The sequence below is a fragment of the Massilia sp. Soil_C_3 genome (genome assembly GCF_057657035.1).
This window is the reverse complement of the sequence record NZ_JBDGJG010000015.1, coordinates 57,672-115,342: the sequence shown is the minus strand read 5'-3', so window position 1 is coordinate 115,342 and position 57,671 is coordinate 57,672. Positions and strand designations below refer to the sequence as shown.

The window sequence follows — 57,671 nt, the reverse complement described above, 5'->3', positions numbered from 1 at the left end:
CGCCGGATCCGCCAGGCCGTGCGGCCGGATCAGGTCGAGCCGGATCGCATACTGCACGCCGTTGCGGATGGCGGTGGCGGCGATCTGGCCGGCATTGTTGATGGCCTGTGCTCCCGTGATGTTCCAGCCGGCTTTGGGATCGACCAGCGCGTTCAGGCCCTGCATCCGTTTGCCGCGCCAGACGAAGCCCTGCAGGTGGTCGCTGTAGCCGACGATATGGCCATGGTTGTTGATGCCCAGTCCTTCGCTATACCTCGGCTCGATGGCGGTGCGGTTATCGATGCTCTCCAGGCGTCCATTGCTGTACAGGTAGGCCACGCGGTCGTGCACGCCGCCGGCGAGGACCGCGGCGAAACCCGTGGCCTGGCCACGGTCGTTGATCGCATTGGCGCTGTTGGGCGTCAGCCCGAAGTCGCCCAGGTCGCGCAGCGTGCCTTTGGTCCAGATGACGGCGCGGTACGGCTGCTCCGGGAACGCCAGCGGCCCCGACTTGCCGGCGACCTGGTTGCGGTTGTTCAGCGCGTAGACCTGGGTGATCGGGTGCTCGACCGGCAGGTGGCCGATGGCCGTCAAGCGGCCGTTCGGCGCGCGCAGGTAGCCGCTCGGGTCGCTGTCGGTGTAACTGGTGGCGATCGTATAACCCGCATTGTTGATGTCGCTGTAGACCGAGCCGCTTCCGATCACGCCGATATCGCGCTGCCTGCCGCACGAATAGATGAAGCCGCGCAGCTGGCCGCCGGCGCCGACCCAGTTGCCGAGGACCTCGCCCTTGTCGTTGACGGCTACCGCGCCGCTCGACGTGCCCAGCGCGCCCAGCCTGACCAGGCCGTTGCCGCGGTTGATGAAGCCGTGGGTGGCGCCGCCCACCGGATAACTGCCGACCACGGCGCCGGCCTGGTTGATGTCGGCGGCGCTGCTGCCGGGCGGTCCGACGATCGTCACCCGGTACTCGGGGTAGGCGCAGGCGGCGCCGGCCACGGCGAAGGACAGCAGGAACAGCGCGATGCGATGAGGCGTGTGCCGCATAACAATTCTCCTTGTTAAACAAGGGCTTGCGTCGATTTGGCGGGCCCGTCGATCAACTTACGCCGTCGCCGTACGCTGGCTTTGGCGCCGCACAAGCCGGGCAGACGGGCGCCGGCCGCGCATGCCGAATCGATCAGCATGCGCAGGGAATGGGTTGGCTGATGGAATGGAAATGCTGGCCGTTAGCGTGTGCCGACGTCGTTCCCGCCCTCGCCGGGCGCCTTGGCGGGAAGTCGTTACCTCCGGTGGAGGTAACGACGTGTTTTAGTCAGCCTCTATCCGGCCACGCCAGCGCGAAGCAAGTCCCGCCGCCCATCGGATAACAGCGCGCCTCCCCTCCATGCGCCAGCGCGATCGCCCTGACCACGGCCAATCCCAGCCCGCTGCCCGAGCCACCCTGCAGGCGCGCCGCATCGCCGCGCTGGAAAGCGTCGAACAGCTTCGACGCGAACGCCGGATCGATCCCCGGCCCGCTGTCCGTCACGCTGAGCCGGCATTCGCCGCCGCCCCATGCCAGAGCGATCTCGAGCGACCCAGGCGCCGCATGGCAGCGCGCGTTTTCCAGTAGCGCCAGCAAGGCCTGGCGCATGCGCGCCGGATCGCATTCGACCACGCCTTCCTGCAGCCGCAACGCGGGTGACAAGCCTTTTGCGCGCAGGTCCGGTTCGGTCAGGGCCAGCACGTCGCGGATCTCGGCCGCCAGGTCGCAGCGTCCCACCTGCAGGGTCAAGTGGCCGCTGTCGGCCAGGCCGACCACCCGCAAGTCCTCGATCAGCCGCCCCAGGTTCTCGACCTGGGCCAGCAGGTTGCGAAACAGTTTTTCGCTTGGCTCGAACACGCCTTCGGCCAGGCCCTGCATGCGGCCGCGCAGGATCGTGATCGGGGTGCGCAGCTCGTGGGCGATGGCGGCATTCCAGAACACCTGTTCCTGCGCCATCCGGTCCAGGCGTTCGGCCATCAGGTTGAAGTCTTCCACCAGCAGCGACGCCTCGCCCAATGATCGGTCGTCGCTGGTCGCGCGCGCCGATAAGTCGCCGTTCGACACCCGGCGCAGGCTGCCCGCGACCGACGTCAATGGCGCCAGGATGCGGCGCGACAGCTTGGCGGCGGCGAACACCGCCAGCACCACCGCGCTCAAGGTCGACAGCACGATCCAGCCCCATTCGGGGCCCGAGGGCATCCAGGCGCCGGCCGGGGCCAAATGGGCGGGGGCATAGGCGAACATCACGAAGTAAAAGACGTAGGAGCCGACCGTGATCGCCACCACCACGCTCAGCACCAGCAGCGTCATGGTCAGCACGATCTGGCGGCTCAGGCCATGGACGGGTTTCACGTCTTGCCGCCGAACTTGTAGCCGACGCCACGGATCCCGCGCGGCACGTCGGCCACGCCCGCCTCTTCGAGCTTGCGACGCAGCTTGCTGACGTGGCTGTCGACCGTGCGTTCCAGTGTGTCGCCCTCGGGCAGGCAGTGGGTGAGCAGGTCGATGCGGCTGAACACCTGGCGCGGCGAGCGCGCCAGATAGGCCAGCAGCTTGAATTCGGTCAGGGTCAGGTTCAGGGCCGCCCCCTGGCCGTTGGCCAGCGCAACCTCGTGCTTGTCCAGGTCGATGACGAGGTCGTCGACGCGGATCACGGACGCCCCATTGCCCGCGACATGGGCCAGCGTGCGGCGCAGCACCGCCTGCGCGCGCGCCACCACCTCAGCCGGGTTAAAGGGCTTGACCACGTAGTCGTCGGCGCCGATGCGCAGGCCGGTCAGCTTGTCGACGTCCTGGTCCATCGCCGTCACCACGATCACCGGCGTGCCGCCGCGGCGGCGGATCTCGGACAGCACCATCCAGCCGTCGAGGCCTGGCATCTGCACGTCGAGCAGCACCAGGTCGGGCCGCGCCGTCAGGTGCAGTTCGAGCGCCTGGCGGCCATCCTGCGCGCGCAGCGTGCGAAAGCCGCCGCGCGAGAAATAGGCGGTGAGGATGACCGCGATCTCGTCGTCGTCCTCGGCGATCAGCACCAGGGCCGGTCCAGCGCCCGATTGCGCGGTCATCTCCATCGAATCTCCATACAAGGGCAACCGAATGCCAACGTGCACACCGCACAATCGCCGTTTGCCCGATCCGCTACTCTACCGATGCCGCAATTTTTCATCAACCGTCCCGTGTTCGCCTGGGTGATCGCCCTGTTCATCGTGCTGCTGGGCGTGATCGCCATCCCGCAACTGCCGGTGGAACGCTATCCCAACGTGGCCCCGCCTACCGTCAGCATCACCGCCGTCTATCCGGGCGCGACGCCCCAGACGATGAACGACGCCGTGGTGGGCCTGATCGAGCGCGAACTCTCCAGCGTCAAGAACCTGCTGTATTTCGAGTCGTCGACCGACACCACCGGCACCGCCCAGATCACCGCCACCTTCCGGCCCGGCGTCGATCCCGACATGGCCCAGGTCGACGTGCAGAACCGCATCAAGGCGGTCGAGCCGCGCCTGCCGCAGACGGTGCGCCAGAACGGCCTGATCGTCGAGTCGACGATCTCAAACTTCTTGATGTTCATCGCGCTGACGTCGGACAGCGGCGCCTTCGACGAGACTGACCTGGGCGACTACATGGCGCGCAACGTGGTCGAAGAATTGCGCCGGGTCGAGGGCGTCGGCAAGGTGCAGCTGTTCGGCGCCGAGAAGGCGATGCGGGTCTGGGTCGATCCGGCCAAACTGGTCGCCTACAGCCTGTCGATGACCGACGTGACGGCCGCCATCGCGCGCCAGAACGCGCAGATCGTACCGGGCCGCGTGGGCGACGCGCCGGCGCCGCCAGGGCAGCAGATCACGGTGCCGCTGACCGCCGAGGGCCAGCTGTCCACGCCCGAACAGTTCCGCGCCATCGTGCTGCGCGCGAACCCCGACGGCTCCACCTTGTTGCTGCAGGACGTGGCGCGCATCGATCTCGGCGCGCAGAGCTATGGCTTCAGCACCCGCGAGAACGGCCACGTCGCCACCGCCGCCGGCGTCCAGATGGCACCTGGCGCGAATGCGGTGGCCACCGCCGCCGGCGTGCGCGCGCGCCTGGCCGAACTCTCCAAGGCGATGCCGGCCGGGATGAAGGTCAGCGTGCCCTTCGACACCGCGCCGTTCGTGGAGATCTCGATCAAGAAGGTGGTGATGACCCTGCTCGAGGCCATGGTGCTGGTGTTCCTGGTGATGTACCTGTTCCTGCAGAACGTACGCTATACGCTGATCCCGGCGCTGGTGGCGCCGATCGCGCTGCTGGGCACCTTCACGGTGATGCTGATGGCCGGCTTCTCGGTCAATGTGCTGACCATGTTCGGCATGGTGCTGGCGATCGGCATCATCGTCGACGATGCGATCGTGGTGGTCGAGAACGTCGAGCGCCTGATGGCGACCGAGGGCTTGTCGCCCAAGGAGGCCACGATAAAGGCGATGCGCGAGATCACCGGCGCGGTGGTCGGCATCACCCTGGTGCTGACCGCCGTGTTCATCCCGATGGCCTTCGCCAGCGGTTCGGTGGGCGTGATCTACCGTCAGTTCTCGCTGTCGATGGCGGTCGCCATCCTGTTCTCGGCCTTCCTGGCGCTGTCGTTCACGCCGGCGCTATGCGCCACCCTGCTCAAGCCGGTCGAGGGCGGCCATCACGAAAAGAAGGGCTTCTTCGGCTGGTTCAACCGCGGCTTCGAGCGTCTCACGGCGCGCTACTCGTCCACCACCACGGCGCTGGTCAAACGCGCCGGCCGCATGATGCTGGCCTGGCTGGCGATCGGCATCGCGCTGGCCTTCGCCTTCGGCCGGCTGCCGTCGGCCTTCCTGCCCGAGGAAGACCAGGGTTACTTCATGACCTCGTTCCAGCTGCCGGGCGACGCCACCGTCGAACGCACGCTCGAGGTGGTCAAGGCCTATGAAGCGCACGTGGCCTCGCGCCCCGGCCTGGGCGACAACGAAGCGATCCTCGGCTTCGGCTTTTCGGGTTCGGGTCCGAACGCGGCCATGGCTTTTACGATGCTCAAGGACTGGGACCAGCGCGACGGCGCCACCGCCCAGGGCGAGGTGGCGGCGGCGCAGGAAGCGATGAACGCCAGCCGCGAAGGCATGATCATGAGCCTGATGCCGCCGGCCATCGACGGCCTGGGCAACTCGTCCGGCTTCGCGCTGCGTTTGCAAGACCGTAGTAACCAGGGCCAGGCGGCGCTGATGGCGGCCCAGGACAAGCTGCTTGCGCTGGCCGCGAACAGTCCGCTGGTGGCCGGGGTCTATCCCGAAGGCTTGCCGCCCGGCGTGAGCGTGCGCCTCGACATCGACCGCGCCAAGGCGCAGGTGCTGGGCGTGGCCTTCGCCGACATCAGCGACACCCTGTCGGCCGCCATGGGCTCGGTGTACGTCAACGACTTCCCGAACGCCGGCCGCATGCAGCAGGTGATCGTGCAGGCCGAGGCCAGCGCCCGCATGCAGGTCGCCGACGTCCTGGCGCTGAATGTGCGTAACGTGAACGGCGGCATGGTGCCGCTCGCCGAGGTGGTCAAGCCCGTCTGGACCGAGGCGCCGCCGCAGCTGATCCGCTACCTGGGTTATCCGAGCGTGCGTATCGCGGGCGCCGCGGCGCCGGGCGCGTCCAGCGGCGAGGCGATGGACGAGATGGAGCGCCTGGCCGGCCAGCTGGGCCCCGGCTTCGCGGTCGAGTGGACCGGCCAGTCGCTGCAGGAACGCGAAACGGCGGCCCAGGCCCCGCTGCTGATGGCGCTGTCGATGCTGGTCGTGTTCCTGGTGCTGGCCGCGCTGTACGAGAGCTGGTCGATTCCGTTCTCGGTGATGCTGGTGGTGCCGCTGGGCCTGATCGGCGCGGTGGCGGCGGTGATGCTGCGCGGCCTGCCCAACGACGTGTTCTTCAAGGTCGGCATGATCACCGTGATCGGCCTGTCGGCCAAGAACGCGATCCTGATCGTGGAATTCGCCAAGCAGCTGCACGATGAAGGAAAAGGCTTGCTCGAGTCGGCGGTGGAGGCGGCGCGCCTGCGCCTGCGGCCTATCCTCATGACCTCGCTCGCCTTTGCGCTGGGCGTGGTGCCGCTGATGCTCGCCTCGGGCGCCAGCGCCGAGACCCAGCATGCGATCGGCACCGGCGTGTTTGGCGGCATGGTGGCCGCCACCGTGCTGGCGGTGCTGTTCGTGCCGGCCTTTTTCGTGTTCGTCGTCGGCCTGCAGGAGCGCATTGCGCGCTCGCGCAAGCCGAAACACGGCCAACAGGTGAGCGAGCAGGCCAAGCATCCTAATCACTCGGACTAATTTCATTGAATCAGCTTTGGTTCGCGAAATAACATGAGATTATCCAAAACATCGTGTTTACCAGGGAAGGGCCAGCATGCGTCTCAATTTTTGCCGTAGTTTGCCCCTCCTTGCTTTCCTGTTGGGCGTAGTCGCCGTCGCGGATAGCCACGCGCAGGCGCAGGCGCCGAGCCGCGCAGAACGTGTCGCTGCGCTGCTTCCCGAAATAGACAAGATGTACACCGACCTTTCCGCGCAAGAGCATCTTCCAGGCCTGGTGTACGGTGTGGTGCTGGACGGCAAACTGGTGCATATCAGCTCGCTCGGCCTGGCTGATGTCGCGCGCAAGATCCCCGCGACCAGTTCAACCGAATTCCGCATCGCTTCGATGAGCAAAAGCTTTGTAGCGATGGCAGCGCTGAAGTTGCGCGACGATGGCAAGCTGCGACTTGACGATCCGGTGTCCAGCTATCTGCCGGAAGTGCGCGGCGTCACGTTGCCGACCACGGACTCGCCTGCATTGACGATTCGCCACCTGATGACCATGAGCGCTGGGCTGCCCGAGGACAATCCCTGGGGCGATCGCCAGATGGCCATCTCCAATGCCCGGATCGAGCAACTGGTCAGTGCAGGGCTGTCGTTTTCCAACGCTCCCGGCCAAACCTTCGAGTACAGCAACCTTGGCTACATCATGCTGGGCAAGGTAGTCAGCAAGGCATCGGGCATGCGTTTCCAGGACTACGTCACGCGCGAAATCCTGCGGCCGTTGGGAATGCACAATACGCGCTGGGAATATACCCAGGCCAAGCCTGGAAAGCTCGCCCTGGGCTACCGCTGGGTCCGCGACCACTGGGAGGCCGAGCCGATCCTGCCGGATGGCGACGGCGCCGCGATGGGTGGGCTGATCACGACTGCGGATGACTTCGCGCACTACATCGCCTTTCACCTGGATGCCTGGCCGGCCCGCAGCGATGCGGATCGCGGACCGCTGCGCCGTGCGTCGGTCCGCGAGATGCATCTGCCGCAGGTATTTGAAGGCTTGAGCGCCAAGGCAACCACAAGCGATGGCAAGACATCGAATCCGCGTGTGGGTTTCTACAGCTACGGCCTGGGCGTGTTGCGTGACAGCCGCGATGTCGTGACCGTCGGCCACGGGGGCGGGCTGCCCGGCTTTGGCAGTCAATACTATTTCTCGCCAGACCACGGAGTGGGGGTCTTTGCCTTTACCAACTTGCGCTACGGCCCGGTTTACGGCCGCACGGGAAAAGCCTTGTCCATACTGGTCGAACGTGCCGACCTTGGTCCGAGGCCGATTGACGTGTCGCCCATCCTGGCTGCACGCTATCCGCAAGTGGCGCAACTGGTGCAGTCGTGGGACGCTCAGCTGGGAAGCAAAATCGCGGCCGAAAATTTCTTCCTCGACCGCTCACGTGAGGATTGGATGACGCACGCGCGCGAGAAGCTGGAGCCGATCGGGAAGATCACATCGGTCGGCCCCATCAGCGCTGAGAACAGATTGCGCGGCGCCTTTGCGCTGATCGGCGAGCGCGGCAAGGTGGATGTCAAATTTACGCTTACGCCCGAACACGAGCCAAAGGTGCAGGAAATCGAGCTGACGCCGGCGAAGCAATAGCGGCGTCAAGGCATGCCGGACGCAATGCGTCTATTCGACCGCGCGCCGCAGTTCGCCGGTTCGGTCCAGCACGTAGTGATCGAGGTCGCGCGCCAGCAGCAGGTTGCCGCTGTACCGGGTGCGCGCTTCGTCCTCGAGCAGCGCCAGCGGCAGCGGGCCGCCTTCCTGGTAGCGCGGACTGAAATGGGTCAGCACCAGGTTGCGCACGCCGGCCCCTTCGGCGAACTGCGCGACCCGCATGGCCGAGCTGTGCTGTGGGCCGGGGCCGATCTTGTGCAGCACCTCCTCGGTATAGGTCGCCTCGTGCACCAGCACGTCGGCGCCCTGTGCGCTGGCGGCCAGCAGTTCCGGGCTGTCGTTGTCGCCGGCCACCACGATGCGGCGCGCGCGCCGCGGCGGCAGCAGGTAGTCGAGAGCCTTGATGGCGCGGCCATCGGGCAGGACCACGTCGCGGCCCTGCTGGATCTCGCCCCACAGCGCTGACGATGGAACCAGGTCGGCGCGCAGTTTATCGGTATCGAGCCGGCGCTCGATCGCGGCTTCGGTGAAGCCATAGGCCCAGGACGGGATGCGGTGCGACAGCGCGGTGGCGTCGACGGCAAGTTCAGGCAGCAGCGGACCATGCGCCAGGTCGTCGGGCGTCAGCCAGGCGAGCGGGAAGGGCAGGTTCAATTCGCTGGCCTGCATGATGCATTCGATCATGGTGCGCAGCGGTGGCGGGCCGACGATGATCAAAGGGTCGCTGCGGCCCAGCAGGCCGGCGCTGGCCAGCAGGCCGGGCAGGCCGTAGCAGTGGTCGCCGTGCATATGGGTGATGAACACGGCGCGCAGGCTCATCACCGACAGCGGGGTGCGCAGGAGGCGGTGCTGGGTGCCTTCGGCGCAGTCGACCAGCACCCACGAGCGCGCGCCGCGCAGGCGCAGCGCCAGGCCGGACATATTGCGTTGCCGGGTCGGCGTGCCGGACGACGTGCCGAGGAAGATGAGTTCCATGGATGCTCTCGTGGGATGACGGGCTCCATTATCCGGCAACACGGCCCTGGCCGGCGCGCTGCCAGAACTCGTGGTGCAGGCCGGTGTCATACGGGGCAGGAACGCCGCCCATAGAGCGGCCATGTCCGCCTTCGACCGAGGAGAACGATATGCGTACGAGTTTCGTTGTGGCCGCGTCCGCGGCTGGTCTTGTTGCATTGGTGGGTGCGGCGCCGGCGAGCGCCGCACCGGTGCTGCAAGAGATGCAGGTACCGGTGGCCGGCATCAGCTGTTCGCGCATCGGGCCGCCACCGCAGCGGGTGACGCCCGACGCCGAAGTGCTCGAGTCGATCGACGGCGTCTACCGCCTGTCCAACGGCCAGAAGCTCGGGATTGCGGCCGGCGACCAGCAGGTGGTGGCCGACTTCGGCCGCTGGCACCAGATCCCGCTGGTGGCGACCGCGCCGGAACGCTTCGAGTCGCGCGACGGCCTGGTGTGGGTGCGCTACGAGGCCGACGAAGACACCGAACGGATCGTGGTCAGCTATCCGGCCGATGCGCGTGGCCGCTACGTCGACGCCTGCTAGTTCAGTGCTGCGGCGCCAGGCCGAACAGCAGCGAACGGTGCGCGCCGACGCCGGCCATCGCGCCATCGGCCACGGCGAGCGTCACCGAGCTGGCGGCGCGCATGGCGTCGCCGCCGGCGAACACGCCCGGCACCGTGGTCTGGCGGGTCTCGTCGGTGCGGATGTAGGGTCCGATGGGCCCTTCATCGAAGGCGCAGCCGAGGTCCCCGGCGATCGGGCTGGCCATGTGCACGCGGCCGAAGGTGAACAGGCCGGCCATCGCTTCCCGCCGGCCGTCGGCCAGCACCACGGTAGCGTGGTCGGCAAGCCGCGCGACCGGCGTCTCGTCCACCTGCACACCGCGTTCGGCGAGGTCGGCCCGTTGCGCTTCGTCGAGCGGGCACACGCCGTTGGTGAACAGGGTGACCTGGCCCCAGTGCGGCAGCATCTGCGCCTGGTGCACCGACAGCGGGCCGCTCGCCAGCACGCCGATGCGGCCTTCGTCCAGTTCGTAGCCGTGGCAGTAGGGGCAGTGGAACACGCTCTTGCCCCAGCGTTCGGCCAGGCCCTCGATCGGCGGCAGTTCGTCGCGCACGCCGGTGGCCAGCACCAGGCGCCGGCCGCGCACGCTGTCTGCGCCATCGAGGTCGACGATGAAGCCGCCGGCATCCGGGCGCGCGCCCTGCGCCAGCCCGTCATGCCAGGCCACGTTCGGATAGGCGGCGACGTTGGCGCGGCCTTCGCGCGCGATGGCTTCGGCCGGCTGGCCATCGCGGGTCAGGAAGCCATGCGAGTCGCTGGCGAAGCGGTTGCGGCGCTGGTCGGCATCGATTACCAGTACCTTGCGGCGCGCCCGCGCCAGTTGCAGGGCGGCAGACAGGCCGGCATAGCTGCCGCCAATGACGATGGCGTCGTATTCATCCAGGGGCATGTTCATGCTCGGGTCTCCTGTGCGGATGGTTGTCGTAGCGAAGATTGAAATCGCGCGACAGGTCGGCCAGCGTCACGTCGCCCAGGCGTTTCACCAGCAATGCCTCGGCCTCCTGGAAGGCGTCCGCGAGCGAGGCATTGACCACCTGCTCGACCAGGCATGCGCTGTGCTCGTTGCGGTTGCCCATCGCGAACACGGTGGGCGCGCCGACCGCGTCGTAGACGTCGCGCAGGGTCACCGTGGCCAGGTCGCAGGTGACGGTCCAGCCGCCGCCGTGGCCGCGCTCGGAACTGATGTAGCCGCGCTCGCGCAGCCCGGCCAGCACGCGCCGCACCAGTACCGGATTGGTGCCGAGCATGCCCGCCATCTGCTCCGAGGTCATCGGGCGCTCGCTGTGTGCCAGGTGGAGCAGCACATGGAGGACGGAAGAAAGTTTGCTGTCGCGTTTCATGTAACTAATAATAGTACAAAATCGGCGGATGCATGAAATTTTCTAACGTCCGGCCTGGGATTCCTCGTTCGGCTCCGCTTTCGGCGGCAGCTTGAGCGTCGGCAGATACCACCACATATAGGTGCTCACGCAGGCGCCGATCACGGCCATCGAGATCAGGATCGCGACGCTGTCGAAATGGCGCGTCGACCACGCCATCGAGCCCCACAGCATCACGGTGGCGACGATCTTGCCTTTTAGCGGAATGCCGTGCCCGGCCTCGAAGTTGGCGAGGTATTTGCCGAATACGGGATGCGCCAGCAGCCAGCGGTGCAGGCGCACGGAGCCGCGCGCGAAGCAGGCCGAGGCCAGCAGCAGGAAGGGCGTGGTCGGCAGCAGCGGCAGGAAGATGCCGAGAATGCCCAGCAGGACGGCCAGCACCCCGACGACGTTATAGAACAATTTCATGCCGCCACTCTAGCATCCGGCGCCGCGGGGTGTCATGTTTGCACTATTGCCGATCTGATTATGCAAAAAGGAAACAGTTGGGAATATCTATATGCAACTCTAAGTTCCGCTCTGCAACTTACGGCCGCTAACTCGGTATAATGGCCGGCTCGACGACGGGCGCGTCTGTTCGGCAGTGGCAGGAATCGTTCTACGCCCGGCCTCCTTTTCCGCCTGCTGTCCGATTGCCGTCCGGCTCGCGCCGGCCACCGTCTTCCATGCCTCATTCCACATCGTCCTACCCCATCGTGGCCATGTTCGGCGGCTTTTTCCGCCGGCGCGTGCTGCGCCAGCTCGCGCTCTACCTCGCGCTGATGCTGCCCGTCGTCTGGGGCGGCGTGGCGGTGGAGCAGGCGCGCTTCGCCGCCCTGGCCGAGAGCGGCGCCCAGGCCAATGTGCAGAACCTGTCGCGCGCCTTTTCCGAAGAAGTCAAGGCGACCGTCGCCCTGGTCGACCTGTCGCTGGTCCAGCTGCGCGGCACCTGGCGGCGCGACCCCGCCAGCTTCGCGCACAGCGTGGCCGAGCATGCGCGCCACCTGCGGGTGCCGATGCACATCACCGTCACCGATCCCGAGGGCCGCCTGCTGTACACCGACGCCGCGGTCGGCGGCGTCACGGCGCCGCAAGGCCTGGCGCTGGGCGACCTGCGCCAGTTCGCCGTCCACCGCGAGGGCGGCGGCGACCGGCTCTATGTCAGCCGCCCCGAGCGCAACCGTCTCTCGCAGCAGTGGGTGGTGCAGTTTACGCGGCCGATCCGCGCCGCGGACGGCCGCCTGGCCGGCGTGATCGCGGTGGCCATCCGGCCGGACTACTTCCTGCGCTTCTACGACAGCATCGATCTCGGCCCGGACGCGGCGGTCAGCCTGATGCGCCTGGACGCCACCGTGATCGCGCGCAGCTCGCGCGCGGACGGCAACCGCCATATGGGCACGGCGATCCCCGACGCGCCGCAGACGCGCGATGCCGGCGCCAGCGGCGCCTTCCGCAAGGCGAGCCGCCTGGACGGCATCGACCGCTTCTACGCCTGGCGCAAGCTGCCCGAATACGCTCTGGTGGTCACGGTGGGCCAGGCGGTGACGGACGCCGAGGCGCGTTTCGCCCAGCAGCGCGCGGTGATGCGCAGCGCCGGCGTGGTGGTGTCGCTGGTGCTGGCCGTGCTGGGCTGGGCGGCGATCGGCGCCGCCGACCGCCGCCGGCGCGCGCTTAAGGCCCTGGCCGCGGCCGAGGCGCGCTGGAAGCTGGCCCTGAACGCGGCCGGCGACGGGGTCTGGGATTGCGACGTTACGACGGGGATCGCGACACTGTCGCCGAGCGCCCAGCGCATTCTCGACAGCGAGCATCCCACGGTGTCCTGGTTCGGCGGCCAGGGACTGGCCGAACTGGTGCACCCGGACGAGCTGGAAACGGTGCGTGCGGCCCTGCGCGCCCACATCGACGGGCTCACCGCCGACTATGCGATGGAACACCGGCTGCGCACGCGCGACGGGCTCTGGCGCTGGATCGAGGCGCGCGGCACCGTCACCGAACGGGGCGAGCGCGGCGAGCCGCTGCGCATGGTGGGCACCTTCTCGAATATCGACGCGAGGAAGCAAGAAGAGCAGCGCATGCGGCGCATGGCGCACGAGGACGCGCTCACCGGCCTGCCCAACCGCGTGCTGTTGCACGACCGCATGCGCCAGGCCATCCTGGCCGCGGATCGCGAAGGCTACAAGGTCGGCCTGGTCTACTTTGACCTGGATAACTTCAAGCCGGTCAACGACACCCATGGCCACGCGGTGGGCGACCGCCTGCTGCACATGGTGGCGCAACGGGTGCGCGCGGCGCTGCGCGAATCGGACACGCTGGCGCGCGTCGGCGGCGACGAATTCGCGGTGCTGCTGCCGCGCTGCCAGCAACCCCAGGACGCCGAGCGGGTGGCTGCCACCATCCTGGCGCGGCTGGAACAGCCGTTCGACGACGGCGAGCGCACCCTGCGCATCTCGGGCAGCCTCGGTTACGCGCTGTATCCCGACTGCGGCGCCGGCGAGGGCGACGCCGCGGCGGCCGAAGCGCTGCTGCACTGCGCCGACCTGGCGATGTACGACGCCAAGGCGCATGGCCGGAACCGTATCTCGGGAAGTTACCGCACGCGGGTCGGGTAAGACGGTAAAGCGCGCTTCAAGGATGCGCCCCGATATCCGGCTCCGCCAGCGCCGGCAGTACCGGCGCCGTGTGGCGCGGCAGGTAGATGGTCACCGTGGTGCCTGCGCCGGGCGTGCTCTCGAGCCGGATCTGGCCGCCGCTCTGGCGCACGAAGCCGTGCGCCATCGACAGCCCGAGCCCCGTGCCCTTGCCCTCGGGCTTGGTGGTGAAGAAGGGTTCGAAGGCGTGTTCCATCACCTCGGGCGGCATGCCATGGCCGTTGTCGGCGACCGTGATCATGACGTAGTCGCCGGGCGCCGGTTCGCCTTCGAGCTCGCTGGCGCCGGCGGCGACCGTCAGGTTGGCCAGCCGCAGCGCGATGCGCCCGTTGCCGTCCATCGCGTCGCGCGCATTGATCACCAGGTTGAGCAGCACATGTTCGAGCTGGTTCGGATCGACCAGCGTCGGCCACAGATTTGGCACGGCGGTGCGTTCGAGCACGATGTCGTCGCCGGCGGCGCGCTGCAGCAGGCTGTCGCTGCGCTCGAGCAGCTGGGCCACGTCGACCACGCTCGGATGCAGCGGCTGGCGGCGGGCGAAGGCGAGCAGCTGGCCGGCCAGCTTCGATCCGCGGTCCACCGCGTCGAGCACATTGTGCAGGCGCTTGCGGCTGGGCGGGCCTTCGGCGCGCAGCATCAGCTGCACGTTGGCGCTGATGATGTGCAGGATGTTGTTGAAGTCGTGCGCCACGCCGCCGGTGAGCTTGCCGACCGCTTCCAGCTTCTGGGCCCGGGCCAGGGCCTGGCGCGCTTCATCCAGGCGCTGCTGGCGCTGCAGCTCGCGCGCCTCGGCCTCGCGGCGCGGCGTGATGTCGCGCACGAACACGGTGGCGCCGACGCCGTCGCCCTGCGGCAGCAGGGCCACCGCCAGCTCCACCGGCACCTTCTGGCCGCTGGCGTGCAGCACTTCGGTCTCGGTGGGTTCGCCCGCCATGGGGCCGGCGCCGCCACGCGCGAAGGCGTCGAACGTCGCGCGGAACGCGGCCCGCCTTTCTTCCGGCAGCAGCAGCTCGGCCGGGCTGCCGATCGCCTGCGCGGCGTCGAGGCCGAAGATGCGCGTGGCCTGCGCATTCCAGTCGGTGATGCGGCCCTGGCGGTCGATGGCGACGAAGCCGTCGTAGGCGGTCTCGAGGATCGTCTTGAAGCGGCGCTCGTCGGCCGCGATGCGGTCGTGCGATTCGCGCAGCTCGAGCGTCATCGCCTGCGCCAGTTGCAGCGCGCGGCGGCGCGAGCCGGCCAGCAGCCACACCACCAGGCTGACCAGGGCTCCCAGCACGACGCCGGTGGCGGCCACCATCTGCGGGCGGTCGTGATCCAGCGTGGCCTCGAGGCTGGCGCTGGAGGCCATCCGCACGGTCCAAGTGCGGCCGGCCATCTCCATGCGGGTAGCGGTGGAAAAGCGCGGCATGCCGGCGCGGTCGGCGCCGGGCGAGCGGTACAGCAGCGAACTTGGGGTCATGTGGTCGCCGTCATAGATCTCGACATCGAGCTGGGGCGCCGCGATGCCGCCCACGCCGCCCATCAGGTCCTTCATGCGAAACGGCGAATAGATCCAGCCCAGCAGCGCCGCGCGGCGCTGCTCGACCGTGTCGACGTCGCGCCCGCTGCGGTACACCGGCAGGTACATCAAGAAGCCCGCATCGAGGCTGGCGCCGCCTTCCTGCACCAGCACCACCTTGCCGCTCAGCGCGGCCTGGCCGCTGTCGCGCGCCGCCGCCATCGCCGCGCGCCGCACCGGTTCGCTGTACATGTCGTAGCCGAAGGCGCGCAGGTTGCGCGCGTTGAACGGTTCGATGTGCGTGATGGCCGTCTGCGGCTGGCCGCCCTCGGCCGGGTGGACGCGGTAGTTGGGGAAGCCCTCGGCGCGCACCTTGTCCTCGTGCGCGGCGAGCGCGCCCGGCGGGATCAGGGTGGCGACCGCCAGCGCCTCGAGGCCGGGGAAGGACTGGTCCAGGCGCAGCACCTCGTAATACTCGGAGAATTCGGCGCGGCTCAGGTCGACCGAGCCGCGCAGGTAGCCGCGCGCGCCGCGCAGCACCTGCTCGTAGACCAGCAGGCGGCGTCCGATCGCGTAGCCCATGTCGCGGGTGCGGTAGTCGAAGGCTTCATGCAGCTGGGCCTCGGCGTTGCGCTGGGCGCTGGACCAGGCGCTGAAGGTCACCAGCAGGGTGAGCACGAATACCAGCAGCGCCATCAGGAGTGGCGCGTGGCCGGCAACGGAGGCCGACATCGGGGCTGGGGGGCGGTTGGCGGTCTGCTGCATGTCCTTGTGCTTGGCAGCCGGGGCGGCGGGGTTGATCGGAGGGACCGGACTACGTAGCATACGCATCCTTGGATTGACGGGGCGCACGCGACTTTGCGCCTTTGTCAACGGAGTTGGTCAACCGGGCACAAGGATGCTCCTTACTAAATGAAACATTCTAATCTGAAATATCCGCCTTGCAAGAGTGCGAAAGCGGGATGAATTCCACCCTCTCGTCCTTCTTGACGCGCCATTGGCCGCTGACTGCCCTGGCCGGCCTGTGCGGCCTGGCGCTGCTGCTGGGCATGCTGGCCCCCTTGCGCGGCGGCAGCCATGAATTGCTGCTGGCCTTCCCGTCCACGGTGGGGGGAGAGCTGACGCTGCCGTCCGAGATCCGCCTGACGCGCGGCGTGCGCGATGTGCTGCTGCTGCGCAACGACGGCGGGGCGCCGGTGGTGTTCGGCCCGCTCAAGATCGGCCCGGGGCGTGAACTGCGCCTGCCGTTCGGCGAGGCGGGCCTGTATACCTACGCCTGCCCGCCGGTCGCCGGCAAGGTGGTGCGGGTGAGGGTGGTGGACGCGCCCGGCCCCGGCTGGGGCCGACTTCGCTGGCGCCTGGACGACCTGCGCCAGTGGGTGCGCTACCTGCCGTTGATGTCCCCGGACGACTAGCAATCGATGCCGGGAGGCTGCGAATCGGGCCCCGGCCAGCCGCAATCGTACACCCGCGATGGCCCCGATTCTGTCATCATGGGGGCCATGTCGACGATTTCCATGCCACTGTTCCCGCTCAGTACGGTGCTGTTTCCGGACGGGGTGTTGCCGCTGCAGGTGTTCGAGGTGCGCTATCTCGACATGATCAGCCGCTGCATCCTCGAAGGCACCCCGTTCGGCGTGGTGTTGCTGACGCATGGGCAAGAAGTGCGCCGGCCCGATGCCGAGCAGGAGCGCTTCGTGGCCGCCGGCACCATCGCCTCGGTCACCGAAACCACCACCGAGACACCCGGCCTGCTGCAGGTGCTGTGCCGGGGCGGCGCGCGCTTTTCCGTCGTCACCGCCGAGCAGCGCGTCAACGGCCTGTGGATGGCCGAGGCGCAATTGGTCGAGGACGACCTCAGCGTGAACATCCCATCCGAGCTGCAGGGCGCCTCCGACGCGCTCGACCGGATATTGAATTCGCTGCAAGACGTTCCCCAGCACCGCTGGCCGGTGCAGCCGCCCTTCCGGCTCGACGACTGCGGCTGGGTGGCCAACCGCTGGTGCGAGCTGCTGCCGCTGCCGAACCAGCAAAAGCATCATATGCTGATGCTCGACAACCCCGTGATCCGGCTCGAATTGCTGCATGACGTGCTGGATGAACATGGCTTGATTACTTCTTAAGGAAGCAGCGCAGGGGCCCGGCATGAAATTTTCTGACGATCTTCTCATCGGGTATATCAACGGCGAACTCGCCGAACCGGCGCGCGCGGCGGTCGAACGGGCCATGCGCGCCGATCCGGTGCTGGCGGCGCGCATCGCCCACCACCGGGCCGAGCTGCAACTCAAGGGCAATACGCGCAACGGACGCATCGGCGTCTCGGCCAACGGCATTGATGCCAATCATACGCAGCGCAGCGCGCCGCCCTGCGGCGCCAAGGTGGTGCAGCTCAACAGCCTGCGCCCCGGCCGCACGGTGCCGCCGCCGCAGATTGCCTACAGTAACTGGTGCAAGCGTCACTGGGTGGCGGTCGGCGCGGCGCTGCTGGCGGGCGCCGCCGTCGGCGCCTTCGGCTGGCACAGCCTGGCGCAGGCGCCCGGCCTGGCCACGCTCGACCACGTCGATGGCGCCCTGGTGGCGCGCGGGCCGCTGGTGGCGGCGCTGGACGGCCAGCTGGCCAGTCCCGGGCCGTCCGACAATGGGGTGCGCATCGGCGTCACCTTCGTGGCGAAAGACGGCGGCTATTGCCGCAGCTTCGTGGTCGACACCACCGCCGGCCTGGCCTGCCTCAAAAACGGGCGCTGGAGCATCCCGGTGCTGGCCCAGGATGGCGGCGGGGCCGCCTGGGTCGACGGCAGCCAGCCGCCGCCGGTCGTGCGCGAGGCAATCGACGCCCGCATCGCCGGCACCGTGCTCGATCCGGTGGCCGAACGCGCGGCCCAGCAACGTGGCTGGACGCGGTGAGACGGTCGCCGGGTAAACAGGCTTATGCTGCATTGCGGCAGGGATACGTTTTCTTTTGGTAAACTGTGTACAAAAAAGGCCGGCATATACATGGGTGGCGATTTCGGGTATCGTGTCACCCGCTAAAAGTGTCTCTACATCCGCTTTATTCGGCCCGCCGGCCGGCTTGCCGCCGGGTAGTTCCGTCCGCCGGCTTATTCCCGTTCCTCCCTTCGCTGCGCGTCTTCGACCCGCGATGGGGAGAACATGCCCGATCGTAGAGCTGAACGAATGAATGCAACCAAAAACTATGTCTGATTCTCCGAGCAATAACGCGAACAACAACGACGTCGCCGCCGTACCGGACGCCGCGCCAGCCGTGCCGGCCGCCGCCGAGGCTCCCACGGTACGCTTCGCCGACTTTGGCCTGGCGCCGGAAATCCTGCGTGCGCTCTCGGACCAGGGCTACGTCCATCCGACGCCGATCCAGGCCCAGGCGATTCCCGTGGTGCTCGAAGGCCGCGACGTGATGGGCGCGGCCCAGACCGGTACCGGCAAGACCGCCGGCTTCTCGCTGCCGATCCTGCAATTGCTGATGCCGCACGCGAACGCCAGCATGTCGCCGGCGCGCCATCCGGTGCGCGCCCTGGTGCTGGTGCCGACCCGCGAACTGGCGGTGCAGGTGGCCGACAACGTCAAGGCCTATGCCCGCCACACGCCGCTGCGCGCGACCGTGGTGTTCGGCGGCATGGACATGAAGCCGCAGACCGAGATCCTGCGCCGCGGCGTCGAGATCGTGATCGCCACCCCGGGCCGCCTGCTGGACCACATCGAGCAGAAGAACGTCAGCCTGGGCCAGGTGCAGATGCTGGTGATGGACGAAGCCGACCGCATGCTCGACATGGGCTTCCTGCCCGACCTGCAGCGCATCATCAACCTGCTGCCAAAGCAGCGCCAGAACCTGATGTTCTCGGCGACGTTCTCGCCCGAGATCAAGAAGCTGGCCAACACCTTCCTGAACAATCCGCTGACCATCGAAGTCGCGCGCAGCAACGCGACCGCCGAGAAAGTCACGCAGATCGTCTACAAGGTCGACGAGGAAGCCAAGCGCGACGTGGTCGAGCACCTGATCCGCTCGCGCGACATGAAGCAGGTGATCATCTTCTCGAACACCAAGATCGGCGCCTCGCGCCTGTCGACCCACCTCGAGAAGCGCGGCGTCAAGGCGTCGGCGATCCACGGCGACAAGACCCAGCAGGAGCGCATGGCGGCGCTGGACGCGTTCAAGAACGGCAGCGTCGAAGTGCTGGTGGCGACCGACGTCGCCGCGCGCGGTCTCGACATCTCCGACCTGCCGGCCGTGATCAACTACGACCTGCCGTACAACGCCGAAGACTACGTTCACCGCATCGGCCGTACCGGCCGCGCCGGCGCCTCGGGCGACGCGCTGTCGGTGTACTCGGACAAGGACGAGCGCCTGCTGGCCGACATCGAGAAGCTGATCAAGCAGACCATTACACGCGGTACGCTGGAAGGCTTCGTGGCGCCGACCGGCCGCGGCCGTGAGAGTGGTCGCGAGGGTGGTCGTGAGCATGGCGCGCGCGAAGGCGCTCGTGAGGGTGTCCGCGACTACGCTTCGCGCGACGCCGAACGCGGCGCCCGCCGCAGCGATGAACGCGGCGATCGTGGCGGCCCGGCGCGTGCGCCGCGCTCCGGACTCGGTCCGGGCGCGCGCCGCGAGAAGGTCGATCCGTGGTTCCTCAAGCCCTACGAGCCGACCAGCAGCCCACGCAAGGATCTCGACGCGGCGCCGAACACGCCGTCCAAGCCGGCCAAGCAGAAACTGGCCTTCTTGCTGGGTGGCGGACCGAAGGCGTAAGCCTGGCTGCCAGCTTGTAAACGTCGTCCCCGCGCAGGCGGGGACCCAAGTTCTTATGCACTCCACTGAAGCAAACTTTAGTAGCTGCGCTGATTAACTTGGGTCCCCCCCTTCGCGGGGAGTCGTTACTGCCAGTGGCAGTAACGACGTGTTTGGGCTGACAATGTAAAACGCAATCCTGGCTCGGCACGTTCTGCCGCGAGCCGCCAGCCATGAGTCCGCGCCACCTCCTGGCAGATCGACAGCCCCAATCCCGCCCCAAGGTCGCGCCGGTGCGGCCCACGCCAGAAGCGGTCGAACAGCAGCGCCAGCTGCGCCGCCTCGACACCCGGCCCGTGGTCGCGCACGCACAAGCGGTCCTCCGCGATCTCCACGCTCACACGCGAGCCGGCCGGCGCATGCTCGATCGCATTCTCCAGCAGGTTTTTCATCAGCGTGAACAGCGCGCCGCGGTCGGCCTGCCATTCCAGCCCATCGTCCATGGCGGACACCGCCAGCGTCACGTCGGCCGCCTCGGCCATGCGCTGCAGGTAGCCGATCGCCTCGTCGGCGACCTCTCTCACCCTGACTGTGCCGAATACGTAGTTGGTCGCCTCGCTGGCCTCGGCCAGCAGCAGCAGTTGCTGCACCTGGCGCGACATATAAGCGACGTCTTTCAACAGGGCGGCGCGGTCATCTTCGCCATCGACCCCCAGCTCCACCTGGGCCCGGATCATCGCCAGCGGCGTCTTCAGTTCGTGCGCCGCGTTGCCCAGGAATTCCTGCTGCGCGCGGTAGGCCTGCTCGAGGCGTTCGAGCGCCCGGTTGAAGCTGTCGACCAGCGGCGCGATCTCGCTTGGTACCGCGTCGGTGCGCAGGCGCGCGTGCATCGAGCGTAGCGAGATGCCGGCCGCCGACCCCGATACGTCCTGCAGCGGCTTCAAGGTGTAGCGCAAGGTGATCCAGGTGCACAGGCCGAAGGCGACCAGCAGCACCAGGGTGAACAGGGCGATGCCGTAGGCCACCAGCGGCAGGGCGACCCGGTGCAGCAGGTACATCATGCGGCTGCTGGCGGCCACCTGCAGGTACAGGCCATCGCGCCCTTCGAGCGCGAGCGGCTCGCTGGCGCCAAAGAAGGTCACGCCGTCGCGGGTGAACTCGAAGCGTGTGCGCCCCGCGCTTGCCGGCAGCACGCCGGCGGGCCAGAAGCGCGGGCCCGCCTCGGACAGCAGGGCCACATTGCCGGTGCGGTCGACGACGCGGTAGGCGACTTCGCGCCCCAGGCTGTCGAAGGCCCATTTGATGGCATGATGCGCGTCGGTCCCGAGGCGCAGCCTGCCGTCCCGCTCGACGTACACCTTGGCAGACAGGTCTTGCGCCATGTCCGCCAGGTCGGTCCGGGCCAGCACATTGGTCTGCAGGACGAAGGCCGCGACCAGCACCACCAGCATGACGCTGAGCAGCGTGCCGGCGACGAAGGCCATGACGATTTTCAGGCGGATGCTATTGAGCCGCATCGTCCGCGCGCAGCACGTAGCCGACGCCCCTCAAGTTGACGATGCGCTGGCGCGAGCCGATCGCCGCAAGCTTGCGGCGCAGGCGATGCAGGGCGACGTCGAGCGCATTCGGGGTGACGGCGTCGTTCAGCCCCCAGGCCGCCGCTTCCAGCGCGCCACGCCGCACCGTGGTCTCGTGCTTGCGCAGCAGGAGCAGCATGATCTGCATCTCGGCCGGCGCCAGGGTGATGCGCTCGGCGCCGCAGCACAGCAGGTCGGCATCCGGCTGCAGCGCCAGGTCGCCACGGGCGTGGTCGAGCGGCCGGAATTCCTGTGGACGGCGCAGCAGTGCGCGCACCCGCGCCACCATCTCGTCCATGGCGAAGGGCTTGGCGAGATAGTCGTCGGCGCCAGCCTCGAGGCCCTGGACGCGGTCGTGCAGCGCTTCGCGCGCCGTCAGCACCAGGCAGGGGATGCCCATGCCGGCCGCGCGCATCCGGCCCAGCAGGGCCAGGCCGTCGCCGTCGGGCAGTCCGCGGTCGAGGATCAGGGCCTGGTAGGATATCTGCTGGAGCGCCGCCCAGGCGCCGTCGATGCGGGTGGCCACGTCGACGGCGATGCCGGCCGCCGCCAGGCCCTTGGCGATCAGCTGGGCCAGGCGCTCGTGGTCTTCGATCAGGAGGATGCGGCTCATCGGCTCACCTGAAGCGGTACAGGTAGCCGACCAGCACCCGGTTCTCGGTCGAGCGGTCGACCAGCGGGCTGTCCTTGATCCCGTCGGCCAGGCGCGACACCTCGAGGTCGACCAGGATGGAATGGCGGCGGTCGAACATATACATCGCGCGCAGTCCCAGTTCGGCGTTCACGCCCGACTCGCCACGATAGGCGGCGCGGCCGGCGCGCGCCTCGTCGGCCCGCACGCCGTAGTAATAGTCGACGTATTTGTCGTCCTGCCAGCTCGCAGCCACGCGCGGCGTGATCGTCACGCGCTCGCCGATATGCCATGTCTTCTCCACGCCGAGATTGAACCGCTTGCCCTTGCTGTTGCCGGAAGCGTCGCCCAGCGCTTCGGCGCTGACGTCGACCCACCGGCTCTTCCATTCGATTCTAGCACCGGCCCAGACGCCGCTTTTCCGTTCGCGCATGCCGGCCAGGATCGGGGTGTCGTCGATGTCGTCGTCGTCGTAGCCGCTACCGTCGTAGCGCACCACCAGGTCGAGGTTCAGGGTGTGCGCAGGCGCCGGGTCGAGGCTGAGCAGCTTGAAGCCCACTTGTGGGCCGGCGATCGAGAGCCAGCGGTTCTCGTACTGGACGAAGGGCAGCGCCAGGTACTCGCGGTCGATGCCGGCATAGGCCTTGTCGAACGCGATGGCGCCGACGCCCAGCGCCCAGGAAGAGGCGGGGGCGGCGTCGCCCGCCTGGGCCAGGGCCGGCAGCGTGCAGAGCATGGCGGCGAGCAGCGGGACCTGCGCCAGGCGGCGCTGGAAGTAGGGGACGGAGAGTGGCATGGAAGCGCTTTCGGGTTGTCGAAAAGCGCCATGCTCGGCCCGGTCGCCTTACTCGACACTTACCAGACACTGAGGTGACGACATCGGCACGACATCGCTCCGGTAAGTATCCGGAAAGGCGGACTGGCGGATAGTCCGGGTCAAAGGAGAAACGACGATGAACACATCCCGCAAGATGGCGCTGGTCGCCGTGACCGCGCTCCTCGGCGCCGCGCTGGCCGGTGCCCTGGCGTCGGCCCCGATCGAGGTCAGCGATGCAGCCGGCGATTCAGGCAGCCCGCTTGAGCGCGGCCCCGACCCGGTCCAGCAAGTCCTGGTGCTGGTAGGGCTTGGACAGCACGTCGAGCGTGCCGCTGGGCTTGCCGCGGCCGGGCAGTTCGTCCATATAGCCGGTGGTGACCAGCACCGGCAGGCCGGGGCGCCTGGCGTGCACACGCTCGATCAGTTCCAGCCCGTTCATTCCGCCCGGCATGATCACGTCGGTGAACAGCAGGTCGGCCTGCTCGCCGCTTTCCAGCAGGCCGAGCGCGCGCTCGCCGCTGGGAGCCGACAGCACCTCGTAGCCGCCCATTTCGAGCATGCTTTCGGCCAGTTCGCGCACGTCGTCGTTGTCCTCGACCACCAGGATGCGGCAGCGCCGTTGCTGCGGTTCGGCAGGCGTGCCGCCGCGCCGTTCGGCCTGCGAAGCATCGTCGCTGGCGCCCTGTTCGGCGACCCGGAACACCATGCGCACCATGGTGCCCCGGCCCGGCTCGCTTTCGATGTCGAGCTTGCCGTGCGATTGCTGAACGAAGCCGTGCACCATCGCCAGGCCCAGGCCGGTTCCCGGCCCCTTGGTGGTGAAGAACGGTTCGGTGGCGCGGCGCCTGACCTCGGGCGTCATGCCTTCGCCCTCGTCGAGCACGCAGATGCAGATGTAGCTGCCGGGACTCAGCCCCAGCAGGCGGCGGCGCTCCTCGCCCAGCACGGCAGTGCCGACGGTGACGGCGCCGCCGTCCGGCATCGCGTCGCGCGCGTTGAGCACCACGTTCAGGAGCGCCATCTCGAGATAGGTCGGGTCGATCGTGCTGGCCGGCAGGCCGGGCTTGAGGTCGAGCCGCAGGTCGATCTTGTCGCCCAGGGTGCGCACCAGCATGTCGGAAAACTCGACCACCACGCTGTTCAGGCTCAGGCGCTTCGGCTCCAGGCGCTGCTTGCGCGCGAAGGTCAGTAGCTGCTGGGTCAGCTTGCCGGCCTGCATGGTGGCGCGCTGGGCGCGTCGGATCGGCTCGGACGCCTTGTGCTGCGCTCCGGTGCCCAGCAGGGCGACTTCGAGGTTGCCGTTGATAACTTGCAGCAGGTTGTTGAAATCGTGGGCCATGCCGGCCGAGAGCTGGCCGATGGCTTCCATTTTCTGCGCCTGCAGCCAGGATTCCTGGTTGTTGCGGCGTTCGGTGATGTCCATCTGCGAGGCGAAGAAGTACAGCAGCTTGCCGTCCTGGTCGAAGATGGGGCCGAAGAACAGGGCGTTCCAGAACGGCGTTCCGTCGGCCTTGTAGTTGAGCAGGTCGACCGCCACCGCGCGCTCTTCTTCCACCGCGCGGCGCAGTTCGGCCACGGTGGTGCGGTCGGTATCCGGTCCCTGCAGCAAGCGGCAGTTGCGGCCCAAGAGCTCGTCTTCGCGATAGCCGGTCAGGTCGGTGAAGGCGCCGTTGGCGAACACGATCGGATTGTCGTCCTGGCGCGGATCGGTGATCAGCATCGGCATGCGGGTCATCTCGACCGCAGCGAAGAAGATATTGCCGCGCTCGTCCAGTCCACCGTGCTCGATGTAGCCGGACTGCCAGTGATGCACGCCGGGAGTGTCCTCGGGCGGGCCCATCGGGTGGACCGAGTTGCCCTCCACCTCGGCGTTCGCCGGCACGCCGCGGCTCTGGCCGCCGCCCTGCACGTCGAGCGCTTTCTTGAGTGAATCGTCCTTTGGCGGTCCGAGTACCATGAGGGTGTCCTAGCGAGTTGCGCTGCCGTTCTGGCAGTGGGGCCGGATGTCAGCCCTTCTGATTCAACTCTAGCGCCCGCATCCGGCGTGTTCTGTGCGAGCGCCCACACAATGGCCCGGCTGGTGGCCCGGCGACGTCAGCGCGCGCCGGTCAGGACAAGTTCCTCGATGCCGATGCCGAGATAGCGCGTATCGCCCCCCTGTCCCGCAGGAACGGGAGAGACGGGGCGTGGCACGACGATGGTGAGCGTGCGGGTGTTGCCATCGGTATCAAAATGGAGAGCGACTGTCTGCACCCCGTTACCCACCCGGAACTCCTGGCTGGCGCCGCCCACTTCCATCCTGAACGGCAGCGTGGCGTTGACGTCGAAGGCGCGTGCTCGCAGCATGATGCCGACCCGGGGCGGCAGTGGCTGGGCAAACTGCAGGGTGACTGTCTTCCCGTCCGACCAGCGACCCCATGGCTCGATCCCGGACAGGCCCGTGATCTCACTGATGAGTGCTGGATCGGGCGGCGCCGATAGCACGAAGCGGGCCAGTACCGGCTCCGGATCGGGCAGGCGAACCAGCGCGAAATCGGGTTCCCGGTGCACGACATTCGCGTTCGCCGGCAGTGGGTGATTGCCGATCACCAGCAACCATTTCTGGTCGAGCGGCATTTGATATGGCTCGATCGGGAAATGCCCGTCCATCTGCATCGGGCGCGAATCCGGATGGTCGATGTGGAATTGCGCGCGCATCAGTTGCTGCGGGTCGACGCATACCACGGTGATCTGGCCACGCTCGGCCGCCGGCACGGTGTTGCGCGCGAGCAGGCCAGCCCGGTCGCCCACGGTGGTTGGCCGGTATTCGGCCTGGAACAGGGCAATGCTTTGCTGCGCCACCAGCAGGGACAGGGGCAGTACGGTCAGCAGGAATAGCCGTGGCGCATTCCAGCGTCCGACCGCCCAGAGCAGCAGCAAGATCAGCTGCAAGGCGTAGATCGCCTGTCCGCTTCGCAGCAAGGGGTTCACGGAAGCGATGTCCGGGCCATCGACGAGGTAGATGACATAGGTCGGCAATTTGTACCAGGCGATGCCCAGCACCGCCGCCACCAGCGCCGCAACGAGCCAGCGCAGCCATGGCAAACGATTCTCACGGTCGTGCATGACGGCGGCCGCCACGATCCACAGCAGCGGGAAGGTGAAGCTGTAATAGCGCAGATGCAGGCGCAGGCCTTCGTTGTTGCCGGCATAGGCCACGGTGCCTGCATACACGGCCGTCATGCCGGCGGCGGCGCCCAGCATCAGCAGCACGTAGACCAGCAAGGGATTCGCGGGCGCGCCGCGGGCGCGCAGGGCGGAACTGCACAAGCCGTGCAGCAGCACCGCAAGCGGCAGCGCAAGCAGTACGGCAAGCGCCATCAGGTGGCCGCGGCCGCTGATCCAGGCCGGTCCCACCAGCTGCGCCAGGCGGTCGACCAGGCTGCCGCCGCCGGCGGCATTGCCATAGAACGGCCCAAGAAGACTCAGGCCGGCATCGCCGGCCAGCACGAAGCCGAGCGCAAATTTGACGCAGAGCGCCACCACACCGGCGATGACTGCGGCGCCAAGGCCACGCCCCAGCCAGGCGCCGCCCGCATGCCAACTGGCATACACCAGGTACAAGCACAGGGAAGGCAACAGGAATAGTGCGTGCACCTTGACCAGGCTCATCGCGCCGAGCACCGCCCCACCGGCCAGTGCCAGCAAGGGTAGCGGGCGGTCGGCATGCGCCAGCATGACCCAGCTCAGGACGCAGAAGCCGAAGTAATAGACCGCCTCCGGCATGAAGAACATTGTGTACAAGTTCAGCGGCGCCAGCATGGACAGCACGGCGATGGCGGCGGCCCAGCCACGGCCCGTGAAGCGGCGTGCGGTCAGGTACAGGAAGGGCGCAGCGGCCGTATAGAAGAGCAGGTTGATGCCACGCGCGCACTCGAGGAAGCCGTCGCCGCAAGCAGTGGTGGCGCCGAACAGCCATAGATAGAGATAGGAGGGCACGATGGCCTCGGCCAGTGGCGTGAGGCGCGCCATCTTGCTGTAGTACCACTCGTCGGCGAAGATCACCGGATGCAGGCCGAAGTTGCGCCAGGCCAGCCAGGCGGCAGCAATGGCCAGCAGCAGACCGAAGGCGATGCGTACGCGCGGATGTCGAAGGTCGGGAGTATTCAAAGTCATTGGTTGGAATCGGTGGATGTCGTCATGTCGTCCGGGGCGGCGCCGATCGCGATCTCGGCGATGCCGATGCCGAGCAGGCGGTCGTCCGCCCATTGGCCGAGCGAACTCGGCGCGGTGGGGCGCGGCACCTCGATCGTCAGGCTGCGCTGTGCTCCGTCGGTCTCGAAACGCAGCGTCACCTCCTGCTCGCTGCCGCCCAGGCGGAAGCTCGATTGTGCGTCGCCTACCTGCATCGTGAACGGGAGGGTGGTGTTGTCGGCATAGGCCAGGCCGGTCAGCAGCACGACCAGCCGTTTGGGCAGCGGCCGGTCGAAGTGCAGGACCACCTGGCCGGCGTCCGACCAGCGGCCCCACGGTTCCGGCTTGGACAGCCCTTCGGCGCGCTCCAGCAACTGGCCCGGGCCGATGGGGCCGGACAGGCGGGCGCTGGCGACCGGCTGGAAACCGCCCGCCAGCCTCACGAGGCTGAATCCATCGCCTTGCAACACCGGCGCCAGGCCATCGGGCAGGGCATGTTCGCCCATTACCAGCAGCCAGCGCCGGCGCGCGGGCAGGTGGTAGGGTTCGATCGGCGCGCCCTCGGCCAGCACCAGCATCCCGCTATCCTTGTCGTCGATATGGAGCTGGGCGCGCATCACATCCATCACGCTGTCGGACGCCACCGTGATCAGCTTGCGCTCGTCGCGCGGCACGTGGTCGCGCGCGGCGATGCCGCCACGGTCCGCTGGCCAGCCGGCCCGCAGCCGGTCGAAGTAGTGCGAGGTGGCGTGGATGCCCAGCGCCAGCATCGCCGGCAGCGCCAGGAACAGGAATAGCGGCGCCGCCAGGCGGCTGCCGGCGGCCCAGGCGCCGAGCACCAGCAGGTCGAGTGCGACGATGGCCCAGCCGGTCCAGCGGGCGACGCCGATGGCCGCCAGTTCAGGCCCGTCGATGTCGGTGATGACGTACAGCGGCAGCAGCAATTTCGCGGCGACGACGGCGCTGCCCACCAGCAGCGCGGCCACCAGCCGCAGGCGCCGCTCGGTGCCCAGCACCGCGTGCGCATCGACGGCGGCCGCGGCCAGGATGAACAGCAGCGGGAAGGTGAAGCTGTAGTAGCGCAGGTGCAGCCGCAGCACTTCGAGCGGCGTGATGCCCGCCAGCGAGGCGGTGAACATCACGGTGACGCCGGCGGTCGCCCCCACCGTCAGGAGGGTGTACAGGGCGAGGCGGGCGAGCGCGGGCGGCAGCGCCTGGCGCGTACGGCGGCCGATCGCGAGCAGCAGCAGGATCGCCATCGGCAGCGGCAGCAGCAGCGCCAGCGCCATCAGGTGGCCGCGGCCGTTGATAAAGGCGGCCGAGGCCAGCGTGGCCAGCGGCTTGCCGGCGTTGGCGCTGGCGGTGTGTCCGTAGAAGCTGCCGAGGATGCCGAGCGCCGGCTCGCCGGCCAGCAGGTAGCCGAGCCCCAGCTTGACCGCGAATGCGGTGCCGACGGCCAGCAGCGTGCCGGCCAGGCCAGCGCGCAGCCAGCGCGTGCGCGGCGCCTGCAGCCAGCCGGCGCCGATCAGGAACAGGGACACGGCCGGCAGCAGGAACAGCGCATGCACTTTCACCAGGCTCATCATCCCCAGCACCAGGCCGGCGCTCGCCGCCAGCGCCGCCGAGCGCCAGTGCACGCGCGTCAGCAGCACCCAGCTCAGTACCGCGAAGCCGAAGTAATACGCGGTCTCGGGCATGAACATCGCGCTGAACAGGTTGAACGGCGCGAGCAGGCACATCAGTGTGACGACGGCCGCCAGCGCCGGGCGCATGACCCGGCAGGCGACCAGGTACAGGAAGGGGGCGGCGCCCACCAGCAGCAGCGCGTTGCCGATGCGGACGCAGTCGAGGAAACCGGTCCCGCAACTGCTGGTGAAGCCGAACAGCCACAGGTACAGGTAGGACGGCACGATCGCTTCGCCCAGCGGCATCAGGCGCGCCATCTTGCTGTAGTACCACTCGTCGGCGAAGATCCCCGGGTAGAGCCCGAGGCTGCGCTGCAGCAGCCAGGCAAACACGATGCACAGCGCCAGCGCCAGCAGCGGGCCGGCATGGCGGTCCAGTGCCGGCCTGGCGGGCGCGGCGCTCATGCGGAAGGGGATGCGGAGCGCCATGCGGCGAGGGCGGCCTGCATGCGCTGCCACGTGAAGAACTTGCGTTTCTCGTAGTAGAGCGGGCCGGCGTGCGGGCGCTGTTCGAGCCGCGCCAGCGACACCGGCTGCAGCTGCTCGGCGCCGCGCACCAGGTAGTGCAGGACGACGAAGGGGAACAGCCCGATCCAGGTGGTGCGCTGCGATGGATACGACAGGCAGAGGCGCAGGTGGCGCAGGCGCGCGCCCCAGGCGATCGGCAGGCGTGACACCGGGCCGTTCTCGGGCAGCGGCGCGAACACGCGGAACAGCGGCCCGGGCAGGCCGTTGGCCTGGTATAGCGTGAATTGCCAGGTGCGTTCCAGCAGGCCGCGCTGGGCCGCCAGCTGCACCGTCAGGGCATGCAGGGCGTCGTGGTCATGGTGGCCGCCTTCCCAGGCGGTCACGTGGATCGATTCGATCGGGAAGAAGCCGTCCAGCCAGGCGCCGATCCAGTCGGCCGCGGCCTCCAGGTGCAGCGGCAGGCGGGCGTCGCCGATCCCCAGTTCGGCGCCGGCGAAGCGCACCTCGTGGGCGTCGACGCCGAGCCGCGCCAGCACCGCCAGCGATTCGGCGTTGCGGGTGGCCGCGCTGGCGCTGGCGGTCTGGCCGTCGGTGAGGTAGGCGCAAGCCACGCGCCGGCCCTGGCGGCGCAGGCTGGCGATGCGTTCGTACACCCCGAACTCGTCGTCCTGGTGGGCGAACAGGAACAGGGCGACAGGTTCAATAGGCATCGAAGTCGAGGAAACTGAACTGGAGCCGGCTCGGATCGAGCGCGCTCACACGCGGGACGAAGGAACGGTAGATCAGGTTCAGCGGCGACGGACGCAGACGCCGCGGGATGCTCGGGTAGTTCCAGTAGCTGCTGTTCGCGTCCGGCGCCAGGCCCAGGTACAGGCGCAGCGGCGACAGCGGGGCCGACGCGTCAACACCGGTGTCGGCGCCGGCGACCGCCGGCAGTTCGGCATACGCCGGCAGCTTCAGGCCGAAGGCGGGGGCGTAGAACTGCTCGCGCTCGCCGCTGGTCTTGCGCGCCACCGGGTTGTGCGGATTGGCGCAGCGCCAGGCCAGCGCCTGCGGGCTCCAGCTGCGCTCGAACGACAGCTGCGCGGCCGGCGCCTTGGGGCCGTGGGCCAGCTTGCCCAGGCCGACGCGCGCTTCCAGCGGGCGCGCCAGCTGGAAGCCCAGCTTGCGCACGAAGCCGGGGGTGCTGTTGGCATTGGCCACGCCGTACACGCCGTCGAAGCCGGCGGCGGCGCCGGCCTCGAAGGTGGCCGCGGCCAGCCTGGTGAACAGGCCCTTGCCCTGGTAGTCGGGATGGGTCGCGGTGTTCAGCGACAGCAGCACCGGCACCTCGCGGCCCTCGACCCAGGCGCGCGCCGGGATGCACACGTAGTGGGCCGCCAGGCGTTCGCCGTCCCAGGCGTCCATGCCGACCGCCGGGCCGTCGGGATTGGCCGCGTACAGCCAGGTCAGGTAGGCGGGCGTGAACTTGCCGGCGCCGGGGAAGCAGGCGTCGAACAGGGCGCCGTACAGGGTGAGGGTGGCCGGGTCGTGCTGAACGGGAGCGATGCGCATCACTTGAAGATCCAGTAGCGGCTGAGCAGGTATCCGTTCACCGCCACCAGCGGCAGCGACAGGATCTTCCCGGCCAGCGGGTTATCGGCAAGGGACACCGCCAGCGCGACGCAGGCGATGGTGACGACGTAGTTCAAGCCTACCACGCACAGGTAGCGCGCGAAGCTGCTTTTCGAGGCGGCCTGTTCGAAGGTCACGCGGCTGTGGAAGGCGTAGTTGACCAGCAGGCCGGCCACGAAGCCGGCGCTGGCGGCGGCCGTGTGGTGGGCGCCGCTGTCGATCAGGAGCTGCATCAGGCCGATGTCGACCCCGGCGCACAACAGGCCGCCGACCAGGAAGACGCCGAACTGGCGCAGGCGTGCGGGCTCAATCATCGAAGCGGCGCCGGAACAGCGTCTTCTTGTGCAGCACGCGGCGCGGCACCGACGCGATGTCGTAGTTCAGGAAGGCCAGGATCAGCTGCACGCCCATGATCACCGGCAGCGCCGCCAGCATCACGGTGCCGGCCGGGGTCTCGACGTCGCTGCGCGCCGACGCGATCCAGTGGCTCAGGCCATACACGGCGCCGAAGGCGGTGAGCAGCACGCCGGCCGGCAGCTCGATCGAGGCCACCGACAGGTTGCGCAGGTAGTAGCTGTAGAACAGGCGCTTGAAGAAGTTGCGCACGTTCTTTGCGGCGAACTCGGTGATCACCTTCGATACCTTGAGGTTGCTGACCTCGTCGCCATAGACGGCGTCCATCGGCACGTCGACCGCCACCGCGCCCAGGGTGTTCAGGCGGAACAGCATGTCGCTCTCGAAGAAGTAGCGCTTGCTGATTTTGTCGAAGGGCAGGTAGCGGGCGGCGTCGGCGTGGATCGCGGTATAGCCGTTGGTCGGATCGAACAGGTCCCAGTAGCCCGACGACAGCTTGGTCATGAACGACAGCATGGCGTTGCCGAACAGGCGCACCGGCGGCATGGCGCCCAGGCGTTCCAGGTTGAAGAAGCGGTTGCCCTTGGTGTAGTCGGCTTCGCCGGCCAGGATCGGCGCCACGAACATCGGGATCAGCGACGCGTCCATCTGGCCGTCGCCGTCGATCTTGACGATCACCGCCGCGCCGTCGGCGATCGCGGCGCGGTAGCCGGTCATCACGGCGCCGCCCACGCCCTGGTTCTCGGCGTGTTCGAGCACGGTCACGCGCGGGTCGCGGCAATGCTCGCGCACGTAGGCGCCGCTGCTGTCCGGGCATTTGTCGTCGACCACGTAGATGCGGGTGACTTCCGGCCCGACGCCGGCGATCACGCCGAGGATGTGGCGCGTCACGCGATAGCTGGGGATGACGACGGCGATCATGGTTGTGTTTTCCCTGGTTGTTGTTCTTGTGCTGGTTTTGCCACTTGCGGCGCCACCGGTTGGCGCACGCTCGCCTGGCGCAGGAAGAAGGCGAGCAGGCGACCGTCGCTTGGCCCCGGGGAGCTTGGCGCGGCGTGTTCGAGTTCGATGACGAGGTCGCGTGCGCGGGCGGCCGACGGCAGCGCCAGCGGGCCTTCGCGGTCGAGCGCATGCCAGCCCAGGTCATGGCCGTTGACGGTCACCCGCGTCTCGCGGTTCGGCGTGTGGTAGTTGCCGGTCAGGAGCAGGCTCTCGGCCGGCGCGCCGTCGATGCGCAGCACGATGCGCGAGCGATCGCCGGTCGACCACACGCCGCTCCAGAACGGACCGTTCTGTTCCAGCCCGCTCCAGCCAGAATCGAGCCGCAGGGCATCGCCGGCGCGGAACGCGTCGATCGCGAAATCATGCTGGGCAAAGCCGCCGTGCACGCAGCGCAATTGCCCGTCGAGGTAGCGCCAGCCGCGCGAGCTGCGCGTGACCGGCAAATCGGGCGCGAACACCATGTCGCGCCCGCACAGTCCTTCTTCGGCACGCGGATTGGCGTCGTTGACCAGGGTCTTGACCACGGCGCCGTCGCGATAGGCGTAGACCAGGTCGGGACGGATGTAGTCGTCGTGGTGGCCGGCGCGCTCGGCGAAGATCTCGGGCTCGGGATGATAATACTGCGGCGCGACCTTCAGGACCACGCGCGCCAGTGGGCTGAAGGTGACGTAGTGATAGCTGGCGGCATGCGCCATCGCCAGCGCCTGGCACAGGACCACGCCCAGCACCAGCGTGCGCGGCCAGCGCGGCAGGTCGCGCAACAGCACCAGCAGCACGAACAGCAGCGGCATCGCGGCCCAGAAGGCGTAGCGCATCACGCCGGTGGCGTCCGAGTTCCAGTTATTGATGGCCAGCGCCGGCAGCGCCAGCGCCAGCGTGAACAACAGGGCCAGGCCCAGCGCCGCGCGCCAGCGCGATCCCGCGCGTGGGAGCCACAGCAGCAGGCCGGCCAGCAGCGCCGGCACGCCGACGATCATGCCCTGGTTCAGGTCGAAGAAGAAGGACAGCAGGCGCACCATGCCGATGTGTTCCGGGTCGGAATACAGGCGGGCGATGATGTTCGGGGTGCCGAACTGATATAGATTGAACAGCGGCGGCAGTCCGATCATGAGCACGCCGGCGGCCAGCGCCAGGATCGTGCGCAGCGTGAGCTGGCGGCGCAGGTTGCCCAGGGCGCCGAGCGCCGGCTGCCAGTCGAGCGTCATGCGCAGCAGCGGGGCGAAGGCGAAGAAGAACACGATGGTCGGGTTCTGCTGGCCCGCCAGGCCGGCCAGCACGGCGCCGGCCACAGGCGCGCCGCTGCAGAACAGCAGCAGCGCTGCCAGCAGGCCGGCCGCGCTCACGCATTCGGGGCTGGTCCAGTTCCAGTACAGGGCGCCGCCGCACACCATGAACAGCGCCAGGCCGGCCCAGGCCTTGCGGTCCGAACCGAAGAAGCGGCGCAGCGCCAGGCCGAGCACGAAGATCACGGCCAGGTTGACCGCCTGGTAGGCCTTGAACGGCGGCACGCCAATGGCCTCGAACAGCTTGAAGGCCGGCGCCGCCAGCAGCGAATAGCCGAAGAAATGGACCGGGTAGACATCGCCGCCGCGGCCGCGCACGAAGGCGGCGTACAGCTTCTCGTCGCCGGCGCGCAGCCCGCTCTCGATGCGGTTCAGGGGTTCGTCGAGCAGGCCCGGGACCAGCGCGCGCACGCGCGCGATGTCTTCCAGGCGCACGTCCGGCGTGCCGCGCTCGGCCAGGGCCACGGTGGCCAGCGTGTACTCGACCACGTCGCCGCCGAAGCGCGGCTTGAACACGGCCAGCATGGCCACCAGCACCACGGCCAGCAGCAGCGGGAAGCGCCAGGCGGCGTGCGGGGAGAGGGGAGCGTGGTTCGCAGCGCGCATGATGGTCAGGGATAGGCGGCCAGCACGGCCAGGGCCAGGCACAGCGCCACGACGATCAGGCTGACCTTGTCCTTGCTGACGTACAGCACCGGGTCTTCGTTGACTTCGCCGCGGTAGGCCAGCACCCACAGGCGGCCCAGCCAGAACACCAGCAGCGGCAGGATGCCGGCCAGCCAGCCGGGGCTGGCGTACAGGTCGAGCACGTTGTTCGAATTAAAGTAGAGCATGAAGATCAGCACCGACACGAAGGCGGCGTTGATGCCCATGATGCCGATCGGTCCCTTGTCGGCCGTGGTGTAGCCGCGCCCGCGCGTCTTTTCCTTGCCCTCGCGGTGCAGGTTGAACAGTTCGCTGTGGCGCTTGAGCAGGGCGAGGCTCAGGAAGATGAAGAACGAGAACGCCAGCAGCCAGAACGAGGGCGCGATCGCGGTGGCGGCGCTGCCGCCCAGGATGCGCAGGCTGTACAGGATGGCGAGCGTGACGATGTCGACCATCAGCAGGCGCTTGAGGTAGACCGAATAGGTCACCGTGCTGATGAAGTACAGCGTCACCACCACCAGCAGCAGCGCGCTGTAGCTGGCGGACAGCGCCAGCGCGGCCAGCGCCAGCAGGGGGCTCATGCCGAGCGCCAGCGGCAGCGGCAGCGCGCCGGAAGCGATCGGGCGGCGGTGCTTGGTCGGATGCACGCGGTCGTCCTGGGCGTCGAGCGCGTCGTTGAGCAGGTAGGCGCTGGAGGCGCACAGCGAGAACGCCAGGAAGGCCACCAGCGAGGCCTCGAAGGTCCACAGGTCGAGCTCATGCCCGGCCAGCATCGGCACGAACACCAGCAGGTTCTTGAGCCACTGGCGCGGGCGCATCGCCTTGAGCAGGGCCATGGCCGCGCCGCCGCGCACGCTGCCCGAATGCACGGTGCTGCGGCCGTCGGCCAGGCGGAACGGCTTGCAGTGCACCGAATATGGATCGGCGCAGTCGAGCCACACCGCCAGGTCGGCGCGCGAGTTGCCGATGTAATCGTAGCCCTTGCTGCCATACAGCTCGGCCAGGCGGCGCGCCTTGTTGTGCGAGGTCAGGTTGATGCCGTCATCGGTGGCCAGCACCAGGTCGAACAGGCCCAGGTGGGCAGCGATGCGCTCGGCGAAGATGCGCTGCGAGCCGGTGGCCAGCACCACGGTGCGTCCGCGCGCGCGCTCGGTGCGCACCAGCTCCAGCACCTTCTGGTCATAGGGCAGGGCGGCCGGGTCGAGGTCGACCTCGCGCGCCAGCTGTTCCTTGAAGCCGGCCTTGCCGCGCAGGAGCCACAGCGGCAGCAGCCAGGCGCGCAGGATGTTCTGCTTGAGGAACAGCACGATCGCTTCCCACAGCAGGTCGGAATGGATCAGGGTGCCGTCGAGGTCGACCACCAGCGGGCGGGAGGAGGTGTCGGTAGCGTTCATGGTTTGGCGAACAGGTTCGTCATCAGTTCGGCGGCGTTGTCGGCCCAGGTGCGGCCGGCGATGCCCTCGGGGCGCGGCGCCTGGCCGGCGGCGTAGAGGCGCAGCCAGTCCTGCACGGCGGCGGCCAGCGCCGCGCCGTCGGCGCCGCTGAAGTAATGGGCGTGTTCGCCGGCCACCTCGCGGAACACCGGCAGGTCGCGCGCCAGCAGCGGCACGCCATGGCCCGCGGCCTCGATCAGCGGCAGGCCGAAGCCTTCGCCCTCGCTGGCGAACAGCAGGCAGGTGCTGGCCGCGTACACGCGGTCCAGGTATTCGTCGCTGATGCCCTGCAGCCAGTGCAGGCGGCGGCCCAGCTCGGGGTGGGAGCGCAGACGCGCCACCAGCTGCGGGATGGTGCGGCGCGCACCGTCGGGCAAACCTTTCCAGCCTTCGGCGCCGACGATCACCAGGCGCAGGTCCAGTCCCTGGGCCCACAGGCGCTCGAAGGCGTCGAGGGTCTGCAGATGGCCCTTGCGCGGCTCGATGGTGCCGACCATCACGAAGGTGGAGGCGGCCCGCAGGTCGGCCAGCAGCGTCTCGGCGCCGTCCGGCAGTCCGGTGGTCGGCTGCGAGGCGCCGATGTCGGCGCCGTGGTGCAGCACCAGGTAGTCGCCCGGCGTCGCCTGGGGCGCATTGGCCGCCAGCCAGTCGCGGGTCTCGTCGGCCACCGCGGCGCTGATGCATACCAGGCCGTCGGCCGCGGCGCCGATGGCGCGCAGCCAGTCGCCGAATTCGCGGTCGGCGCCGGGCGGGAAGAATTCGGGACGCAGCACCGGCAGGATGTCGTGCACCATGAAGTGCACGCGCACGCCGGCCGCGCGCCAGCGCGCATACAGGCCGTGGCGCGCCGCTTCGATCACCGCGCGCGGGAACACGTCGGGACTGTAGAACACGTCGCCGGCGGCGACCGTCACCTCGTCGTCGTGGACGCCGTCGCCGACCGTGCCCATCAGCGCATGCAGGTAGCGCCGCGCGTAGCGGTAGTGCCAGGCCCCGCCCTCGTCGCTGAGGTAGACCGGCAGCACTTGGACGTGGCGGCCCTGGGCCCGCAGCAGCTCGAGCAGCTGGGCGCGCACCACGCGCTGGATGCCGGTGCGCAGGTCTTCGCGCACCATGGCCGAGACGTCCACCAGCAGTTGCGGGGCCATGCCTTCGGCCGACAGCCTGGCGTGGTGGCGGTCCTGGACCACGGCTTCCATCAACTGCGCGGCACTCTGGCGCCAGGTCAGCCACGGCATGGCGGACGACGGCGGCGCACTGCCGGCCGCGTGCAGCGCCAGCCAGCCCTCGATGGCGGCGGCCAGGTCTTCCGGCTTGCCGCCCTCGAAGTAATAGGCGTGATTGCCGGCCACTTCGCGGAATACCGGGATGCCGCGCGCGATGATCGGCAAGCCCTTCTGGGCGGCCTCGATCAGCGGCAGGCCGAAGCCTTCGCCTTCGGATGCCGCCAGCAGCGCCGAACTGTGCTCGTAGAGCTGCACCAGCATCTCGTCCGAGACGCCGTTGAACCAGAACAGGCGCCGTTCGCGCTCCGGGTGCGCCTGCAGGCGCTCGGCCAGGGCGTCGACCAGCCAGCCGTTCTTGCCGACGATGACGAGGTTGACCTCGATCCCGCGCGCCCACAGCAGTTCGCAGGCCGCCAGCGCCTGGGCCTGGCCCTTGCGCGGCTCGAGCGTGCCCACCATCAAGAGGGTCGGCGCGCGGCGCAGCGCTTCCATGGCCTGGGCCGCGTTGTCGGGCAGGCCGCGGCTCGGCGCGCTGGCGTCGATGTCGGCGCCCAGGTGGAAGTGCGACAGCTTGAGCGGGGCAACGCGCCGGTTCGGACGCTGGGCCAGCCACTCGGCCAGCTCGTCGGCCACCGCGCGCGAGATGGTCACGATGCCGTCCGCCACCAGCGAGATGGTGTCGATGAAGTCGCCGTAGTATTTCTCGGCGCCGAAGGGGAAGCAGTCCGGCCGCAGCAGCGGCAGCAGGTCGTACACGGTGAACCAGATCGCCACGCCGCGGCGGCGCAGCGCCAGCAACTGCGGCTGGTTCTGGGTGGTCATATTGGTGGCCAGGTCCAGGCCCAGGAACACGTCGCCAGGCCGCGCTTCGATCGGCGCATCCTCGAGCGCCAGCGGCGGCGTGCCGAGCATCGAGGCGGTGAAGGCGCGCGCATAGCGGTAGCTGCGGTTGCCGCCTTCGCTGTACACGGGCTCGATGCGGTAGCCGGCCGGCGGCTCCTGCACCAGCGCCAGCACGATGCTGCGCACCACGCGCTGGATGCCGGTCTTGTGGTCGGCCTGGACCAGCGCCGAGATGTCGACCAGCAGCTGGCGCGGCGCCGTCGGCAGGGCGTTGGCGGCGATCATGGCCGCGGTCTCGACCAGCGCCGCTTCACCCGGCGGGCGCGGCGTGCCGGGCGCGCTGAGCGCGGCCACCAGCTGTTGCCGGCGTGCGGGGGCGCTGTCCTGGGCGAAGGCTTCGATCGCCTCCACATACAGCGCGCCGACCGCGCCAGGGGCATGATGGTGCGCGATGTGGGCGCGGCCGGCCTGGGCCAGCGCGGCGCGGCGCGCCGGCGATGCGTGCAGGTCGGCCAGCGCCGCCGTCAGTGCGGCATCCTCGAACAGGTCGGGCAGCATGCACAGGGCGTCCGGCGGCAGGTCGGCCGCGCCGCCGTGGGCGTTGACGATGGACGGCAGGCCGTGCATCAGGCAGTCGAGCACCGAGGCCGAGGTCTCGCCACGGGTCTGGGTGCGCAGCTGTACCGCGCAATCGCTGGCGGCAAGCCAATCCTGGTAGGCTTCGGCGCTGACGAAGCCCGTGATGTCGATGCGCGCACCGGCGCCGCGTTCGGCGATCGCGCGCAGCAGCTCGATGCCGTAGGGGCCGGGATCGTTGGCGCCGACGAAGACCAGGCGGCAGCGCGGATCGGCCGCCAGCGGCGACGCCAGGTACGCATTTAACAGGCGCTGATTGAGCTTGGTCGAGCCGAGCATGCCGAAGCTGCTGACGACGTAGTCGTCGGCGCCCAGGCCCAGGCGCGCGCGCGCTGCGGCGCGTGCTGCCGAAGTGTCGGCGTCGTGCGCGACCTGGCCGCGCAGCAGCGGGATGGTGCGCCAGCCATCGGCGGCGCCCGGGCCGTACCACTGTTCGGCCAGGCGGCGCGAAAAGTCGCCGTGGACGATGATGCCGGCGGCGCGGTCCAGCACCTCTTTATTGCACGGGAATTGCCAGATCGACGGATTGCGGCCGTGTTCGCGGTGGTAGTGCAGCCCGCTGTGGCCGTGCGAGGCGTACAGCGCCTGCAGGAAAGCCTCGGGCACGTCGCCGTCGCGTTCCATATTGTCGAGCACACCGCTCAGGAAGAAGTCGTGCAGCACCACGGCGCCCGGATGGCGGCGCAGCAGCGCGAACATATGCTTGTGCGCGTTCGAGTTGCCGAAGTGGTAGAGCACGCGGTCGTAACCGGCGCCGTGACGCATGAAGTAATCGACGTCGCGCTGCGGGAAGCGCGCCAGCGCGGCGTCGGGCGTGACGCCCGGCGTGAGCACCAGCTCGACCGCATAGTGTTTCTCGAGCTCGAGGACCAGTTCTGCGCTGTAGTCAGCGATGCCCGAGTGCTCGGGCGGCAGCGGCGAGACCAGCGCCAGGCTGGGTTTCGCTGCCGGCGCTGCGGCGGTCTGCGCGGACTTCAGCGCCGCCTTCGCAAGGGCATGCCACACGGCTTGCACGTCGTCGACCGCCAGCACCGGCGCCGGCGTCAGCACGGCGTCGAGGGTCAGCGCCGCATCGGGATCCGCGGCCAGCACCAGCGCGGCGCCGCGCAGCAGGTCTTGCTGCGCGCGCGGCGCGGCAAGCACGCTCGCCAGGTCGGCCGCGCCCAGCACCTGCGGCACGCCCGCGGTCCAGTAGCCGGCCCAGGCCGGGTCGGCATCCGGCTGCCACATGGACAGCACCAGGTCGGGCGCCAGCGAAGCCAGGAAGCCGGCGCGCAGCGCATGCGCGCCGTGGCGGCGCCAGGCGTCGTCGCCATTCGGCTGGGCGTAGACGTGGAAGCGCCCCTCGGGCAGCAGGCCGTCGAAGGCGTGGCGCAGCACGTCGACGTCGGTCGGATGGCGGCCGCTGACGGCCACGTGGATGTCCCATTGCTGCTGTTGCGGCTGCGCCTGGGCGCGGGCGTCGAGCAGGGACAGCGCCAGGCTGCGCAGCATGGCCGTGTCCTGGGCGGGGGCCGCCTGCGGGGCGTGGAAGTCGATGATCAGGCGCATGGTCAGTCTTTGTTCGGTTCGTAGGCGCGGCGCAGCTGCTCGAGGGCGTCGCGCGCCGATTGCGGCAATTCACGCTGCGCGTGCGGCACGGCCGCGCCATGGGCGGCCTGCTCCTGGGTGGCCTGCTTGGCGGCGGCAAGCGCGCGTGACAGCAGCGCCTGCAGCTTGGGCGAACGCATCACCAGCGGCAGCACCGTGCGGCGCAGCGCTTCGCGCGAGGTCAGCCAGCGCAGCGCGCGGCGGGCGGCGCCGCGCGCCTTGCGTTTGGTGAGTCCGACCAGGCCGTCCGGGCCGCGGCGCGCGATGAAGCGCAGCGGCGCGGTGATGCGCCACGAGGTGCTCGACAGGGTGGCCAGCAGGCGCTGTTCGAGGTCCTTGCCCCAGGCCGCGGTCTCGTGCAGCTGGGCGGTGAGGGTCTGGGCCTGCAGTTCGACCTGCTGCAGCTGGGCCTCGCTGGCGCGCAGTTCCTGGCGCACGGTGGCCAGTTCCTGGCGCAGGCGCTCGCTGCGCTGCGCCAGCTCGGCCGCCGTGCGGGCGTCGAATTCGGCGCGCTCCTGGTAATAGAGCACCTGGCGTTCGAGTTCGGCGGCGCGCTGCCAGCCGTGGTCGGACTGCGCGCGCAGCGCGTCGATCTGTTTCCAGGCGCTGTCCAGGTGGTGGGTGATGTAGTCGTCGAACACGTTCGGCTGGATGTCCAGCAACGCCAGCAGATCGGGATGTTCGGCCGCCACGTAGTAGCGGTTCAGGCCATCGAACCAGGCATAGGTGTAGCCCTGGCTGGTAACCAGGTGTTCCCAGGTCTCGTGGTTGGTGGCGCGGCTGTTGGGCAGGGTGGCCTCGATCACCAGCACCCACGGGCGCCAGCGCTTGAAATCCATCCCGCGCAGCACTTCGCCCTCGAAGCCTTCGACGTCGATCTTCAAAAAGTGGATGTCGCCCTGCACGTGCTCGGCGCAGATCGCGGCCAGGGTGCGCACCGGCACCTTGAGCTCGGCCACCACATGGCCTTCGCTGCGGTGCAGTTCGGCCACCGATTCGTCGGGCGAAGCCCAGCCGCGCACCGCCGGCACGTCGTACAGGGTCAGCTCACCGTCGGTCGCGCCGGCCGCGATGGCCAGGTTGACGTCGCGCGGGCGCTGCTCTTCGAAGGCCTGGTGGAAGGAGGGCAGCGGCTCGATGCTGATGCCGCGCCAGCCGGCGTCGTAGAAAGCCTTGGTGACCGAGTGTTCGACCGGGTCGTTGGCGCCGACGTCGATGTAGAAGCCGTCCTTGACGTGGCCCAGCGCGCGCCACAGGAGCACGTCCTCGCTGTTCTGGGAATAGGAAACGAAAGTCATGTGCGTTGGATGTCGATGGCCGGATCGAGCCAGGCCGAGCCTTCGAAATGGGGCCTGCGCATGTTCATCACGGTGAACACCAGCGCCAGGTCGCGCCATTCGTAGTTGTTGACCAGGTGGGTCTCGGTGCTGACGATCGCGGTCGCGACCGAATAGGTGCCGGGACCCAGGTTCATCGGGAAGGCGAAGCGGTAGATCACGTCTTCGCCGGCCGCTATGTCGGACAGCGGCAGTTCCTTCAGGTGGGTATTGGTGCCGTACATCGGCTGGCCGAGGCGGTCCTTGATCATATAGCCCAGCACCATGCGCGGGATCGGCGCGTGGGCACGCACCTTAACCTCGAGCGTGACCGGGCTGCCGACGTCGACCACCTCGACCCGCGCGCCGCTCTCGTCGAGCAGGGCGATGTCGGCCACCGTGGCTTCGCCGGTGCCGGACACGGTCTGCACCTTGCCGCCGGCCGCCTCCTGCAGGCGCACGGTCTCGTTTTCGCGCTCGGCGATCATGGCGTTGTAGTAGTCCATGATTTCCTCGGGCTTGCCCTCGCGCGCCAGGCGCCCGCCGTCGAGCAGGATGGCGCGGTCGCACACCGACTGGATCGCCTGCTTGTCGTGCGAGACCAGCAGCAGGGTGGTGCCCTGCTTGCGGAACTGGCGGATGCGGTCGAAGCTCTTGTGCTGGAAATAGGCGTCGCCCACCGACAGCGCTTCGTCGACGATCAGGATGTCGGGCCGGCGCGCGGTGGCGACCGAGAACGCCACGCGCATCTGCATCCCGCTCGAATACACCCGCACCGGCTGGTCCATGTACTCGCCGATGTCGGCGAAGGCTTCGATCTGCGGCATCAGCGCGGTGATCTCGTCGGCCGTCATGCCCAGCAGCTGGCCCGCCATATAGGCGTTCTGGCGGCCGGTGAAGTCGGGATGGAAGCCCATGCCCAGTTCGAGCAGGGCGGCCACGCTGCCCTGCATGGCGACGCCGCCGGTGGTCGGCTGCGTGGTGCCGGTGATCAGCTTGAGCAGGGTGCTCTTGCCGGCGCCGTTGATGCCGATGAGGCCGACGGCTTCGCCAGGCGCCACCTGGAAGCTGACGTCGCGCAGCACCCATTTGAGCGTGTGGCGCGCACCGCGCATCGGCAACATCCATTCCGCCAGGCGCGACAGGCGCGTCGGATAGGTTTTATAGGCCTTGCCCAGGCCTGAAACGGTAATCGTGCCCATCAGAGTTCATCCACCATTTCGCCGGCGCGCTTCCTGAACAGGCGCATGCCGAACACGCACAGCAGCAGGGCCAGCAGCGCCACCGGCCAGATCGCGGCCCAGTCGGGCGCCGCGCCGTGCACCAGCACCGCCTGGTAGGCGCCGATCAGCGGCGCCATCGGATTCCACGCCATCAGCTCGCGCACTTCGGGCGGCAGGATGGTGGCCGGATAGACGATCGGGGTCAGCCAGAACCAGAACTGCATCGCGATCGTCACGAACTGGCCGACGTCGCGGAAGAAGACGTTGAGCACGCCGGCGATCATGGCCAAGCCGATCGCCAGCAGCACCTGCACCACCAGCACCGGCAGCAGGGAGAAGAACATCAGGCCCGGGAAGTTGCCGGTGGCAATCAGGAACACCACGAACAAGCCGAAGATGATACCGAAATTGACCAGCGCGTTGAGGACTACGATCAAGGGCAGGCAGATGCGCGGGAAGCTGATCTTCTTGATCAGGTTGGCTTGCTCGATAAACATGTTCTGGCCGCGCGCGACGATCTCGGCGAACAGGCCCCAGGTCAGGATGCCCGCGCAAAGGTAGATCGAGTAGGCGAAGCCGGAGTCGGCGCCGGGCAGCTTGGTGCGCATGACTTCGGAGAAGATCACGGTGTACACCAGGATCATCGCGAGCGGACTGAGCACCGACCAGACGGCGCCGAGGATCGCATTTGCGTATTTCGACTGGAATTCGCGTTTCACGCTGCCCAGCACGAAACCGCGGTAGGCCCACAGGCCACGCAGCATCAGGGGCGAGATCATCGTGCGGTCGCGTCGGAGGGCGCCAGGAAGTGTGGCGGGAGGGTTGTCGTCATAGTAATGCTGGGTCGTTAACAGCGGAATTATACTCCACGGTCCAGCGCACAAATTGTTCAATTGTAACGACGTGTCAGTGAATACTGACGTCCGTTCAGGACGGCAGATAGACCAGACATTCAAGGTAGTGACGGATGTCAATGCTACGGACTTTCAATATGGCATTTTCACGTGTGGTTTCCTTCATAGAAGAATTCGCACATGGATCTGCACACATTAAAGGCATTCAGCGCCGGCCTGACCCAGGCAAACCGCCCAATCCGGCTACGGCTCGGAAGTCAGGACCCTGCCCTCGATGACGCCCTGCTCATCAAGCAAGTCTCTGGCAAGGAAGCCTTGTGCGACGGCATCGAATATCGCCTGCTTTGTCTCTCCGAGCACGTTGCGCTGCCGCTGAAGACGTTCATTGCACTACCGGCGGAGCTGCAGTTCGTCACCGATCGGGGCGGCTTGCGATCCGTCTGCGGTATTGTGGCCCAGGCACATGCCGGCCAAAGCGACGGCGGATTGGCAACCTACCAGTTGGTGGTTCGTGACGCGCTGTCGCTGATGGAGCAGCGCGTCAATACGCGGGTCTTTCGCAATATGAGCGAGATCGATATCATCGTCGCGATGGTCGGCGAATGGCGCAACCGTAATCCAATACTGGCGCGGGCCTTCGATATCGATACGACCGGCATCAGCCGGCCATGCGCGGCGCGCGAATTCACGATGCAGTACAACGAATCGGACGCCGCCTTCGTACGCCGCTTGTGCCGGCGCCGGGGAATTTCCTGGTTCATCCGTCCTGTGCGGCAAGACGGCGTCGGCAGCGCACCCGCTCCCATCCACGCCCTCGTGCTGTTCGATTCTCCATCCGCACTGGCGCGCAATGCCGCAGGCAGCGTGCGGTTTCATCGCGATGCAGCGACCGAAAAGCGGGATGGAATCGTGAACTGGAGCGCGAAGCGGACCCTGGCGGCCGGCAGCGTCAGCCGGCAAAGCTGGGACTACCGCCAGGGGCGGATGATGCTGGCGCAATCGCCCACGATCGGAAAACAGGGAAACGCCGGAGACCAGTTCGCGTCGACCCTGGAAGATCATCGGATCGAGGCTCCCCATATTGCCGACACTGGCGACGATTTCCGGCGTCTAGGGGAACTGCGCATCCAGCGGCATGAATACGAAGCCAAGTGCTTTCACGGCGAAAGCGGTGTGCGTGATTTGTGCATCGGTGAATGGTTTCATCTCGAAGGCCACCCCGAGATCGACACGCATCCCAGCGACGAGCGTGACTTCGTGGTCACGGAATTGTCCATGGTCGCCGAAAACAATCTTGGCAAAGATCTCGGTGACAGGGTGCAGCGCTTGTTTGCCGCCAATGGCTGGCCCGAGGTGGCATCGCATGCCGACCTGGAGCGGGCGAGCAAGGAACGCGACGTCCGGTACACCAACCGCTTTACTTGCGTGCGGCGCGGAACGCCGCTCGTGCCGGCCTATGATCCGCGTCTCGACGCGCCGCGTGCACAGACTGAAACAGCCATTGTGGTCGGGCCGCCCGGTGAAGAGGTCCATTGCGATGCGCTGGGGCGCGTCAAGCTGCGCTTTCCGGGGACACGTGAAGAAGATCATCGCGGTGGCGGCGGCGCCAGCAATTCAGACCGCGATTCGGCCTGGGTGCGGGTCGCCAGTCACTGGGCCAGCAAGGCATGGGGGAGCATCAGCCTGCCGAGAGTGGGGGACGAGGTGCTGGTGGACTTCCTGGGTGGCGATCCGGATAAGCCGATTGTCATCGGCCTCGTCTATGGCGGCACGGCGGAGCCCGCGGCCTTCAGCCACGTAGGGACATTGCCTGAAAACCGTTTCCTTGCCGGCATCAAGAGCAAGGAGGTGCAGGGTGCGCGCTGCAACCAGCTTCGGCTGGATGACACGCCAGGACAGATCAGTGCGCAGCTGGCCAGCGATCATGGACATAGCCAGCTCAATCTCGGGTGGCTGACGCATCCGAGAAGCGACGGCAAGGGGCGGCCGCGAGGGGAAGGTGCAGAGCTGCGCAGCGACCAGTCGGTCGTGCTGCGCGCGGCGCGCCTGATGTTGCTGACGACCCAGGCGATGCTCGGCGCCCAGGGCAAGCAGCTCGAACGTGAACCTTTGCAGGCCCTGCTCGAAAGTTCGCACGCGCTTTTGAAGGAGTTGGGAACGTTTTCTGGCCAGCATCAGGCCATGCCGGTCGACGCGTCGTCGCACGAGCAGTTGCGCAAGGCGTTGGAGGACGCCGAGCAGGGCAGCAATACCAAGGGCGAGGACAATGGGGAGCGTGCGGCGCCGTTGATCGCACAATACGCCGAAGGTGGGTTGGTAAGCGCCACGCCCGGATCGTCCGTGAACTATAGCGGCCACCAGCACAATGTCGTCGCACAGCAGCACATCCAGGTGGTGGCTGGTCAACGCGTGAATATCAATGCGGGCAAGGGCATTTCGCTGTTTGCCCACCACGATGGCATGAAGCATATCGCGCGCGCCGGCAAGCTCGATATTCAAGCCCAACAGGACAGTATCGGTATTGCAGCCGATCGCGATGTGAAGATCAGCGCCAGTCAGGGCGAGGTCGTAATTGCGGCCAAGAAGAGCCTGACGCTGCTGTGTGGAGGCGCTTATATCAAGATTGCCAATGGCAAGCTCGAACTCGGGTGTGCGGGCGAATTCACCGTTAAGGCCGGCAAGCATCAATGGGACGGTCCGGCCCAGCAGCAGGCGGAGCTGCCATTCTTTCCCTCGGCCGAGCATACCAACTGGCTGAAGCTGGACCTGGACGGCTACCAGGGCGCGCCCATGGCCGGCGTACCGTACACGCTGCACCTTGCAGACGGCCAGCAGAAGAGCGGTACGCTCGATGGCAATGGCATGGCTGAAGAGCGCAACCTGCCGGATGCGATCAGCAAGGTGGTCTATCACAATTCACCGTCGGCCAAGGATGATCCGCGACCGACGGTCGGGGATTTGGTGGCGGGACTCGATCCGCTCCTTGCGCAGGAGCCGGTTGCGACACGGAAGTCTCGCGGCGGGGGAGACCGGTGATGGGTGCTCCGGATGACACCTTGCATGCCCTGAACGAAGTCAATGGGATTGAGAAGCCGGATGACGTGGGAATCGGCGAGTGGATATGGGGCGCGCTGCAGGGGGATTTCAACGCCGAGCGGTCGACGGGGCAGATTGGCTTCGATATGGTCGTATCGATGATTCCGGTGGTCGATACCATCTGCGATCTGCGCGATCTGTGCGCCAATATCCGGCAGTATCGCAAGGACCCGACCAACAAGGTCACCCTGTTCTTTATCGCCACGACCGTTGTCGGGTTCTTTCCCGAAGTGGGGACCGTCGTCAAGAGTGTGCTGCGATTGGTGTGGGTTTATCTAAAACCACTGATCAAGCATGCGGACGATATTACGAACGTCGGCAAGCTGGTGACGGCGACTAATCGGGCCTGCGACGCGGCATTGCCGAAAATTACCGAATATCTGCAGCACAATCGGGTGGCGCAATGGGCGACGAACGGTAAACTGCCCGATGTTTTCAAGTTCGTGGCGAAGGTGGTTCGGGAGGCGGGCGAAAAGCTTGCTCCGGGCAAGCTGAAACGCGCGTTGGATGAGAAATTCAATGAGCTCAAAGCGCTGCTGCAGAAAATTAGGCCCTTGGTGCCGGGCATTATTCGTGAACGAGTGGATGAGTTCGTCAAATTCATCGATGCGAAGCGGCATGCGATCAGTGGCGCGATTCAGCAATTTTCTCAGCCGATCCGAACCGTGTTGAAAGTGGTCGCGAAGAGGTTGGACGATCACGCTTGGCGGGTAGAGATATATAGGACGAATCGGGGATGGATTGCGCCGATTTCGCAGGTGGGGTCGGCAAGGTTGATTAATGCAAAGCCGCCGAAGTGGGCAAAGAAATTCGATGGGAAAATGGAAAACCCCCCGATCAATGCAACAGATAAACGTGTGCAGGATCTTATGCTAGCCAATCCGGCTCATCCAAAACTCAGTGGACCCCAGATCGAAACCTTCACGGATAATGGTGGGGGAATTCGTTCTGATGTGATAGTTGGGCCAGCTAAGTTTTATCGAGTAATTGATCCATCCAATGAGGGAGGAGGAATTTTTTGGATGTCGGAAGCGGAGTTCAAGGCCATTAAAAATAGAGATGAATGGCGTGGCAGATTTGCTGTGAAACCAGAATGGAATCAGAACGGTTGGTCGGTCGAGTATGAAGTCAAAGCTGGCGAATCTTTACCAGTATGGCGTGGACCAGCTGCTAGTCAGAAGCTTGATGATACGGATTATTACTTGAAAGGCGGAGGCGAGCAGATTGTTTTCTTTCCTGGTAATCGTGACAGCATGGTCGAGGCAATGCCAAGGTTGGATCGTGAGACTGGGATGTCGGTTATGGATTATTCAGGCAATGTAGATAGGAGAGTTGAATTTGTCGATGTTACGGGTGAAGTGGTGCCTTCCAAGTTGCGTGCGAAAATCAGTGATTCCCACATTAAAGGACCGATTGAGACGGGATGGGGCGCTAGCGATTACATGCCGGAAGAGGCAAAGCGTATTTTGCTGACTGTTCCATTGTCCCCATAATCAAGAAAGGAGCAAGTAATGAGAAATCTGAGCTTGGAGGCTGCCATTTGGTATTTATTTACATCCGCAGAATTTTACGAAGCCGCTGCGCGTGAGTGTGATGGGATTGTGGAATGGTTCGGTAGCCTTGCTGTATCAAGACATACTGCTGGATTCGGAAGAAGCGGGCAGATTTATGACGTATTCAAGAAGCGGGCAAATGGTTTTAGGCGCGGAGCTGAGCTTGCAATGCTTGGGGATTATAAGTTGGTGTGGAGCATGGCAGGGTCGATCAGGGGAGATATGCGAGGAATTATGGAGCAGCCGCTACATAGCTGGATGACAGAGGAGGAATACCACGAGTTTGACCACGTTAGAGTTTCCCGATTAATGGCGTATGCGAGAAAAATTGAGAGCGCTCTTGCTAATGCGATGGTGACAGATGATGCGTTTTTTAATCCAACTCCGGATGCCGGGCGAAATAGCGACGATGATGGGTTTCCGGGGGAGTACATTGCGGAGGTGTACGAAAATTATGTTAAATCGGATATGAGTTCGTCGAGCGTAAAAATCAACGAGCCTATATCTGACTACGTGGTCGACAGATCAATTGGATGCCGAACCGGCGACGAAGTGCCATGGACCGGGGTTTGGTATCCCGGCACGGGCCTTGAAAACCACAGTTTGACCTTCGCGATCAAGGGACTGCGGATGCAGCCAGCCTTTCGCGTTATCAAAACGACAGACGAGCTGAGAGCCGAGGGCCATCCGGTTTTTCGTCCAAAGACCGTAGCCGTTGCGACGACTTGGCATCCGGTGGTTCCCCACGCCCGCCGAGAAGAATCGGAGCATGAATTGCGCGAAAAAGCTGGCCAACCTTGTCCTAAATCTGGCGTTTGGCAACAGGTGGACGCTGACGCCACACAACGGCGCTATGAGACAGGCGAAACGATGGCTAACCTTGGCTCGGCGTACGGTCTGACAGTCTGGCGCTGGATATCCGACTGATTGGCCTGGTTGGCTCAGCCAGCGCGGCTGGTTGATGCTAACGACAACACAAGCGATGGAAAGGGAACGCGATGCAAGGTGTAATCCGACTCGGCGATATTACCTCCCACGGAGGGAAGGTCATCAGCGCCTCCGGCACCGCGTTCGTGAATGGCGTCGCAGTCGCCCGGAAAGGCGATGCGTGCACCTGTCCGGTCGCCGGTCACGTCGTCTGCACCATCATCGAGGGTGATCCACTGATCCGGGCAGGCGGCGTACCCGTGGCTTTCCACGGCCACATGACCTCATGCGGTGCGACGCTCATTTCTTCTGCCATTACTTCGGGAAGAGTGTAATTGCTTGCTTGGCCAGAGTGGTCAGCCGCCCTGCGCCAGCCTCTGCAACGCATCCGGATCCAGGATCACCAGCCGATGCGCTTCCTTCTGCACCACACCCTGCTGCACCAGTGTCAGCAGCGCCCGGGTCACGGTCTCGCGGCTGGTATTGATCATGTTGGCGATATCCTGGTGGGTCGGCAGGTTTTCGACCACCTGCTTGCCGTCCTTGTCCACCACCTGCGGCATCAGGGCGATATACGTAAAGATGCGGCGCGAGGTATTGTTGATGCTGAGCAGGGCGCGGAACTCCGAGTCGCGCTGGATTTTTTGTGCCAGGTGGCCCAGCATCTTGCGCGCCACCGAAGGCGAGTGCGAGAACAGGTGCAGGGCGGTGGACGCAGGCAGGAAGGCGACCAGCACCTCGGTCATGGCCACTACCGACGCCGAGCGGGTCGAGCCGTTGATCAGGGCAATTTCGCCGAAGAAGTCGCCGGACGCCAGCATGCGCAGGCCGACCGCGCGCCCGTCTTCGGTGACGTCGATCACCTGCAACTGGCCCGACAGCAGGAACAGCAGCGCATCGGCGCTGCCGCCCTTGTGCAGCACCACCGAACGCTTCGGAAAGTGGCGGTAGCGCAGCTCGGTCTTGACGCGCGCGATGTCCTCGTCGCCCAGGTCGGCGAGCAGGGGAATCTTGCGCAGGTGAACCTGGATCTGGCGTTCCTGCAGCTGCGGGGCCGCGCCCGGCGCGGCTTCGGCATTCTGGGAAAGCTTGGTGGTGGAAGTCATCTGGGAGTTCAGTCTCTTACAAATCCGGCGCGATAAGGGAGCCGATAACTATCACCGCGTGGACGGCGAAGCCGTCCACCCTACAGCGTCGGGTGCTGCCTGACTGGCGAGCGCCACCACCAGCACAGCGCAGGCGATGCCGGCGGTATTGGCGGCCATGTCACGCCAGCAAAAGCGGCGGTCGGGAACCAGGGTCTGCAGGCATTCGATCAGCCATCCGCCGATCAGCAAGCCGGCCAGCCAGTACGCCGTCTCGAGCGCGCCGTCGGCGATACGCAGGGCCAGCACGGTCAGCACGGCAAAAGCGGCGAAATGCAGGAATTTATCGTTTGGCAACGGCGGCAGCCAGCGGTTCGGCACCAGGCAGCCAATGCACACGGCGGCCGCGGCGCAGACAAACAAGATCGCTTCCAGCCCCATGCCGCCGACAACCCTTCAGATTCACGAACCCGCGATTGTACAGCCCAACTCAGGGGTATAGCCACTGCCAGCTCAGCTGCAACTGGCGGTTATTGTACTGAAAGATCGAAATATTCTCGCGATTACGCACCGCCCGTGCTTCCAGCACAACGTTTTGCCGCTTCGCCAACTGGTAGGTCAGCGAGGCGCGCACCACCTGCGTGCGCTGGGCGCGCACCTGGTCGATCAGGAGCTCCGGCGAATAGGCGCTGGCGCTGTCCCAGGTCTGGCGCGTCCAGGCCAGCTCGGCCATCGTGTTCCAGCCGAGCGGCTGGCGCAGGTTCAGGCTCAGGTAGCTGCCATGGCGGTTGCCGCCGGGACGGTCGTCGCGCGCACGGTCCGACAGCAGGCCGGCGGTGGCGTTGGCGCTGAACGAGCCGGTGTGGTGGCTGAGCAGGGCGCGCGCCTCGAACATCTCGGAATCGAAGGTGTCTAGGGTTGCGTACTTGGTGAGCGTGGCGGCGCCGATCAGGTGCAGCTGGGTGCGCGCCGGCAAGGGCAGCGGCGGCGTGACCCGCAGCTGGGCCTGGGCCTGGCGCTGGTACAGGTGGCCGCCCATGCCGGACACGCCCAGCGAGCCGGTGCCACGCACCACCCAGCGCCCGAAGCGCCATGGCGACTCGACGCCAGCGTATAGCGAGGCGGTGTCGTAGTCGCGCAGGCGGTCATAGCGCCGGCCCTGGAATTGCACGAAACCCATGGTGCCGTTGGCGGTCAGGTCGCGCACATAGTCGCCCCCGACCTGGGTGTACTGGTCGCGCTTGGGGAGAAAGTCCTCCAGCAGCGGCAGTTCGACCTGCCCGTCCGGGCCTTCGACGATGAACGACGAATTGCTGGCGCCCTGGTTGACGTTGTCGTCCACGCCGCGCGTGAGGCTCAGCGCGCCGGAGCTGGACGGGGTCCAGGCCATGCAGCCGGTGTTGCGCGCCTCGGCGATCAGTTCCAGGATCTCGCGCGCCGGATCGAAGCGCGTCTCGACGGTGGCGAACAGGCGCTCGGCCTCGTTGGTCTGGCCCAGGCTGCACTGGATCAGGGCCAGGTCGAGCCAGGCGCCGGCGTGCTGCGGTACCATGCCGATCAGGCGCATCATCTGGTCCGAGGCATCGGTCTTGCGGCCTTCGGCGAGCGACTCCAGCGCTTGTTGGTAGAGCCGTTCTTCGGCGGTCGGCGTCGGTTCGGCGGGTGCGGGCTGGGCCAGCGCCAGGCCGGGGGCGAGCAGCAGGGCCAGCGCGGCCATCGTGCGCAGGGGATTCATGGCGCGCCTTTCGCGAGATCGCGGGGCGCGCCGCCGGCTTGCGGATCGCTTACGTCATCCGGGGTGGTCATATCGAGGGTAAACAGAGGAGTCGCTCTTTCTTTGCCACGTAGCAAACGCTCGCCCAGGGCGAGAAAACGGTGTCGCCCGCTGCGGTAGACAGTGCCCGGGCCGATGATGATGTCGTGCGGGAAGTCGCGCGCCACTTGTTCGAGGCGCGCCGCGGTGTTGACGCTGTCGCCGACCGCAGTATAGATGCTGCGGAACGAGGTGCCGAAATCGCCTGCCATCGCGTTGCCGCTCTCGACGCCGATCCGCACCCGCAGCGGCAGGTAACCCTGGCGCACCCGCTCGGCGCTCAGGGCCGCCACGCGGCGCGTCATCTGGTGCGCGGCGTCCAGCGCCAGGTCGGCATGCTGTTCCAGCGGCAGCGGCGCACCCCAGAACGCCATCATGCCGTCGCCCGTGTATTTGTCCAGTGTTCCCTGGTGGGCGATCACCTGGCCGGTGAGGCAATCGAGGAAGTCGCGCGTCAGTTTCGCCGCTTCTTCCACCGGCAGCGATTCGACCTGGGTCGTATAGCCTTCCATATCGGCCACGAGGGTGGTGACGTCGGCCTGGCGCGGGCGCAGCGGGTCGTCTTCTTCGCTGCGCAGCAATTGCTCGACCACGGCCGGCGCCACGTACTGGCGCAGGGTCTGCAGCAGGTGGCGCGAGCGGCGCTGGGCCTGCTGCCACTGATAGGGCACGGCCACCGCCAGCAGGAACAGATTGGTGCCGAGCGGGCCGATCGGGGCGAAATCGGGATCGTGGCGCGCCAATACATAAGCGATGGCAAGCCACAGGGCCGAACTGAGGCCCAGCAGCGCCACGCCGGCGGCGGCCGACAGGCGTGGGAAAGCCTGCATGCAGACGACGATCGAGGCCAGCGCGAACATGCAGGCGGCCAGGCGGCCGGGCCAGGGTGTGGGCAGCTTGCCTTCCTGGCGGTCGAGCAAAGCCGACAGGATCAAGGCCTGCACCCCCAGGCCGGGACGGCTGGCGGCGAGCGGGGTCGAGACGCGGTCGCCCATGCCGAGCGAGGACGATCCGATCAGCACCAGGCGTCCGCTGGCGCTGGAGGGCACGATGCGCTGCGCCAGGATGTCGGCCGCGCTCACCACGGTATACGCGCGCCAGTCGCGGCGGTAGGGGATGCGCATCAGGCTGTCATCGGGCAGCGCCAGCGCCGGTTTGCCGCTGCAGCAATCGAGCAGGGCCAGGCCGAGGGCGGGATACTGCTTGCCGGCGAACTGGGTCACCAGCGGAATGCGGCGCAGGGAGCCGTCGGGGTCGGGAATGAAGCCGATGGCGCCGATATTCGGCGCCGCAGCCAGCGCCGGATAATTACCGACATAGCCGGTGGCCGGCACGCCGCCGCGATAGCGGACGCTCGCTCCACCCAGGTGGCCGTCGCGCACCGGCTGCGGGCGGTTGCCGGCGAAATCGAAGTCGAAGGCCTGGGCCGGCACCAGCGGGCCGTGGGCGGCGAGCAGGGCCAGGCGGTCGTCGCCCACGGGCTCCGTGCTGCTCGATGGCAGCACGATGTCGAGCGCGACGCCGCGCGCCGCGTACTCGGCGAGCAGGATCTCGACCAGATGGGCCAGGCGCTCGCGCGGCCATGGCCACGGGCCGAGCTCGGCCAGCGAGGTTTCGTCGATATCGACCACCAGGATGCGCGGTTCGGGGTCGTCGCTTACCTGCAGGCGGAGGAAGGCGTCACGCAACCATTCGTTGGGCAGGAAAGACACCTGGCTCAGGATGGTGCGGGTCCAGATGTTGTCAGCAAGCGACAATGGCGCGACGATCGCGTACTGCGACCACAGGGTAACCATGAAAGCCAGCGCGGCAATGATCCAGCGACCCCGGGGCCGCCGTGCTTGTGTTCTAGGTTGCGCCACGCACTACTCTTCGGTTGTAACGACAGTTGAATTGAGGCAGCAAGTATATCGCTAGGGTTGCTGGGATGCATTGTTTATCTGGTAATTGAACAAACTAAGTTGCAACTATTTGGTGTCGGCTTTCAGATAGAATGTGATGGTTGTCACAGAGCCTTGTCTAGGCAACACGGTACAGTGGAAAGGAAAGGGGATCCATCTTGCATAAATTACTCATTGCCGCAACGCTCGCATGTGCCGCGCAGTTCGCTCATGCCGCCGAGGCGGGCAAGATCATCTTCGTCGCCGGCGCCGCCAAGGCAGGCGACCGTCCCGCCGTGGAGGGCGCCCAGGTCGAGGAAGGGCAGATGCTCACGACCGGCGCCGATGGCTATATCTATGTGAAGACGGCCGACAATGGCCTCTTTATCCTGCGTCCGCAGACGCAGGCGCGCATCGTTACCTACCACATCGACCAGCGGAACCCGGCCAATACCAAGGTCAAGTTCGAGCTGATCAGCGGAACCGCGCGCAGCAGGTCGGGCGATGCGGTCAAGCATGCGCGCCAGAATTTCCGGTTCAATACGCCGGTCGCCGCCATTGGCGTGCGTGGCACTGATTTTACTGTCGTGACCGATAGCGATACGTCGCGCGTGTCGGTGTTTTCGGGTGGCGTGGTCGTTAGTGGCTTTGCCGGTGGTTGCCGTCCGGAAGGGGCGGGGCCGTGTGAAGGCGCTGCCAGCCGAGAACTGAGTGCGGCACAGCGTGGGCAGTTGCTGCAGATTAGCCGGGGGCAGGCTGCGCCCCAAGTGGTAGAGGCCGGTTCAGAGGGGCCGAGTCAGGCCTCGCCCCGTCCAGATGAGCCGTTGAGCAAGAATGGCAGTGGCCAGCCGAATGTGAGTGTGGAAGCGGCGAAGAATCTCGGCCTGGTGGCGGCGATCGACAAGGCCGTGCCGCCAGGTGGTAATCCGACGCCTGTGCCGAACCCCGGGACGGACCCGACTCCAGACCCGACTCCGATCCCGGTTCCCACTCTGCCTGTTACGCCGCCAGTGGTCGTGACACCCCCTCAGCTGGAAAAAAGGGTTGTGTGGGGACGTTGGCAAGAGGTGAATTTACTGCCAGCCGAGATCGACTATTCGACTGCGCGCAGGGAAAATGAACTGATCGCACTGAACGGTTATTTCGCGCTGTATCGCACGCCCGGCAAGGAATACGTAACGCCAAATAATGGCAGTATCGGTTTTACCCTGCGCGGCAGTGAAGCATATGTGATTACCGAATATGGCGGGGGTATCAGCCGCACCCACAGCGCAAGTCTGTCCAACGGTGCGCTCAATATCGACTTCGGGAAGCGAAGCTTTGAAACCAGCATGGATCTCACCACCCAGGACGATGTGGTCAAGCTGCGTGGCGAAGGCACGGTGCGAGGCGATGGCCGCTTCTCTGGCGATGCCAACGGCCGTATGGGCTACCTGAATATCCAAGGTGTGCTGAGTAACGAACGCGCTACTAGCGGCACGGCGGCGACCATTTTCGACGGCCGTATAGATGAGCGCAGACGGGTGAATGGCGGCGCAACCTGGCGCTGATAAACCCTCGAAATGCAATTGAAAACCCTGGGGAAATCCAGGGTTTTTTATTTGCATCGTATGTATATTTTTATATGTGGCAATTACAAAATGTATTCTGTGTTTCAGGATGTAACAATCAAGAGGTCATGGTTATTCCCGATGAGGTAGTGTGTAAATTTGTGAGAATTGCAAAGAAATTATCTTTTAAATTCCGCCAGAAAAAGAATTTGTCCTGATTTTGTCCATTTTCCCAAAAACTTTGTCTGTTTTGTGACGGCCATCACACATGCGCTTGCTAGGCATCTGTCATGATGCGGTCCGTTGGCCTTACAGGAGTGGCTACCACTCTCTGCAACATTGAATCAACATTTCGATCGATCGATCTTTTATTTGGAGTTATACATGGCAATCGTCGCTACCCACGTCGCAGCAGTTCAAGAACTGTACGTTGCATACTTCGGCCGTCCTGCTGACCCAGCAGGCCTGGACTACTGGACCAACGTCGTTGAAGCTCAAGCTGGCTCGACCACCGCTGTGTCGGCAGCTTTCGCTACCCAGCCAGAATACATCGTCGCATACTTCGGCAAGACCAACGCCCAAGTCGTCGATCAGATCTACCTGAACCTGTTCGGCCGCGGCACCTCGACCACCGACGGTCGTGCGTACTGGGTTGACCTGCTGAACAAAGGCACCGTTGGCATCAGCACCATCGTTGCTGAAGTCGGTAACGGCGCACAAGGTTCGGACGGTGTTGCTTACGAAAACAAAGTCGAAGCCGCTACCGCCTTCACCAACGCCCTGGACACCGCCGCTGAACAAGCTGGCTACGCTGGCGCCGACGCACTGGCCGCTGCTAAGACCTGGATCTCCAGCATCACCACCGATGCAACCCTGACCGCTGCTATCGCTCCTGCCGCACTGGACGCACAAGTTGCTGCAGTCGTCAAAGCTGGCACCCCGTTCGCTCTGGAAAGCGGCATCGCTGCACTGCGCGCTGCTGACAAGGCAATCGCTGACTTCGTCAAAGCTAACGACCTGAACGCAGCCACCGCTGGCGACGAGCTGGACACCGCTGCTGACACCGCTGAAGCCGCCCTGGCTACCTCGGTTGGCGCTGGCTACGCTGGCACCGATCGTCAAAAAGCGGCAGCACTGGCTGACCGTCAAGAAGTCCTGAACAAAGCAGCCAAGACTGCGGCCGACAACCTGGCAGATGCTCGCGGCGACGCAAGCGCCAAGGCTGTTGCTGCTGCCGACGCTCTGGCACGTGCTACCGCTGCTCAAACCGCTGCAGACAAGGCTGAAGATGCAGCCCTGCTGAAGAAGAATGCTGCTGAAGCATTCCTCGAAGCAAGTATCAGCGGCCGTGAAGTCACCATCGGCGCAACCGAAATCACCGCTGCTCCAGCCACCGGCACCACTCCAGTCGTCCTGGCTCGCATCAACGCTGACACCGGCGCTGTGACCCTGGCTACTGGTATCACCGAAACTGCCTACCCTGGCGTTGGCGCCCTGGTTACCGCAGTGCGTGACTACAACGATGCTCTGCTGGTCCAAAGCGGTGCAGTGAAGGCAGTGACCGCTGCTAACACCGCCATCACCAACCTGGACGACACCGACGAACCTGCTGCTCTGGCAATCGCTCCGCTGGCAACCGCTTCGGCGAACGCAACCAAAGCTGTCAGCGACCTGGCGAAGCTGGTGTCGAACCTGTCGGCTGCTGAAGCAAAAGTTGACGCTTACGCTGACCTGGTCGACGCGCAGGAAACCGCTACCGCTGACTTCGCTGCAGGCGGCTACCTGGCCCCAGTGACCCTGACCGCAGCATCGGCTGCTCTGACCGGTTCGGACGTGTTCATGCTGGGTTCGGTTGACTCGACCGTGACCGGCTTCGGCACCAGCGGCGACGACGTGATCTACGTGGGCAAGAACTTCACCTTCAACGCTGGCGGCCTGGACAAAGGCGTCGACACCGCGATGGAAATCTTCTTCGTCCAGAACGGTAACCGCGCTGAAATCCACGTGGAAAAAGCTGCATACGGTTCGACCAGCGACGACATCATCGTCATCAGCCTGGTGGGTGTCGATGCAACCGACCTGCAACTGACCGACGGCGTGATCTCGCTGAAAGATGCTTAATTAATGCCTTGCCCGCCTAGCGGGCTTGCATAAGCATTGAAACCCGCCACCGCAAGGTGGCGGGTTTTTTTACGCCTGTCGTCGCCAGACGACGGAAGTGTGGTCAGAGTACTCACATTGTGTGACGAATATCACAAAACGCAGAGGTTTTCCGGCATAATAGGCGCGCCGAACAGTTACTTGATGCTTGGAAACTGCTGGGCCGGTCGAGTGCTCCTCGATACCGATCTGTTCTCAGACTACAGCCCATGAAAAAACTGCTAAACGAAAATAACGAAATCGAGCGCGCTTTACTCGCCTTCAAAAGCACCTTCATTACCGTCGGTGTCTTCAGCGCGGTCATCAATCTGCTGGCGCTGACCCCATCGCTGTACATGCTGCAGGTCTACGACCGCGTGCTGGCCAGCCGTAACGAAATCACCCTGTTGATGCTGACCCTGCTGATGCTGGGCGCCTTCCTGTTCGTCGGTGCGCTCGAGGTCGTGCGTTCCTTTGTGCTGGTGCGCGTCGGCGCCAAGTTCGACATG

Annotated in this window: 43 protein-coding genes (2 of these 43 cut by a window edge); 15 read left to right on the top strand and 28 right to left on the bottom strand. The window is 66.5% G+C overall.

Annotated elements, in window-relative coordinates; translation table 11 throughout:
* The 3 genes from AC3A6F_RS24775 to AC3A6F_RS24765 all read right to left on the bottom strand — a co-directional run.
* Nucleotides 1-1,026 carry the 5' portion of an HAF repeat-containing protein gene (locus tag AC3A6F_RS24775; RefSeq protein ID WP_487686368.1) on the bottom strand. 126 nt of this gene lie to the left of the window's left edge, so 1,026 of the gene's 1,152 nt are visible here — the first part of the coding sequence; the start codon lies at nucleotides 1,024-1,026; its stop codon lies beyond the left edge, outside the window.
* A gap of 268 nt (nucleotides 1,027-1,294) precedes the next feature.
* Nucleotides 1,295-2,317, bottom strand: coding sequence for an ATP-binding protein (locus AC3A6F_RS24770; RefSeq protein ID WP_487686401.1), 1,023 nt, complete (start codon nucleotides 2,315-2,317; stop codon nucleotides 1,295-1,297).
* Nucleotides 2,318-2,355: 38 nt separating this feature from the next.
* Nucleotides 2,356-3,078 carry a response regulator gene (locus tag AC3A6F_RS24765; protein ID WP_487686366.1) on the bottom strand — a complete coding sequence of 241 codons (723 nt, stop codon included), beginning with the start codon at nucleotides 3,076-3,078 and terminating at the stop codon, nucleotides 2,356-2,358.
* A 78-nt stretch (nucleotides 3,079-3,156) separates the two neighbouring features.
* Here AC3A6F_RS24765 and AC3A6F_RS24760 point away from each other — a divergent pair, with 78 nt between their 5' ends.
* Nucleotides 3,157-6,312 (top strand): multidrug efflux RND transporter permease subunit, encoded by a 3,156-nt coding sequence (locus AC3A6F_RS24760; RefSeq protein ID WP_487686364.1) that lies wholly within the window; start codon nucleotides 3,157-3,159, stop codon nucleotides 6,310-6,312.
* A 76-nt stretch (nucleotides 6,313-6,388) separates the two neighbouring features.
* Nucleotides 6,389-7,924 (top strand): serine hydrolase domain-containing protein, encoded by a 1,536-nt coding sequence (locus AC3A6F_RS24755; protein ID WP_487686362.1) that lies wholly within the window; start codon nucleotides 6,389-6,391, stop codon nucleotides 7,922-7,924.
* 30 nt (nucleotides 7,925-7,954) lie between these two features.
* Here the strand turns inward: AC3A6F_RS24755 and AC3A6F_RS24750 are convergent, their stop codons facing one another.
* Nucleotides 7,955-8,917 carry a ribonuclease Z gene (locus AC3A6F_RS24750; protein ID WP_487686360.1) on the bottom strand — a complete coding sequence of 321 codons (963 nt, stop codon included), beginning with the start codon at nucleotides 8,915-8,917 and terminating at the stop codon, nucleotides 7,955-7,957.
* Between the two features lie 149 nt (nucleotides 8,918-9,066).
* Between AC3A6F_RS24750 and AC3A6F_RS24745 the strand changes: the two genes are divergently transcribed.
* Entirely contained in the window at nucleotides 9,067-9,483 is a 417-nt protein-coding gene (locus tag AC3A6F_RS24745; RefSeq protein WP_487686358.1) for a hypothetical protein, read from the top strand.
* A 1-nt stretch (nucleotide 9,484) separates the two neighbouring features.
* On the opposite strand, the gene AC3A6F_RS24740 is transcribed toward AC3A6F_RS24745, so the two are convergent.
* From AC3A6F_RS24740 to AC3A6F_RS24730, 3 genes are read right to left on the bottom strand one after another with little or no spacing between them, the layout of a single operon-like run.
* Nucleotides 9,485-10,393 carry an NAD(P)/FAD-dependent oxidoreductase gene (locus AC3A6F_RS24740; RefSeq protein ID WP_487686399.1) on the bottom strand — a complete coding sequence of 303 codons (909 nt, stop codon included), beginning with the start codon at nucleotides 10,391-10,393 and terminating at the stop codon, nucleotides 9,485-9,487.
* A complete protein-coding gene (locus AC3A6F_RS24735; RefSeq protein WP_487686356.1) occupies nucleotides 10,380-10,844 on the bottom strand; it encodes an Rrf2 family transcriptional regulator in 465 nt (154 codons plus the stop codon). Before AC3A6F_RS24735 ends, AC3A6F_RS24740 begins: the two co-directional genes overlap by 14 nt.
* A 42-nt stretch (nucleotides 10,845-10,886) precedes the next feature.
* Nucleotides 10,887-11,291 (bottom strand): YbaN family protein, encoded by a 405-nt coding sequence (locus tag AC3A6F_RS24730; protein ID WP_487686354.1) that lies wholly within the window; start codon nucleotides 11,289-11,291, stop codon nucleotides 10,887-10,889.
* 257 nt (nucleotides 11,292-11,548) lie between these two features.
* Here AC3A6F_RS24730 and AC3A6F_RS24725 point away from each other — a divergent pair, with 257 nt between their 5' ends.
* Nucleotides 11,549-13,471, top strand: a complete 1,923-nt coding sequence (locus AC3A6F_RS24725) for a sensor domain-containing diguanylate cyclase (RefSeq protein ID WP_487686352.1) — start codon at nucleotides 11,549-11,551, stop codon at nucleotides 13,469-13,471.
* A 16-nt stretch (nucleotides 13,472-13,487) separates the two neighbouring features.
* Here AC3A6F_RS24725 and AC3A6F_RS24720 read toward each other — a convergent pair whose 3' ends face one another.
* Entirely contained in the window at nucleotides 13,488-15,833 is a 2,346-nt protein-coding gene (locus AC3A6F_RS24720) for a CHASE domain-containing protein (protein ID WP_487686351.1), read from the bottom strand.
* A gap of 137 nt (nucleotides 15,834-15,970) precedes the next feature.
* Between AC3A6F_RS24720 and AC3A6F_RS24715 the strand changes: the two genes are divergently transcribed.
* The 4 genes from AC3A6F_RS24715 to AC3A6F_RS24700 all read left to right on the top strand — a co-directional run bounded on the left by AC3A6F_RS24715 (nucleotide 15,971) and on the right by AC3A6F_RS24700 (nucleotide 19,770).
* Nucleotides 15,971-16,423, top strand: coding sequence for a hypothetical protein (locus tag AC3A6F_RS24715; protein WP_487686349.1), 453 nt, complete (start codon nucleotides 15,971-15,973; stop codon nucleotides 16,421-16,423).
* A gap of 87 nt (nucleotides 16,424-16,510) precedes the next feature.
* Nucleotides 16,511-17,131, top strand: coding sequence for an LON peptidase substrate-binding domain-containing protein (locus AC3A6F_RS24710; protein ID WP_487686348.1), 621 nt, complete (start codon nucleotides 16,511-16,513; stop codon nucleotides 17,129-17,131).
* 22 nt (nucleotides 17,132-17,153) lie between these two features.
* Complete coding sequence (locus AC3A6F_RS24705; RefSeq protein WP_487686345.1) at nucleotides 17,154-17,912, top strand: hypothetical protein; 759 nt, start codon at nucleotides 17,154-17,156, stop codon at nucleotides 17,910-17,912.
* Between the two features lie 289 nt (nucleotides 17,913-18,201).
* Nucleotides 18,202-19,770: a DEAD/DEAH box helicase gene (locus AC3A6F_RS24700; RefSeq protein ID WP_487686342.1), complete on the top strand. Its 1,569-nt coding sequence runs from the start codon at nucleotides 18,202-18,204 to the stop codon at nucleotides 19,768-19,770.
* Between the two features lie 125 nt (nucleotides 19,771-19,895).
* Here the strand turns inward: AC3A6F_RS24700 and AC3A6F_RS24695 are convergent, their stop codons facing one another.
* The 16 genes from AC3A6F_RS24695 to AC3A6F_RS24620 all read right to left on the bottom strand — a co-directional run bounded on the left by AC3A6F_RS24695 (nucleotide 19,896) and on the right by AC3A6F_RS24620 (nucleotide 43,044).
* Nucleotides 19,896-21,266 (bottom strand): sensor histidine kinase, encoded by a 1,371-nt coding sequence (locus tag AC3A6F_RS24695; protein ID WP_487686339.1) that lies wholly within the window; start codon nucleotides 21,264-21,266, stop codon nucleotides 19,896-19,898.
* Complete coding sequence (locus AC3A6F_RS24690; protein WP_487686336.1) at nucleotides 21,253-21,939, bottom strand: response regulator transcription factor; 687 nt, start codon at nucleotides 21,937-21,939, stop codon at nucleotides 21,253-21,255. The genes AC3A6F_RS24695 and AC3A6F_RS24690 overlap by 14 nt, the downstream gene beginning before the upstream one ends.
* Nucleotides 21,940-21,943: 4 nt before the next feature.
* Nucleotides 21,944-22,753, bottom strand: coding sequence for a MipA/OmpV family protein (locus AC3A6F_RS24685; protein WP_487686334.1), 810 nt, complete (start codon nucleotides 22,751-22,753; stop codon nucleotides 21,944-21,946).
* 268 nt (nucleotides 22,754-23,021) lie between these two features.
* Nucleotides 23,022-24,731 (bottom strand): response regulator, encoded by a 1,710-nt coding sequence (locus AC3A6F_RS24680; RefSeq protein ID WP_487686331.1) that lies wholly within the window; start codon nucleotides 24,729-24,731, stop codon nucleotides 23,022-23,024.
* A 137-nt stretch (nucleotides 24,732-24,868) separates the two neighbouring features.
* Nucleotides 24,869-26,929, bottom strand: a complete 2,061-nt coding sequence (locus AC3A6F_RS24675; RefSeq protein WP_487686328.1) for an ArnT family glycosyltransferase — start codon at nucleotides 26,927-26,929, stop codon at nucleotides 24,869-24,871.
* Nucleotides 26,926-29,061 carry a DUF7024 domain-containing protein gene (locus tag AC3A6F_RS24670; RefSeq protein WP_487686325.1) on the bottom strand — a complete coding sequence of 712 codons (2,136 nt, stop codon included), beginning with the start codon at nucleotides 29,059-29,061 and terminating at the stop codon, nucleotides 26,926-26,928. Before AC3A6F_RS24670 ends, AC3A6F_RS24675 begins: the two co-directional genes overlap by 4 nt.
* Nucleotides 29,034-29,810, bottom strand: a complete 777-nt coding sequence (locus tag AC3A6F_RS24665; protein WP_487686322.1) for a PIG-L deacetylase family protein — start codon at nucleotides 29,808-29,810, stop codon at nucleotides 29,034-29,036. The genes AC3A6F_RS24670 and AC3A6F_RS24665 overlap by 28 nt, the downstream gene beginning before the upstream one ends.
* On the bottom strand, nucleotides 29,800-30,654 hold the full coding sequence (locus AC3A6F_RS24660) for a GNAT family N-acetyltransferase (protein WP_487686319.1): 855 nt from the start codon (nucleotides 30,652-30,654) through the stop codon (nucleotides 29,800-29,802). The genes AC3A6F_RS24665 and AC3A6F_RS24660 overlap by 11 nt, the downstream gene beginning before the upstream one ends.
* On the bottom strand, nucleotides 30,654-31,028 hold the full coding sequence (locus tag AC3A6F_RS24655; RefSeq protein ID WP_320476565.1) for a GtrA family protein: 375 nt from the start codon (nucleotides 31,026-31,028) through the stop codon (nucleotides 30,654-30,656). Before AC3A6F_RS24655 ends, AC3A6F_RS24660 begins: the two co-directional genes overlap by 1 nt.
* Nucleotides 31,021-31,989, bottom strand: a complete 969-nt coding sequence (locus AC3A6F_RS24650; protein WP_487686315.1) for a glycosyltransferase family 2 protein — start codon at nucleotides 31,987-31,989, stop codon at nucleotides 31,021-31,023. The genes AC3A6F_RS24655 and AC3A6F_RS24650 overlap by 8 nt, the downstream gene beginning before the upstream one ends.
* The gene (locus AC3A6F_RS24645; RefSeq protein ID WP_487686312.1) at nucleotides 31,986-33,959 is read right to left on the bottom strand and encodes a hypothetical protein; all 1,974 of its coding nucleotides are present in this window, start codon (nucleotides 33,957-33,959) and stop codon (nucleotides 31,986-31,988) included. The genes AC3A6F_RS24650 and AC3A6F_RS24645 overlap by 4 nt, the downstream gene beginning before the upstream one ends.
* A gap of 5 nt (nucleotides 33,960-33,964) precedes the next feature.
* A complete protein-coding gene (locus AC3A6F_RS24640; protein WP_487686309.1) occupies nucleotides 33,965-35,392 on the bottom strand; it encodes a UbiA family prenyltransferase in 1,428 nt (475 codons plus the stop codon).
* On the bottom strand, nucleotides 35,389-39,687 hold the full coding sequence (locus AC3A6F_RS24635) for a glycosyltransferase (RefSeq protein ID WP_487686306.1): 4,299 nt from the start codon (nucleotides 39,685-39,687) through the stop codon (nucleotides 35,389-35,391). Before AC3A6F_RS24635 ends, AC3A6F_RS24640 begins: the two co-directional genes overlap by 4 nt.
* Before the next feature lie 2 nt (nucleotides 39,688-39,689).
* Nucleotides 39,690-41,024, bottom strand: a complete 1,335-nt coding sequence (locus AC3A6F_RS24630; RefSeq protein WP_487686303.1) for an FkbM family methyltransferase — start codon at nucleotides 41,022-41,024, stop codon at nucleotides 39,690-39,692.
* Nucleotides 41,021-42,244 (bottom strand): ABC transporter ATP-binding protein, encoded by a 1,224-nt coding sequence (locus AC3A6F_RS24625; protein ID WP_487686300.1) that lies wholly within the window; start codon nucleotides 42,242-42,244, stop codon nucleotides 41,021-41,023. Before AC3A6F_RS24625 ends, AC3A6F_RS24630 begins: the two co-directional genes overlap by 4 nt.
* Nucleotides 42,244-43,044: an ABC transporter permease gene (locus AC3A6F_RS24620; RefSeq protein ID WP_487686297.1), complete on the bottom strand. Its 801-nt coding sequence runs from the start codon at nucleotides 43,042-43,044 to the stop codon at nucleotides 42,244-42,246. Before AC3A6F_RS24620 ends, AC3A6F_RS24625 begins: the two co-directional genes overlap by 1 nt.
* A gap of 255 nt (nucleotides 43,045-43,299) precedes the next feature.
* On the opposite strand from AC3A6F_RS24620, the gene AC3A6F_RS24615 reads away from it, so the two are divergent.
* The 4 genes from AC3A6F_RS24615 (at nucleotide 43,300) to AC3A6F_RS24600 (ending at nucleotide 49,030) form a co-directional block, all read left to right on the top strand.
* Entirely contained in the window at nucleotides 43,300-46,155 is a 2,856-nt protein-coding gene (locus AC3A6F_RS24615; protein WP_487686295.1) for a type VI secretion system Vgr family protein, read from the top strand.
* Nucleotides 46,155-47,708: a hypothetical protein gene (locus AC3A6F_RS24610; RefSeq protein ID WP_487686292.1), complete on the top strand. Its 1,554-nt coding sequence runs from the start codon at nucleotides 46,155-46,157 to the stop codon at nucleotides 47,706-47,708. The genes AC3A6F_RS24615 and AC3A6F_RS24610 overlap by 1 nt, the downstream gene beginning before the upstream one ends.
* 18 nt (nucleotides 47,709-47,726) lie before the next feature.
* The gene (locus tag AC3A6F_RS24605) at nucleotides 47,727-48,695 is read left to right on the top strand and encodes a hypothetical protein (protein ID WP_487686289.1); all 969 of its coding nucleotides are present in this window, start codon (nucleotides 47,727-47,729) and stop codon (nucleotides 48,693-48,695) included.
* Nucleotides 48,696-48,766: 71 nt separating this feature from the next.
* Nucleotides 48,767-49,030 carry a PAAR domain-containing protein gene (locus AC3A6F_RS24600; RefSeq protein ID WP_487686286.1) on the top strand — a complete coding sequence of 88 codons (264 nt, stop codon included), beginning with the start codon at nucleotides 48,767-48,769 and terminating at the stop codon, nucleotides 49,028-49,030.
* 21 nt (nucleotides 49,031-49,051) lie between these two features.
* On the opposite strand, the gene AC3A6F_RS24595 is transcribed toward AC3A6F_RS24600, so the two are convergent.
* The 4 genes from AC3A6F_RS24595 to AC3A6F_RS24580 are packed head-to-tail and all read right to left on the bottom strand — an operon-like array spanning nucleotide 49,052 to nucleotide 53,389.
* Nucleotides 49,052-49,801, bottom strand: a complete 750-nt coding sequence (locus AC3A6F_RS24595; protein WP_487686283.1) for a Crp/Fnr family transcriptional regulator — start codon at nucleotides 49,799-49,801, stop codon at nucleotides 49,052-49,054.
* Between the two features lie 51 nt (nucleotides 49,802-49,852).
* Nucleotides 49,853-50,221: a VanZ family protein gene (locus AC3A6F_RS24590; RefSeq protein WP_487686280.1), complete on the bottom strand. Its 369-nt coding sequence runs from the start codon at nucleotides 50,219-50,221 to the stop codon at nucleotides 49,853-49,855.
* 49 nt (nucleotides 50,222-50,270) lie between these two features.
* On the bottom strand, nucleotides 50,271-51,515 hold the full coding sequence (locus AC3A6F_RS24585; RefSeq protein ID WP_487686277.1) for a tetratricopeptide repeat protein: 1,245 nt from the start codon (nucleotides 51,513-51,515) through the stop codon (nucleotides 50,271-50,273).
* Complete coding sequence (locus tag AC3A6F_RS24580) at nucleotides 51,512-53,389, bottom strand: CHASE2 domain-containing protein (RefSeq protein WP_487686274.1); 1,878 nt, start codon at nucleotides 53,387-53,389, stop codon at nucleotides 51,512-51,514. Before AC3A6F_RS24580 ends, AC3A6F_RS24585 begins: the two co-directional genes overlap by 4 nt.
* A 263-nt stretch (nucleotides 53,390-53,652) precedes the next feature.
* Between AC3A6F_RS24580 and AC3A6F_RS24575 the strand changes: the two genes are divergently transcribed.
* The 3 genes from AC3A6F_RS24575 to AC3A6F_RS24565 form a co-directional block, all read left to right on the top strand.
* Nucleotides 53,653-55,023, top strand: coding sequence for a FecR family protein (locus tag AC3A6F_RS24575; RefSeq protein WP_487686271.1), 1,371 nt, complete (start codon nucleotides 53,653-53,655; stop codon nucleotides 55,021-55,023).
* A 384-nt stretch (nucleotides 55,024-55,407) separates the two neighbouring features.
* Nucleotides 55,408-57,144, top strand: a complete 1,737-nt coding sequence (locus AC3A6F_RS24570) for a hypothetical protein (protein WP_487686269.1) — start codon at nucleotides 55,408-55,410, stop codon at nucleotides 57,142-57,144.
* Nucleotides 57,145-57,392: 248 nt separating this feature from the next.
* Nucleotides 57,393-57,671, top strand: the 5' end (the start) of a protein-coding gene (locus tag AC3A6F_RS24565; RefSeq protein ID WP_487686266.1) for a type I secretion system permease/ATPase. Its footprint extends 1,500 nt past the window's final position; only the first 279 of its 1,779 coding nucleotides appear in the window; it begins with the start codon at nucleotides 57,393-57,395; the stop codon falls past the right edge of the window.

Bases quoted from the DNA above. Each gene is read 5' to 3' on its own strand.
- AC3A6F_RS24770 (WP_487686401.1), bottom strand. From the start codon at position 2,317: ATGACGCTGCTGGTGCTGAGCGTGGTGGTGGCGATCACGGTCGGCTCC.
- AC3A6F_RS24765 (WP_487686366.1), bottom strand. From the start codon at position 3,078: ATGGAGATGACCGCGCAATCGGGCGCTGGACCGGCCCTGGTGCTGATC.
- AC3A6F_RS24760 (WP_487686364.1), top strand. From the start codon at position 3,157: ATGCCGCAATTTTTCATCAACCGTCCCGTGTTCGCCTGGGTGATCGCC.
- AC3A6F_RS24755 (WP_487686362.1), top strand. From the start codon at position 6,389: ATGCGTCTCAATTTTTGCCGTAGTTTGCCCCTCCTTGCTTTCCTGTTG.
- AC3A6F_RS24750 (WP_487686360.1), bottom strand. From the start codon at position 8,917: ATGGAACTCATCTTCCTCGGCACGTCGTCCGGCACGCCGACCCGGCAA.
- AC3A6F_RS24745 (WP_487686358.1), top strand. From the start codon at position 9,067: ATGCGTACGAGTTTCGTTGTGGCCGCGTCCGCGGCTGGTCTTGTTGCA.
- AC3A6F_RS24740 (WP_487686399.1), bottom strand. From the start codon at position 10,393: ATGCCCCTGGATGAATACGACGCCATCGTCATTGGCGGCAGCTATGCC.
- AC3A6F_RS24735 (WP_487686356.1), bottom strand. From the start codon at position 10,844: ATGAAACGCGACAGCAAACTTTCTTCCGTCCTCCATGTGCTGCTCCAC.
- AC3A6F_RS24730 (WP_487686354.1), bottom strand. From the start codon at position 11,291: ATGAAATTGTTCTATAACGTCGTCGGGGTGCTGGCCGTCCTGCTGGGC.
- AC3A6F_RS24725 (WP_487686352.1), top strand. From the start codon at position 11,549: ATGCCTCATTCCACATCGTCCTACCCCATCGTGGCCATGTTCGGCGGC.
- AC3A6F_RS24720 (WP_487686351.1), bottom strand. From the start codon at position 15,833: ATGCTACGTAGTCCGGTCCCTCCGATCAACCCCGCCGCCCCGGCTGCC.
- AC3A6F_RS24715 (WP_487686349.1), top strand. From the start codon at position 15,971: ATGAATTCCACCCTCTCGTCCTTCTTGACGCGCCATTGGCCGCTGACT.
- AC3A6F_RS24710 (WP_487686348.1), top strand. From the start codon at position 16,511: ATGTCGACGATTTCCATGCCACTGTTCCCGCTCAGTACGGTGCTGTTT.
- AC3A6F_RS24705 (WP_487686345.1), top strand. From the start codon at position 17,154: ATGAAATTTTCTGACGATCTTCTCATCGGGTATATCAACGGCGAACTC.
- AC3A6F_RS24700 (WP_487686342.1), top strand. From the start codon at position 18,202: ATGTCTGATTCTCCGAGCAATAACGCGAACAACAACGACGTCGCCGCC.
- AC3A6F_RS24695 (WP_487686339.1), bottom strand. From the start codon at position 21,266: ATGCGGCTCAATAGCATCCGCCTGAAAATCGTCATGGCCTTCGTCGCC.
- AC3A6F_RS24690 (WP_487686336.1), bottom strand. From the start codon at position 21,939: ATGAGCCGCATCCTCCTGATCGAAGACCACGAGCGCCTGGCCCAGCTG.
- AC3A6F_RS24685 (WP_487686334.1), bottom strand. From the start codon at position 22,753: ATGCCACTCTCCGTCCCCTACTTCCAGCGCCGCCTGGCGCAGGTCCCG.
- AC3A6F_RS24680 (WP_487686331.1), bottom strand. From the start codon at position 24,731: ATGGTACTCGGACCGCCAAAGGACGATTCACTCAAGAAAGCGCTCGAC.
- AC3A6F_RS24675 (WP_487686328.1), bottom strand. From the start codon at position 26,929: ATGACTTTGAATACTCCCGACCTTCGACATCCGCGCGTACGCATCGCC.
- AC3A6F_RS24670 (WP_487686325.1), bottom strand. From the start codon at position 29,061: ATGGCGCTCCGCATCCCCTTCCGCATGAGCGCCGCGCCCGCCAGGCCG.
- AC3A6F_RS24665 (WP_487686322.1), bottom strand. From the start codon at position 29,810: ATGCCTATTGAACCTGTCGCCCTGTTCCTGTTCGCCCACCAGGACGAC.
- AC3A6F_RS24660 (WP_487686319.1), bottom strand. From the start codon at position 30,654: ATGCGCATCGCTCCCGTTCAGCACGACCCGGCCACCCTCACCCTGTAC.
- AC3A6F_RS24655 (WP_320476565.1), bottom strand. From the start codon at position 31,028: ATGATTGAGCCCGCACGCCTGCGCCAGTTCGGCGTCTTCCTGGTCGGC.
- AC3A6F_RS24650 (WP_487686315.1), bottom strand. From the start codon at position 31,989: ATGATCGCCGTCGTCATCCCCAGCTATCGCGTGACGCGCCACATCCTC.
- AC3A6F_RS24645 (WP_487686312.1), bottom strand. From the start codon at position 33,959: ATGCGCGCTGCGAACCACGCTCCCCTCTCCCCGCACGCCGCCTGGCGC.
- AC3A6F_RS24640 (WP_487686309.1), bottom strand. From the start codon at position 35,392: ATGAACGCTACCGACACCTCCTCCCGCCCGCTGGTGGTCGACCTCGAC.
- AC3A6F_RS24635 (WP_487686306.1), bottom strand. From the start codon at position 39,687: ATGCGCCTGATCATCGACTTCCACGCCCCGCAGGCGGCCCCCGCCCAG.
- AC3A6F_RS24630 (WP_487686303.1), bottom strand. From the start codon at position 41,024: ATGACTTTCGTTTCCTATTCCCAGAACAGCGAGGACGTGCTCCTGTGG.
- AC3A6F_RS24625 (WP_487686300.1), bottom strand. From the start codon at position 42,244: ATGGGCACGATTACCGTTTCAGGCCTGGGCAAGGCCTATAAAACCTAT.
- AC3A6F_RS24620 (WP_487686297.1), bottom strand. From the start codon at position 43,044: ATGATCTCGCCCCTGATGCTGCGTGGCCTGTGGGCCTACCGCGGTTTC.
- AC3A6F_RS24615 (WP_487686295.1), top strand. From the start codon at position 43,300: ATGGATCTGCACACATTAAAGGCATTCAGCGCCGGCCTGACCCAGGCA.
- AC3A6F_RS24610 (WP_487686292.1), top strand. From the start codon at position 46,155: ATGGGTGCTCCGGATGACACCTTGCATGCCCTGAACGAAGTCAATGGG.
- AC3A6F_RS24605 (WP_487686289.1), top strand. From the start codon at position 47,727: ATGAGAAATCTGAGCTTGGAGGCTGCCATTTGGTATTTATTTACATCC.
- AC3A6F_RS24600 (WP_487686286.1), top strand. From the start codon at position 48,767: ATGCAAGGTGTAATCCGACTCGGCGATATTACCTCCCACGGAGGGAAG.
- AC3A6F_RS24595 (WP_487686283.1), bottom strand. From the start codon at position 49,801: ATGACTTCCACCACCAAGCTTTCCCAGAATGCCGAAGCCGCGCCGGGC.
- AC3A6F_RS24590 (WP_487686280.1), bottom strand. From the start codon at position 50,221: ATGGGGCTGGAAGCGATCTTGTTTGTCTGCGCCGCGGCCGCCGTGTGC.
- AC3A6F_RS24585 (WP_487686277.1), bottom strand. From the start codon at position 51,515: ATGAATCCCCTGCGCACGATGGCCGCGCTGGCCCTGCTGCTCGCCCCC.
- AC3A6F_RS24580 (WP_487686274.1), bottom strand. From the start codon at position 53,389: ATGGTTACCCTGTGGTCGCAGTACGCGATCGTCGCGCCATTGTCGCTT.
- AC3A6F_RS24570 (WP_487686269.1), top strand. From the start codon at position 55,408: ATGGCAATCGTCGCTACCCACGTCGCAGCAGTTCAAGAACTGTACGTT.